At 69.9% G+C, this 56008-nt stretch carries 53 protein-coding genes (1 of these 53 cut by a window edge); 22 read left to right on the top strand and 31 right to left on the bottom strand.

What is annotated here, in order from left to right; all coding sequences use genetic code 11:
- Both ACWDOP_RS20025 and ACWDOP_RS20020 read left to right on the top strand, forming a co-directional pair.
- Positions 1 to 100 carry the final stretch of an amino acid ABC transporter ATP-binding protein gene (locus tag ACWDOP_RS20025; protein WP_456346290.1) on the top strand. 626 nt of this gene lie to the left of the window's left edge, so only the last 100 of its 726 coding nucleotides appear in the window; the start codon falls outside the window, past its left edge; it ends in the stop codon at positions 98 to 100.
- Positions 101 to 257: 157 nt separating this feature from the next.
- On the top strand, positions 258 to 2318 hold the full coding sequence (locus tag ACWDOP_RS20020; RefSeq protein WP_456346289.1) for a PhoX family protein: 2061 nt from the start codon (positions 258 to 260) through the stop codon (positions 2316 to 2318).
- Between the two features lie 2 nt (positions 2319 to 2320).
- On the opposite strand, the gene ACWDOP_RS20015 is transcribed toward ACWDOP_RS20020, so the two are convergent.
- Positions 2321 to 3049 carry a glycoside hydrolase family 25 protein gene (locus tag ACWDOP_RS20015; protein ID WP_454200964.1) on the bottom strand — a complete coding sequence of 243 codons (729 nt, stop codon included), beginning with the start codon at positions 3047 to 3049 and terminating at the stop codon, positions 2321 to 2323.
- 169 nt (positions 3050 to 3218) lie between these two features.
- Positions 3219 to 4559, bottom strand: a complete 1341-nt coding sequence (ggh, locus tag ACWDOP_RS20010) for a glucosylglycerate hydrolase (RefSeq protein ID WP_456346288.1) — start codon at positions 4557 to 4559, stop codon at positions 3219 to 3221.
- A gap of 173 nt (positions 4560 to 4732) precedes the next feature.
- Here ggh and ACWDOP_RS20005 point away from each other — a divergent pair, with 173 nt between their 5' ends.
- Positions 4733 to 5437, top strand: a complete 705-nt coding sequence (locus ACWDOP_RS20005; protein WP_456346287.1) for an SDR family oxidoreductase — start codon at positions 4733 to 4735, stop codon at positions 5435 to 5437.
- Between the two features lie 87 nt (positions 5438 to 5524).
- Positions 5525 to 6328 carry a polysaccharide deacetylase family protein gene (locus ACWDOP_RS20000; RefSeq protein WP_456346286.1) on the top strand — a complete coding sequence of 268 codons (804 nt, stop codon included), beginning with the start codon at positions 5525 to 5527 and terminating at the stop codon, positions 6326 to 6328.
- A gap of 228 nt (positions 6329 to 6556) precedes the next feature.
- On the opposite strand, the gene leuS is transcribed toward ACWDOP_RS20000, so the two are convergent.
- Positions 6557 to 9433, bottom strand: a complete 2877-nt coding sequence (gene leuS, locus ACWDOP_RS19995) for a leucine--tRNA ligase (RefSeq protein WP_454200968.1) — start codon at positions 9431 to 9433, stop codon at positions 6557 to 6559.
- Between the two features lie 216 nt (positions 9434 to 9649).
- Here leuS and ACWDOP_RS19990 point away from each other — a divergent pair, with 216 nt between their 5' ends.
- On the top strand, positions 9650 to 10069 hold the full coding sequence (locus ACWDOP_RS19990; protein WP_454200969.1) for an SdpI family protein: 420 nt from the start codon (positions 9650 to 9652) through the stop codon (positions 10067 to 10069).
- Positions 10070 to 10115: 46 nt separating this feature from the next.
- Here ACWDOP_RS19990 and ACWDOP_RS19985 read toward each other — a convergent pair whose 3' ends face one another.
- From ACWDOP_RS19985 to ACWDOP_RS19965, 5 genes are all read right to left on the bottom strand, one after another.
- Positions 10116 to 10550, bottom strand: coding sequence for a GNAT family N-acetyltransferase (locus ACWDOP_RS19985; RefSeq protein ID WP_456346285.1), 435 nt, complete (start codon positions 10548 to 10550; stop codon positions 10116 to 10118).
- 101 nt (positions 10551 to 10651) lie between these two features.
- Entirely contained in the window at positions 10652 to 10942 is a 291-nt protein-coding gene (locus ACWDOP_RS19980; RefSeq protein ID WP_454200971.1) for a hypothetical protein, read from the bottom strand.
- Positions 10943 to 11011: 69 nt separating this feature from the next.
- Complete coding sequence (locus ACWDOP_RS19975; protein ID WP_456346284.1) at positions 11012 to 11518, bottom strand: hypothetical protein; 507 nt, start codon at positions 11516 to 11518, stop codon at positions 11012 to 11014.
- Positions 11515 to 12420, bottom strand: coding sequence for a DUF692 domain-containing protein (locus ACWDOP_RS19970; protein ID WP_456346352.1), 906 nt, complete (start codon positions 12418 to 12420; stop codon positions 11515 to 11517). Before ACWDOP_RS19970 ends, ACWDOP_RS19975 begins: the two co-directional genes overlap by 4 nt.
- Before the next feature lie 20 nt (positions 12421 to 12440).
- The gene (locus ACWDOP_RS19965; RefSeq protein ID WP_456346283.1) at positions 12441 to 13373 is read right to left on the bottom strand and encodes a TIGR04222 domain-containing membrane protein; all 933 of its coding nucleotides are present in this window, start codon (positions 13371 to 13373) and stop codon (positions 12441 to 12443) included.
- Between the two features lie 104 nt (positions 13374 to 13477).
- On the opposite strand from ACWDOP_RS19965, the gene ACWDOP_RS19960 reads away from it, so the two are divergent.
- Positions 13478 to 14446, top strand: a complete 969-nt coding sequence (locus ACWDOP_RS19960) for a bile acid:sodium symporter family protein (protein WP_456346282.1) — start codon at positions 13478 to 13480, stop codon at positions 14444 to 14446.
- Here ACWDOP_RS19960 and ACWDOP_RS19955 read toward each other — a convergent pair.
- From ACWDOP_RS19955 to ACWDOP_RS19940, 4 genes are read right to left on the bottom strand one after another with little or no spacing between them, the layout of a single operon-like run.
- Complete coding sequence (locus ACWDOP_RS19955) at positions 14397 to 15512, bottom strand: aminotransferase class I/II-fold pyridoxal phosphate-dependent enzyme (protein WP_456346281.1); 1116 nt, start codon at positions 15510 to 15512, stop codon at positions 14397 to 14399. The genes ACWDOP_RS19960 and ACWDOP_RS19955 overlap by 50 nt on opposite strands.
- Positions 15509 to 16549, bottom strand: coding sequence for a 3-oxoacyl-ACP synthase III family protein (locus ACWDOP_RS19950; protein ID WP_454200976.1), 1041 nt, complete (start codon positions 16547 to 16549; stop codon positions 15509 to 15511). Before ACWDOP_RS19950 ends, ACWDOP_RS19955 begins: the two co-directional genes overlap by 4 nt.
- Before the next feature lie 10 nt (positions 16550 to 16559).
- Entirely contained in the window at positions 16560 to 17228 is a 669-nt protein-coding gene (locus ACWDOP_RS19945) for an SRPBCC family protein (protein WP_454200977.1), read from the bottom strand.
- A gap of 2 nt (positions 17229 to 17230) precedes the next feature.
- Positions 17231 to 19009: a thiamine pyrophosphate-binding protein gene (locus ACWDOP_RS19940; RefSeq protein ID WP_456346280.1), complete on the bottom strand. Its 1779-nt coding sequence runs from the start codon at positions 19007 to 19009 to the stop codon at positions 17231 to 17233.
- 160 nt (positions 19010 to 19169) lie between these two features.
- On the opposite strand from ACWDOP_RS19940, the gene ACWDOP_RS19935 reads away from it, so the two are divergent.
- The 3 genes from ACWDOP_RS19935 (at position 19170) to ACWDOP_RS19925 (ending at position 21530) form a co-directional block, all read left to right on the top strand.
- On the top strand, positions 19170 to 19685 hold the full coding sequence (locus tag ACWDOP_RS19935) for an EXLDI protein (protein ID WP_456346279.1): 516 nt from the start codon (positions 19170 to 19172) through the stop codon (positions 19683 to 19685).
- A gap of 121 nt (positions 19686 to 19806) precedes the next feature.
- Positions 19807 to 20766 (top strand): ATP-binding cassette domain-containing protein, encoded by a 960-nt coding sequence (locus ACWDOP_RS19930; RefSeq protein WP_456346278.1) that lies wholly within the window; start codon positions 19807 to 19809, stop codon positions 20764 to 20766.
- Positions 20763 to 21530 (top strand): ABC transporter permease, encoded by a 768-nt coding sequence (locus ACWDOP_RS19925; RefSeq protein WP_454200981.1) that lies wholly within the window; start codon positions 20763 to 20765, stop codon positions 21528 to 21530. Before ACWDOP_RS19930 ends, ACWDOP_RS19925 begins: the two co-directional genes overlap by 4 nt.
- A 97-nt stretch (positions 21531 to 21627) precedes the next feature.
- Here ACWDOP_RS19925 and ACWDOP_RS19920 read toward each other — a convergent pair whose 3' ends face one another.
- The 3 genes from ACWDOP_RS19920 to ACWDOP_RS19910 form a co-directional block, all read right to left on the bottom strand.
- Complete coding sequence (locus tag ACWDOP_RS19920; RefSeq protein WP_456346277.1) at positions 21628 to 22338, bottom strand: zf-HC2 domain-containing protein; 711 nt, start codon at positions 22336 to 22338, stop codon at positions 21628 to 21630.
- On the bottom strand, positions 22335 to 22916 hold the full coding sequence (locus ACWDOP_RS19915; RefSeq protein ID WP_456346276.1) for a sigma-70 family RNA polymerase sigma factor: 582 nt from the start codon (positions 22914 to 22916) through the stop codon (positions 22335 to 22337). Before ACWDOP_RS19915 ends, ACWDOP_RS19920 begins: the two co-directional genes overlap by 4 nt.
- 72 nt (positions 22917 to 22988) lie before the next feature.
- Complete coding sequence (locus ACWDOP_RS19910) at positions 22989 to 23612, bottom strand: YqgE/AlgH family protein (RefSeq protein ID WP_456346275.1); 624 nt, start codon at positions 23610 to 23612, stop codon at positions 22989 to 22991.
- Between the two features lie 139 nt (positions 23613 to 23751).
- Here ACWDOP_RS19910 and ACWDOP_RS19905 point away from each other — a divergent pair, with 139 nt between their 5' ends.
- A complete protein-coding gene (locus ACWDOP_RS19905) occupies positions 23752 to 24522 on the top strand; it encodes a lysophospholipid acyltransferase family protein (RefSeq protein ID WP_454200985.1) in 771 nt (256 codons plus the stop codon).
- A 126-nt stretch (positions 24523 to 24648) separates the two neighbouring features.
- Here ACWDOP_RS19905 and ACWDOP_RS19900 read toward each other — a convergent pair whose 3' ends face one another.
- Entirely contained in the window at positions 24649 to 24981 is a 333-nt protein-coding gene (locus ACWDOP_RS19900) for a GNAT family N-acetyltransferase (protein WP_456346274.1), read from the bottom strand.
- A gap of 106 nt (positions 24982 to 25087) precedes the next feature.
- On the opposite strand from ACWDOP_RS19900, the gene ACWDOP_RS19895 reads away from it, so the two are divergent.
- Entirely contained in the window at positions 25088 to 26224 is a 1137-nt protein-coding gene (locus ACWDOP_RS19895; RefSeq protein ID WP_456346273.1) for a glycerate kinase, read from the top strand.
- A gap of 63 nt (positions 26225 to 26287) precedes the next feature.
- On the opposite strand, the gene ACWDOP_RS19890 is transcribed toward ACWDOP_RS19895, so the two are convergent.
- On the bottom strand, positions 26288 to 26644 hold the full coding sequence (locus tag ACWDOP_RS19890) for a winged helix-turn-helix transcriptional regulator (RefSeq protein ID WP_454200988.1): 357 nt from the start codon (positions 26642 to 26644) through the stop codon (positions 26288 to 26290).
- 138 nt (positions 26645 to 26782) lie between these two features.
- Here ACWDOP_RS19890 and ACWDOP_RS19885 point away from each other — a divergent pair, with 138 nt between their 5' ends.
- A complete protein-coding gene (locus ACWDOP_RS19885; RefSeq protein ID WP_454200989.1) occupies positions 26783 to 27658 on the top strand; it encodes an NAD(P)-dependent oxidoreductase in 876 nt (291 codons plus the stop codon).
- A gap of 146 nt (positions 27659 to 27804) precedes the next feature.
- On the opposite strand, the gene ACWDOP_RS19880 is transcribed toward ACWDOP_RS19885, so the two are convergent.
- The 5 genes from ACWDOP_RS19880 to ACWDOP_RS19860 all read right to left on the bottom strand — a co-directional run bounded on the left by ACWDOP_RS19880 (position 27805) and on the right by ACWDOP_RS19860 (position 31036).
- On the bottom strand, positions 27805 to 28041 hold the full coding sequence (locus tag ACWDOP_RS19880; protein WP_454200990.1) for a helix-turn-helix transcriptional regulator: 237 nt from the start codon (positions 28039 to 28041) through the stop codon (positions 27805 to 27807).
- Positions 28031 to 28882 (bottom strand): ABC transporter permease, encoded by an 852-nt coding sequence (locus ACWDOP_RS19875; RefSeq protein ID WP_456346272.1) that lies wholly within the window; start codon positions 28880 to 28882, stop codon positions 28031 to 28033. Before ACWDOP_RS19875 ends, ACWDOP_RS19880 begins: the two co-directional genes overlap by 11 nt.
- A complete protein-coding gene (locus tag ACWDOP_RS19870; RefSeq protein ID WP_456346271.1) occupies positions 28879 to 29847 on the bottom strand; it encodes an ABC transporter ATP-binding protein in 969 nt (322 codons plus the stop codon). Before ACWDOP_RS19870 ends, ACWDOP_RS19875 begins: the two co-directional genes overlap by 4 nt.
- Before the next feature lie 120 nt (positions 29848 to 29967).
- Positions 29968 to 30417 carry a type II 3-dehydroquinate dehydratase gene (aroQ, locus tag ACWDOP_RS19865; protein WP_454200993.1) on the bottom strand — a complete coding sequence of 150 codons (450 nt, stop codon included), beginning with the start codon at positions 30415 to 30417 and terminating at the stop codon, positions 29968 to 29970.
- 22 nt (positions 30418 to 30439) lie between these two features.
- A complete protein-coding gene (locus tag ACWDOP_RS19860) occupies positions 30440 to 31036 on the bottom strand; it encodes a hypothetical protein (protein WP_456346270.1) in 597 nt (198 codons plus the stop codon).
- A gap of 339 nt (positions 31037 to 31375) precedes the next feature.
- Between ACWDOP_RS19860 and ACWDOP_RS19855 the strand changes: the two genes are divergently transcribed.
- Positions 31376 to 33055, top strand: a complete 1680-nt coding sequence (locus ACWDOP_RS19855; protein WP_456346269.1) for an NTF2-like N-terminal transpeptidase domain-containing protein — start codon at positions 31376 to 31378, stop codon at positions 33053 to 33055.
- 74 nt (positions 33056 to 33129) lie between these two features.
- Here ACWDOP_RS19855 and ACWDOP_RS19850 read toward each other — a convergent pair whose 3' ends face one another.
- From ACWDOP_RS19850 to ACWDOP_RS19840, 3 genes are all read right to left on the bottom strand, one after another.
- A complete protein-coding gene (locus ACWDOP_RS19850) occupies positions 33130 to 33507 on the bottom strand; it encodes a DUF3054 domain-containing protein (RefSeq protein WP_456346268.1) in 378 nt (125 codons plus the stop codon).
- Between the two features lie 105 nt (positions 33508 to 33612).
- Complete coding sequence (locus ACWDOP_RS19845; protein ID WP_456346267.1) at positions 33613 to 34728, bottom strand: lysylphosphatidylglycerol synthase transmembrane domain-containing protein; 1116 nt, start codon at positions 34726 to 34728, stop codon at positions 33613 to 33615.
- Positions 34729 to 34732: 4 nt separating this feature from the next.
- Positions 34733 to 36250 carry an adenylate/guanylate cyclase domain-containing protein gene (locus tag ACWDOP_RS19840; protein ID WP_454201035.1) on the bottom strand — a complete coding sequence of 506 codons (1518 nt, stop codon included), beginning with the start codon at positions 36248 to 36250 and terminating at the stop codon, positions 34733 to 34735.
- 431 nt (positions 36251 to 36681) lie between these two features.
- Between ACWDOP_RS19840 and ACWDOP_RS19835 the strand changes: the two genes are divergently transcribed.
- The 5 genes from ACWDOP_RS19835 to ACWDOP_RS19815 all read left to right on the top strand — a co-directional run bounded on the left by ACWDOP_RS19835 (position 36682) and on the right by ACWDOP_RS19815 (position 41468).
- On the top strand, positions 36682 to 37899 hold the full coding sequence (locus ACWDOP_RS19835; protein ID WP_456346351.1) for an AI-2E family transporter: 1218 nt from the start codon (positions 36682 to 36684) through the stop codon (positions 37897 to 37899).
- Entirely contained in the window at positions 37874 to 39064 is a 1191-nt protein-coding gene (macS, locus tag ACWDOP_RS19830) for a MacS family sensor histidine kinase (protein WP_456346266.1), read from the top strand. The genes ACWDOP_RS19835 and macS overlap by 26 nt, the downstream gene beginning before the upstream one ends.
- Before the next feature lie 43 nt (positions 39065 to 39107).
- Positions 39108 to 39770: a response regulator gene (locus tag ACWDOP_RS19825; RefSeq protein ID WP_456346265.1), complete on the top strand. Its 663-nt coding sequence runs from the start codon at positions 39108 to 39110 to the stop codon at positions 39768 to 39770.
- A gap of 119 nt (positions 39771 to 39889) precedes the next feature.
- Positions 39890 to 40591 (top strand): DUF1707 SHOCT-like domain-containing protein, encoded by a 702-nt coding sequence (locus ACWDOP_RS19820; RefSeq protein ID WP_456346350.1) that lies wholly within the window; start codon positions 39890 to 39892, stop codon positions 40589 to 40591.
- A 58-nt stretch (positions 40592 to 40649) separates the two neighbouring features.
- A complete protein-coding gene (locus ACWDOP_RS19815; protein WP_456346264.1) occupies positions 40650 to 41468 on the top strand; it encodes an alpha/beta fold hydrolase in 819 nt (272 codons plus the stop codon).
- Here ACWDOP_RS19815 and ACWDOP_RS19810 read toward each other — a convergent pair.
- A complete protein-coding gene (locus tag ACWDOP_RS19810) occupies positions 41456 to 41899 on the bottom strand; it encodes a PIN domain-containing protein (protein ID WP_456346263.1) in 444 nt (147 codons plus the stop codon). The two genes, ACWDOP_RS19815 and ACWDOP_RS19810, sit on opposite strands and share 13 nt — an antisense overlap.
- Positions 41865 to 42155: a type II toxin-antitoxin system VapB family antitoxin gene (locus tag ACWDOP_RS19805; protein WP_456346262.1), complete on the bottom strand. Its 291-nt coding sequence runs from the start codon at positions 42153 to 42155 to the stop codon at positions 41865 to 41867. Before ACWDOP_RS19805 ends, ACWDOP_RS19810 begins: the two co-directional genes overlap by 35 nt.
- A gap of 55 nt (positions 42156 to 42210) precedes the next feature.
- Here ACWDOP_RS19805 and ACWDOP_RS19800 point away from each other — a divergent pair, with 55 nt between their 5' ends.
- Complete coding sequence (locus ACWDOP_RS19800; RefSeq protein WP_456346261.1) at positions 42211 to 44439, top strand: DUF2339 domain-containing protein; 2229 nt, start codon at positions 42211 to 42213, stop codon at positions 44437 to 44439.
- Between the two features lie 83 nt (positions 44440 to 44522).
- Here the strand turns inward: ACWDOP_RS19800 and ACWDOP_RS19795 are convergent, their stop codons facing one another.
- From ACWDOP_RS19795 to ACWDOP_RS19780, 4 genes are read right to left on the bottom strand one after another with little or no spacing between them, the layout of a single operon-like run.
- Positions 44523 to 47531, bottom strand: coding sequence for an MMPL family transporter (locus tag ACWDOP_RS19795; protein WP_456346260.1), 3009 nt, complete (start codon positions 47529 to 47531; stop codon positions 44523 to 44525).
- Positions 47531 to 48277 (bottom strand): NYN domain-containing protein, encoded by a 747-nt coding sequence (locus ACWDOP_RS19790; RefSeq protein ID WP_454201003.1) that lies wholly within the window; start codon positions 48275 to 48277, stop codon positions 47531 to 47533. Before ACWDOP_RS19790 ends, ACWDOP_RS19795 begins: the two co-directional genes overlap by 1 nt.
- The gene (gene trmB, locus ACWDOP_RS19785) at positions 48274 to 49098 is read right to left on the bottom strand and encodes a tRNA (guanosine(46)-N7)-methyltransferase TrmB (RefSeq protein ID WP_454201004.1); all 825 of its coding nucleotides are present in this window, start codon (positions 49096 to 49098) and stop codon (positions 48274 to 48276) included. The genes ACWDOP_RS19790 and trmB overlap by 4 nt, the downstream gene beginning before the upstream one ends.
- A gap of 59 nt (positions 49099 to 49157) precedes the next feature.
- On the bottom strand, positions 49158 to 50579 hold the full coding sequence (locus ACWDOP_RS19780) for a lipase family protein (protein WP_454201005.1): 1422 nt from the start codon (positions 50577 to 50579) through the stop codon (positions 49158 to 49160).
- Between the two features lie 247 nt (positions 50580 to 50826).
- Here ACWDOP_RS19780 and ACWDOP_RS19775 point away from each other — a divergent pair, with 247 nt between their 5' ends.
- From ACWDOP_RS19775 to ACWDOP_RS19765, 3 genes are all read left to right on the top strand, one after another.
- Positions 50827 to 51534: a hypothetical protein gene (locus ACWDOP_RS19775; protein ID WP_456346259.1), complete on the top strand. Its 708-nt coding sequence runs from the start codon at positions 50827 to 50829 to the stop codon at positions 51532 to 51534.
- 640 nt (positions 51535 to 52174) lie between these two features.
- The gene (locus ACWDOP_RS19770) at positions 52175 to 53857 is read left to right on the top strand and encodes a hypothetical protein (RefSeq protein ID WP_456346258.1); all 1683 of its coding nucleotides are present in this window, start codon (positions 52175 to 52177) and stop codon (positions 53855 to 53857) included.
- Between the two features lie 223 nt (positions 53858 to 54080).
- Positions 54081 to 55907, top strand: coding sequence for a phosphoenolpyruvate carboxykinase (GTP) (locus ACWDOP_RS19765; protein ID WP_456346257.1), 1827 nt, complete (start codon positions 54081 to 54083; stop codon positions 55905 to 55907).
- Positions 55908 to 56008: the final 101 nt, after the last annotated feature.

The raw sequence follows: 56008 nt of genomic DNA, 5'->3' as shown, positions 1-56008 counted from the left end.
CATGGATCACGGGCTGGTGGTGGAGACCGGCGCGCCGGACGAGCTCTTCGACGACGCGAGCACGCCGCGCCTGCGGCAGTTCCTCTCGCAGGTGCTGTAATTCATCCGGGACGCGGGGCCGTCGTCTGACGCGGCGGCCCCGCATCCCGTCGGCTAACTAAGGGCAACCTAATTGGTCGTCCGTTCATCTGCTTGTCTTCTGCGGCTCTTCTGGCCTGGTTACCGTGCGCGCGACAGTCCAACCCCGGGAGCATGTTGTGAGCCTGAAACCCCTCGCCCTTTTCGTGAAGCACGACGGGGCCTCGTCGCGCGCCTCCATCACCTGTCAGTACAAGTGCGGCAACGCCTGCTTCCACGAGGTGCCCAACACCTCCGACGGCGCGTACTTCGGCGACATCGTCGCGGCCATCTCGCGCCGTCGCCTGTTCCAGGGCAGCGCGGCCGCGGTGCTCGCGGTCGGGGCGGGCAGCCTGCTCGCGGCCTGCGGCGATGACAAAGCCGGTGCGGCCGAAGCGGATCCGGGTACCGGGATCGGCACCGACTTCACACCGATCGCGCCCAACAAGCAGGACGCGGTGGTGATTCCCGAGGGGTACGACCAGGGCGTGGTGATCCGCTGGGGCGATCCGGTGCTGCCCGGGGCGCCCGCGTTCGACTTCGCGAAGCAGACCGCCGCGGCGCAGGCCCAGCAGTTCGGCTTCAACAACGACTTCGCCGCGCTGCTGCCCATCGAGGGCCGCGACGGCAGCTTCCTGCTGGTGGTCAATCACGAATACACCACCGAGCCGTACATGTTCACCGGGTACACCCCCGGAACCCCGACCAAGGAACAGGTCGAGATCGCCCTTGCCGCGCACGGGCTTTCGGTGGTCGAGGTCAAGGGCGAGAGCGGCGGCGGCAAGCTGACCCCGGTCATGGGCCAGTACAACCGGCGGATCACCGGCACCACCGAATTCAAGGTCACCGGCCCGGCGGCGGGCAGCGCCTTCCTGAAGACCTCCGCCGATCCCACCGGCGCCAAGGTGCTCGGCACCCTCAACAACTGCTCCGGCGGCGTGACCCCCTGGGGCACCGTGCTTTCCGGCGAGGAGAACTTCAACCAGTACTTCGCCGGGGTGATCGCCGATCCTGCTCTGCAGGCGATGGGCAAGCGCTACGGCCTCGGCCACCCGGGCGCGGGCCAGGGTGAAATGCCCCGCCGCTGGGAGCTTTTCGACAAGCGTTTCGACGTGGCGCAGGAGCCCAACGAATCGCACCGCTTCGGCTACGTGGTCGAGGTCGACCCGTGGGATCCCAGCGGAACCCCGGTCAAGCACTCGGCGCTGGGCCGGTTCAAGCACGAGGCCGCCAACATCCACGTCACCGGCGACGGCACCGTGGTCGCGTACTCCGGCGACGACGAGCGCTTCGAGTACATGTACAAGTTCGTGTCCGCCAAGAAGATTCAGCCCGGCAACACCGCCGCCAGCCGCCAGGCGAACATGGGCATCCTGGCCCAGGGCACGCTGTACGTGGCCAAACTGACCGGCGATCATCCCGATCAGATCGACGGCACCGGAAAGGTGCCCTCCGACAAGGGGTTCACCGGTAAGGGCCAGTGGATTCCGATCCTGGAGACCGGCGCGGACGGTAAGGGCCGCTCCCTGGTCGACGGCATGTCGGCCGAAGAGGTCGCGGTGTTCACCCGCGTCGCCGGGGACAAGGTCGGCGCGACCAAGATGGACCGCCCCGAGGATTTCGAAGCCAACCCCAAGACCGGCAAGGTCTACGTCGCGCTGACCAACAACAGCAACCGCGGCACCGAGGGCAAGGCCGGCGCCGACGAGGCCAACCCGCGCAACCAGAACAAGAACGGCCAGATCCTGGAGCTGGTCGACGACCACGCGGGCACGTCGTTCACCTGGTCGCTGCTGCTGGTCTGCGGCGATCCCAAGGCCGCCGACACCTACTTCGCGGGCTTCGACAAGACCAAGGTCAGCCCGATCTCCTGCCCCGACAACCTGGCCTTCGACCCGCACGGCAACCTGTGGATCTCCACCGACGGCAACGCGCTCAAGTCCAACGACGGCCTCTTCTCGGTGGCCCTCGAGGGTGAGCGCCGCGGTGAGACCAAACAGTTCCTGACCGTCCCCATCGGCGCGGAGACCTGCGGCCCGGTCGTCACCGCCGACCGCGTCCTGGTCTGCGTGCAGCACCCGGGCGAGCTCGACGGCCACAGCGCCGACAACCCGGGCTCGCACTGGCCCGACGGCGGCACGAGCCAGCCCCGCCCGTCGGTCGTGGCCGTCTGGAAGAAGAACGGCAAGATCGGCGTGTAGCCCTAGCTGCTGCCGAAGCTCGGCATGTTCGCGAAGCGCGCGAAATCGCCCTGGGCGCCGCTGTACACGTTGATGTCGGTGCCCGCGGCGATGCCGGGGATCCGGCCGGAGTCGGTGTACTGCCAGAAGGTCCAGGCGGGCCAGCCGCCGGGCACCTCGGGTCCCTCGTTGCCGCGGTAGTCCGCGATCCAGAGCGGATAGCGGTGGAACTCATGGGAATCGGCCATCGCCGTGCGCCAGAAGTTCGGGTACGTGTAGATGATCGGCGTGCGGCCGGTCAGCGCCTGCACCGTGTTCAGGTAGCGGTGGGTCCAGTCGATGAGCGCGGCGGGGGAGAGCCCGCCCGAGTCCTCCATGTCGAGTACCGGGGGCAGATCCAGCATGCCGTTCTGGCCGAGCACCACCGCCGCGTACATGGCGGCCTGCGGTTCGGGCGCGAGCGCGGGCCGGGCGTAGTGATAGGTCCCGCGCGCCACCCCGGCCGCCCGCATCAGCAGGCTGTCCGGCACGAAGTACGGGTTCACGTAGCTCAGGCCCTCGGTCGCCTTGACCATGGCGAAGTGATTGCCGGACGCGCGGACCGCGTGCCAGTCGATGCCGCGCCCGTCGATGTGCTGCCAGGACGAGACGTCGGGTCCGCTCACCTCCGCCGTCGCGGGGGCGGCGGCCACTGTCGCGAGAATGCCGGTCGCGGCGAAGGCCGCCAGGGCCAGCCGGTGTCGTCCTGCCATACGAGCGGACGCTATGTGAGCCGCATCGCTCTGGCCAGCGACCGGGCCGCATGTCGGCCAACTGTTAGCTGAATCTCAATCCCGCCGTTCTCGCTGATAGGAGGCTCGGCCGAGCTATAAGCGCGCGGCAGACCGCCCGGTCACGGGCGGTCCGGGGCAGCACGTCCCGTCACCCGAGCCAGTCGAGCACCGACGCCGCCGTCCAGGACTGCTGCATCGAGCCCAGCGGCTCACCGGTGAACGGTTCGTAGTACTCGGCGAACGTCCCGTCGCTGGCCTGGCGCAGGCCCTCCGCACGCAGCATGAACGCCCGTTCGGCCCACCCGCGGCGGGCGAACACCCAGGAGAACAGCCAGCTCATCACCGGCCACACCGGGCCGCGCCAGTACTCGCGCGGGCGGAAGTCCTTCGAGACCGGTGATGTCGACGGCGGCAGCGCGTAGCGCAGATCCGGATGCCCGCACCAGCGCGGCCCCTCGAACAGGCGCAGCAGCCGGCGTTCCGCGTCCCGGCCCAGTCCGCCGCACAGCAGCGGCGCGAACACCGCCAGCGTCTCGGTGTCGATCCACTCGTCGGCGCGCACGTCGTAATCGCGGGCGGCGCCGGTGCGCGCGTCGGTGGTGGCGATGACCCCGGCCCGGAAGTAGTCGGCCCACTCGTAGAGTTCGCGCACGTCGGCCAGCGGCTGCTTGTAGTCCTCGCCGATATTGGCGAGCACGTCGCACGCCAGCGCGAAGATCGCGGTGACGAACACGTCCTCGACGGCGAAGCTCATGGTGGAGGCGAGCTCGAAATCGTCGTAGCCCGAGCGCCGCATCTGCTCGACCAGCCACAGGTACCTGTCGTACTCACGATCGCTGGGCCGCTGTGTGGGATCCCCGACCACCTGCCGGTCGGCCCGCTCGTACGGCGGCAGGTCCGGGCCCGGAATCACGTTGGCGTAGGCGCGATCCCAGCGCGGCGAGTTGTCCATCCCGGACTCCCAGCCGTGATACAGCGTGATGCGGCCCTGCTGTTTGGGATCGCGCGCGTAGGCCAGCCAGCGATGCCAGCGCATGAGATCGGGCCAGCGCCGCTGCAGGAACTCCTCCGCCACGGCCCGGGTACTGCGCCCGTGCCGTCGCGAATGATCCAGGATCCGTTGCACCGCAATGGCATGCACCGGTGGCTGGGTGATGCCCGAGGTGTCCGGGCCGTCGGGCGCGTTCGCCGCCAGCCGGCGGCACTCCCAGCGCGCGGGGCCCGGGAAGTACCCGTCCACCCCGTTCGCGAACACGATGTGCGGGATCATGCCGTTCCGCCATTGCGCGGACAGCAGGGTGTCCAGCTCCAGCGCCGCGCGCTCCACGCTCAGCGGCGCCAGCCCGACCGCGACGAACGCGGCGTCCCAGCTCCACATGTGCGGATACAGTCTGGGCGCCGCACTGGTCATGGTGCCCAGATCATTGCCGCGCAGCAGGTAGGCGGCGCGGGCCGCGAGCTGGGTCGGCGTGAAACCGGGATGTGTCATCGCCCTATTCTGCGACGGAACGCGCAGGTATGCGCGGTGGGCGTGCCGCACGGGATGGTCGGAGGGCGGCTCCGCTACGCCAGAATGCACTCTGTTCGCCTTCTCATGATTCGAACCTGTGGTGTGCCTAGCCGGAGCATCGCCGCGCGGGGGCGCCCGGTTACGGTGTTCGCATGGCGAATTCCGCGAAGACCAGCACAGACCGGCCGACCGCGTTGATCACGGGCGCCAGTCGCGGGCTCGGCGCCGCCATCGCGCGGGAGCTGGCCCCCACGCACCGCCTGCTGGTGGGTGCCCGCACGCCCGCGGCCCTGGAACCGATCCTGCGCGAATTGCCCGGCGCCACAGGCTGGCCGGTCGATCTGACCGACTATCCCGCGGTCGCGCGAGCGACGGAAACGATCGAACGGCTGGACGTGGTCGTGCACAATGCCGGAATCGCCGACCTGGGAACGATAGCCGATTCGTCCGTTGCGCAGTGGCGGAATACCTTGGAAGGCAACCTGATCGCGGTGGCCGAACTGACGCGGCTACTGCTTCCGGCACTGCGTGCCGCGAACGGTCATGTGGTGCTGATCAATTCGGGCGCGGGCCTGCGCGCCAACGCCGGCTGGGGCGTCTACGCGGCGAGCAAATTCGGCCTGCGCGCCTTCGGCGACGCGCTGCGCCTCGAGGAGCCGGACCTGCGCGTCACCTCGATCCACCCGGGGCGGATCGACACCGACATGCAGCGCGAGATCATCGCCGGGGAACAGCGCGCCTACGAACCGAACGAGTTCCTCACCGCCGAGACGGTGGCGCGGACGGTGCGCAACGCGATCGAGACCCCGCGTGACGCGCATCCGACCGAGATCGTCCTGCGACCCGTGCCACGGTGACGACCCGCGGCGGATTTCCTCTCGATTCGAATCATTTCGCGTCATGTACGTGACTCGTTCACCCGGAATCGCTATAACCGGGGAGTTATGGACCGACGACATCTGCTCACCTGGCTGGCGGCCGGAACCGCGGTGGCCCTCACCGGGTGCACCGCGGCACGCAGTGACACGTTGCTCGACTCCGGATCCGGGGGCGGCACCCTGCCCGAGGCCGCGCCCGTCCCGGTCGGGCCGCGGCTGCCGCCGCCGCCCGGCGGGCCCCGGACGGCGATCCCGGCCGGGACCATCACGGCGCTGCCCGGCCCGGGCAACTCGCTGGCCCTGACCGTGGACGACGGCGCCAGCCCGGAGGTCGTCGGCGCGTACATCCGGTTCGCCCGGGACACCGGCGCGCGCTTCACCTTCTTCGTGACCGCCTACTACGACTCCTGGACCACGCACCGCGACGCCCTGCGGCCACTGGTGGATTCCGGGCAGATCCAGCTGGCCAATCACACCTGGGATCACGCCGACCTGACCGCGATCTCCGCCGGCGCGGTCTCGTCACAGCTGGATCAGGCGAAGCGGTTCCTGCGCAACAATTTCGGCGTGGACGGCACCCCGTACTATCGCCCGCCCTTCGGCCGTCACAACGCCACCGTCGACCGGGTCGCCGCCGATCTCGGCTACACGGTCCCGACCATGTGGTACGGCTCGCTCTCGGACTCCGGGGTGATCACCGAGCAGTACCTGATCGAGTGCGCCCACAGGTATTTCAACCCGCAGACGATCATCATCGGCCACGCCAACGCGCCCGCCGTGACCCACTGCTACGACCAGCTGGTCGAGATCATCCGCGAACGCAACCTGTCGATGGTGACGCTCGACGACGTTCTACTGCCGCCCGGCTAGGGCCCACTCCGGCCGGATCGGCCCGACCCCGCGCCGATCGGCCGGAGATCCGCGGGCATCCGGCTTGCGGCCGGCCCGGATATCGCCACTCGCTACCGCGGACCGGCGGTTTCCGACCACGTGAAGTTCGCGAGCGCCGCGGTCCGCTCGCGATGTATGTCGTTGCCGCACGGACGATTCGGGCCCGATGCGCACCGCGCACCGGGCCCGAATCGGATGTTCGCGTGGTCAGGCGACGATGTTCACCAGTCGCCCGGGGACCACGATGATCTTGCGGGGATCCTTGCCGCCCAGCAGTTCCGCGACCTTCGGATCGGCCAGCGCCGCGGCCTGCACCGCGGCCTGGTCGGCGTCGGCGGGGACGCTGATCCGGCTGCGGACCTTGCCGTTGACCTGGATCGGGTACTCCACCGAATCCGCCACCAGCAGCGCCGGATCCGCGGCCGGGAACGGGCCGTGCGCCAGGGACTCGGTGTGGCCCAGGCGTTCCCACAGTTCCTCCGCGATGTGCGGGGACATGGGGGCCAGCATCAGCACCAGCGGCTCGACCACCGCGCGCGGGGCGCCGTCACCGTAGTTCTTGGTCAGGTAGTTGGTCAGCTCGATCAGCTTCGCGCCCGCGGTGTTGTCCCGCAGGTTGGCGTAGTCGTCGTCGACCCCGGCGATCGTCTTGTGCACCAGGCGCAGCGCCTCGTCCGACGGCGCGTCCTCGGTGACCCGGACGGCGCCGGTCTCCTCGTCGACCACCAGTCGCCACACGCGCTGCAGGAAGCGCTGCGCGCCGACGACGTCCTTGGTCGACCACGGGCGCGAGGCATCCAGCGGGCCCATGGACATCTCGTAGAAGCGGAAGGTGTCCGCGCCGTACAGGTCGTACATCTCGTCCGGGGAGACGGCGTTCTTCAGCGACTTGCCGATCTTGCCGTACTCCTGGAACACCTCGATCTCGGTGCCGGTCGTATCGGTCCAGAAGAACTTGCCGTCGCGCTCGACGATCTCGGCGGCGGGCACGTACGCGCCGCGCTCGTCGGTGTACGCGAAGCCCTGGATGTAGCCCTGGTTGAACAGGCGGCGGTACGGCTCGCTGGAGGACACGTCGCCCAGATCGAACAGCACCTTCTGCCAGAAGCGCGCGTACAGCAGGTGCAGCACCGCGTGCTCCACGCCGCCGATGTACAGATCCACGCCGCCCGGATCCTTGGGACCGTGCTCGGCGGTGCGCGGGCCCAGCCAGTACTGCTCGTTCTCCTTGGCGCAGAACGCCTCCGAGTTGGTGGGGTCCGCGTAGCGCAGCTGGTACCAGGAGCTGCCCGCCCAGTTGGGCATGACGTTGGTGTCGCGGCGGTACCGCTTGGGGCCGTCGCCCAGATCCAGGGTGACGTTCACCCAGTCGGTGGCCTTGGCCAGCGGCGGGGACGGCTCGGAGTTCGCGTCGTCCGGGTCGAAGGTGACCGGTGCGAAGTCCTCGATCTCCGGCAGCGTCACCGGCAGCATGGATTCGGGCAGCGCGTGCGCCGCGCCGTCCTCGTCGTAGACGATGGGGAAGGGCTCACCCCAGTAGCGCTGCCGCGCGAACAGCCAGTCGCGCAGCTTGTACTGGATGGTGCCCCGGCCGTGGCCGTTCGCCTCCAACTCGGCGATGACCTTCGCCTTGGCGGCGTCGATCTCCAGCCCGTCCAGGTAGCCGGAGTTCACCAGGGTGCCCTCACCGGCGTAGGCGGCCTCGGAGACATCCCCGCCCGCGACTACTTCCACGATGGGCAGGCCGAAGGCGGAGGCGAACTCCCAGTCGCGCGGATCGTGGCCGGGCACCGCCATGATGGCCCCGGTGCCGTAGCCGCTCAGCACGTAGTCGGCGATGAAGATCGGCACGCGCGCGCCGTTCACCGGGTTGGTGGCGTAGGAACCCAGGAAGACGCCGGTCTTCTCCTTGCTCTCCTGACGCTCCAGATCCGACTTCGCGGCGATCGACTTGCGGTACGCCGCAACGGCTTCGGCCGGGGTGTCGGCGTTGCCGAAGGTCCAGCGCGCATCGGTGCCGGACGGCCAGGTGGCCTCGGTCAGCCGGTCGACCAGATCGTGTTCGGGGGCCAGCACCACGTAGGTCGCGCCGAACAGGGTGTCGGGACGGGTGGTGAAGACCTCGATGACGTCCGCGCCCGCGGTGAACTTGACCTGCGCGCCGCGCGAGCGCCCGATCCAGTTGCGCTGCATGGACTTCACGTTGTCCGGCCAGTCCAGCTCGTCCAGGTCGTCGACCAGGCGATCGGAGTAGGCGGTGATGCGCATCATCCACTGCCACAGGCGCTTACGGAACACCGGGAAGTTGCCGCGCTCGGAGCGGCCGTCCGCGGTGACCTCCTCGTTGGACAGCACGGTGCCCAGACCCGGGCACCAGTTGACGACCGAATCGGTCTGGTACACCAGGCGATAGGAGTCGATCAGGGTGTTGCGCTCGGCCGGGGACAGCTCACCCCAGGCCCGGTTGTCGGCGGGGACGGCGCGCCTGCCGGCCTCGAAGTCGGCGATCAGCTCCGAGATGGGGCGGGCGCGGCCGATGCCCTCGTCGTACCAGGCGTTGTAGATGCGCAGGAAGATCCACTGCGTCCATTTGTAGTACTCGGGGTCGGTGGTGGCGAAGGACCGGCGGCGGTCGTGGCCCAGGCCCAGCCTGTCCAGCTGGCGCTGCATGTTCGCGATGTTGGACTCGGTGGTCACCCGCGGGTGCGCGCCGGTCTGCACCGCGTACTGCTCGGCGGGCAGGCCGAAGGCGTCATAGCCCAGGGCGTGCAGCACATTTCGCCCGCGCATGCGGTGGAAGCGCGCGAAGACGTCGGTGGCGATGTAGCCCAGCGGGTGGCCGACGTGCAGGCCCGCGCCCGAGGGGTACGGGAACATGTCCTGCACGAACAGCTTGTCGGCCGGGGTCTCGCCGGCCAGCGGGCCGACCGGGTTGGGTGCGTGGAACGTGCCGCGTTCGCGCCAGGCCGCCTGCCACTTCTGCTCGACGCGACCGGCCAGGTCGGCGTTGTAACGGTGTGCGGGCACATCGCTGCCCCCACCCGCCGTCGCGGTGGGTGTGTCGGTTGCGGGAGTGTCCTGCACGGTCCTGCCTTCTTTACCTAGCCGATCCCCGATAAGGTCCGCCACCAGGGTAAAGCGTGGCTACCTCGGTCCCCAAAAAGGGTCCGAACCTCGCACCCCCGCCGTACCGGGCGCGATCCGGCGGGTTCGCCGCCGGACAGTGACCGCCGTCTCGTTCGCCCTCTCCTCCGATGGGTCGCGAACCCCGGCGAACCCGCCGGAGGTAAATTGGGGCGCGTGGCGGTCGTGGCGTTGATTCTGTTTGCTCTGTCGGTGGTGGCCGTGGTCACCGGGGTGCTCGGCTGGACCGGCACCATGCCGCCGAATCGTATCTTCGGCGTGCACTCCGACGAGGCGATCAAGTCCGAGGAGAACTACCGCCTCGCCAATCGCATCGCCGCCCCGACCTCGGTGGCCGCCGGCTTCCTGCTCGCCGCCAGCGGTGCGGTCGTGCTGGTCGCGGGCGGTATCGCGGCCATCGGCGTCGCCGCCGTCGCGGTGATCATCGCGCTGTTCACCCTGGGCGCGGGCGCGAACGCGGCCAACAACGCGCTGGCCGCGCTGGCCCCGGCCGAGGAGCCCGGCGGCTGCGGCAGCGCCTGCGGTTCCTGCTCGCTGCGCGACGCGTGCGAGCCCGCCGACGCCACCAACGGCTAGCCTCCGCTCGCCTGCCGATCCGGATCGGGATCCCGCCCGGGGCGGATCAGGACTCGGTGAGCGACTTGCGCATCCAGATGTGCGGAATGCCCGCGTCCATCTCGATCTCCCCGTACGCCTTGTAGCCGAGCCGTTCGTAGAAGCCCTCGGCCTGGGTCTGGGCGTGCAGTTCGAGCGCGGGCAGACCGCGTTCGCGCCCCCGGCCCTCGATGGCTCGCACGAGCGCCGCGCCCAGACCCGTGCCGCGGGCCTCCCGCAGCACGGCCAGCCGGCCCAGCACCCCCACCTCGTCGCGCACGATGAGCCGGCCGGCGCCGACCGGACGCCCGTCGAGCCGGGCCAGGAAGTGATCGGCGCTCGCGTCGAACTCGTCGAGTTCCAGCTCCGGGGGCACGCCCTGTTCGTCGACGAACACCCGGATCCGGACCGCGTACGCGTCGGCCAGCTCCCGGTCGGTGGACACCGTGCGGATTTCGATCATGAATTCAGCATGCCCCGGTGAGCGGGATCACCGGCGGGCAGAGCTCGATTCGCACTCGCCCGGCATCCGCGAGCCGCGCGGATCCGAGCCGGCGACGCCGGTCAGTGCTCGTCGTAGTGGCCGTCGTGGGCGGCGTGCCGGTGGCCGTCGTGGATGTAGTCCATGTGATCGCCGTGCGGCACCGCGACATGGCCGCAGCCCTCACCGTGTTCGTGGGTGTGCCCGGCGTGCTCGGCGTGGGACGAGGGCTCGCACTCGTCGTAGTGGCCGTCGTGCGCGCGGTGCAGGTGGCCGTCGTGGACGTAATCCACGTGATCGCCGTGCGGCACGGCAACATGCCCGCAGGCGGCGCCGTGCGCGTGATCGTGGTCGTTGTGCAGAACGTGAGTCATGGAACTTCCCTTTCGAGACGGATCAAGACACCTTCCAGCAAACAGATACGAACATTAGCACTGATGCATCTATCGCCCGAATCGGCGACGACCGCCCGTCCGGGGCGGGGGCACGCCGATGTGCGCCGCGAACGCCGCGGCGTCGGCCGCGGTGGTGGTCTTGGGTCTGGTGGCCGCCCACTCCAAAAATCGGGCCGTGAACTCGGGTCCGCACGCGTACGCGAACACGGGAAAACGGGCGGCCACCTCACCGGCCCGCTTGTGCAACAGCGCGTGCGCGGTGGCGGCCAGATCCGCGGCGTCGAAGCCGGGTGGCGCCGCCGCGCCCGCGACCAGCGCGCGCACCAGCGCCTCCTGCTGGTCGGCCAGGCTCGGCTGGGGAGTGGGTGCCCCCGAGGGTCCGGTCCGATCCGCCGAATCGTCGCCGGCCGTGTCGAAACCCGATGGTGCCGGGACGCCCGCTGCCGGGGTGAGGTGGTCCTCGGATCGGCGGTCATACAGACCGGACCCGAGTTCGGACGACGGTTCCCGGGCGGCGGCCGTGCCGGTGGCGGGATTCCCGTTGCCGGTGCTCATGTCGGCAGCGGCGCGGGCCGCGAGGTGATCGCCGGGCGGCGGGCGGCCACGGCGATCGCGTTCAACTCGGCGAGCAGTTCGGTTGCGGGCGGGTAGTTTCCGTCGCGTTCCAGCATCAGCGGAACCGGGCGGGACGGGGCGAATTCGGCGACCAGGGCCAGCACCTCGGCGGGCACGGCGTGCACGTGGGTGTCGTGATAGCGGCCCGCAACCTCCCGGCCACCGGCGACGTGGCAGTACGCGATGCGTTCGGCGGGCAGGCGCAGCAATTCCGTGAGCGGATCGCGAGAACTGTTGCGGGCGTTGGCGTAGACGTTCGCGATATCCAGCAGCAAATGAACGCCGGTGCGCTCCAGGAGTTCTCGAAGGAATTCCGCCTCGGTGAATTCCGCGTCCGGCCAGTCGAAGAGCGCGGCGATATTCTCCACCGCGAGCGGCACGGGCAATTCCCGCTGCACCCGGGAGATATTGCGCACCAGGGCATCGAGCGCCTCCCGGGTGCGGGGGACCGGCAGCAGGTGCCCGGCCTCCACCCCGCCCGCGCGGACGAACGCGATGTGCTCGCTCACGACCGGCGACCCCAGGGCGCTCGCGCAGGCGGCCAGGTGGGCGATCCGCCGCTCGTCGACCGCCTCCGCGCCGCCGAGCGAGAGTGAGATGCCGTGCGGCACAGCGGGTACGCCGCGCGCGATCAAGGCCGACAGCTCGTCCGGCACGGTGATCCCGGCCCGCCGCCGCCACCTACCCGCCGGGGCGCGCAACGATTCCGCGATCACCTCGCAGAACCCGATCCCGTCGAGATCGGCGATCATGCCGCAGATCTCGGGCCGCCACCCGATCCCGATCACCCCGGCCGGCAGCGGTCCGTCGCCGTGGCGGGGACCGCCGTCGCCGTCCGGCATGCCGATGTCGCCGTGGCCGGTCATCCGCCGCAGCCTCCGCCACCACCGCAACCCCCGCCGCCGCAACTGCTTCCGCCGCCGCTGTCGCCGCCCGAGCAGCTGCTGCCGCCGCCGCTGAAGTCGCCGCCCGACGCGCTGACCGTGCCCGTCGCGCCCGCGAGGCCGGGATCGGCGCTCCACAGCACGGCCGCGCCGAACAGGGCCACGGCGACCGCCGCGCTCTCGGCGCCATAGGCGGCGTAGGCGGGGGAACGATCGGGGCGCAGATGGCCGTTGCGGCGCGTGGCCTCGGCGATGGCGGCACGACCGCGCCGGGTCAGCCGGGGCGGCTGGATCAGCAGCCGGGTGGCCGTGAGCAGCACGAAGATACTGATGACGAGGTAGATCACCGGCCGGTGATTGTCCAGGCCCGCGAAGAACCGCAGCACGCCGACCGCCAGCAGTGCCCACAGCGGAATGGCGGACAGCCGCAGCGCTCGTCGCTGGTCGTCGCCGAACAGATAGCCGCGCTTGCCCAGCGAGACGCGCACCGCGTCCAGTGCGCCCCGTGCCGCCTTCAGCAGTGCGGGTACCTTGCGGTCGGCCGAGACGCGCAGATGCGCGTACACCGCCCGCGACACCGGGTCCAGCGCATCGAGTTCCTGCGTGGAGACGGCGCGGCAGGGCACGCCGGCGGAGTCGATGAGCCCGCGTCCGCGCAGGAACGTGAGGGCGGCGAGCACCGCGCGCCGGTCGTCGAACAGCAGCGCGGTCTCGATCGGATTCAGCGGTCCCGCATAGGGATCGGCGGCGCCCTGCGAGCGCGCGAGGTGCACGCGCTGCCCGATGACGAAGACTCCGCCCGCCAGCGCGGCCAGCCAGAACAGCGCCAGGAACGTCGGCCCGGACATCCCCCAGGTCTCCGCGGCGAGGGCCGGGGCGTGCGTACCGGCCAGTGTGGTCCAGGGAACCATGGCATTCCACCTCGGAACTCGTGCGTGCGGTCGATCGACATCAGTATCGCGGTCGTCCGGGTGCGGTGTTAATCCTTTTCGCCGGGGGTGATTAGCCTTGACCCGTGCGATTTCTCAGCAAGTTCTATATCGACGGATTCATTTTGTCGATCCTCGCCGTCATCGCCGTGGCCAGTATTTTTCCGGCACGGGGCGACGCCGCCGATATTGTGAGCTGGCTCACCAAGATTGCTATCGCATTGCTGTTCTTTCTGTACGGCGCGCGCCTTTCCCCGAACGAGGCCGTCGAGGGCCTCAAACACTGGCGCCTGCACCTGGTGGTGCTCGCCTGCACCTTCGTGCTGTTCCCCGTGCTCGGGGTGGCCGCGCACCTGCTGGTGCCGGGCGTGCTGACCGAGGACCTCTACACCGGCCTGCTGTTCCTGTGCCTGGTGCCCTCGACCGTGCAGTCCTCGATCGCCTTCACCTCCATCGCCAAGGGCAACGTGGCCGGTGCGATCGTCAGCGCCACCGTCTCGAATCTGCTCGGCGTCTTCCTGACCCCGGCGCTGGTCATCCTGCTCATGAACACCACGGGCCAGGCGCGGGTGGACCCGTCCGCGATCCTCGACATCGTGCTGCAGCTGCTGGTCCCGTTCTTCCTCGGGCAGCTCGTCCGGCCGCGAATCAAGGACTGGATGGCCCGCTACGCCGAACCGACGAAGCTCGTGGATCGCGGCTCGATCCTGCTGGTGGTCTACAGCGCCTTCAGCGCGGGCATGGTGGAGGGCATCTGGCACGCCATGTCGCCGTGGCGGATCCTGGCGCTGCTCGCGGTCTGCTGCGTGCTCCTGGCGCTGGTCATCGCCGCGACCATGGCGGCCGGTCGCGCGGCGGGGTTCAACCGCGAGGACCGCATCGTCGTCGTGTTCTGCGGTTCCAAGAAGAGTCTCGCCACCGGCCTGCCCATGGCGACCGTGCTGTTCGCGGGGTCACCGATCGGCCTGATCGTGTTGCCCCTCATGCTCTTTCACCAGGTGCAGCTCATCGTCTGCGCGGCCCTGGCGCAGCGCTGGGCCCGCACGGCACCGTGAGGGCGATCAGGTGACTGTCGTCGGGGGCGAGCGCGCGGGCGCGCGGCTCACGGTCGCCGGTGAGGGCGCGTAGCACGGCGGTGTCCGCGGCGGGGTCGCCGACGGCCACGCGCACGCTGCCGTCCGGGTAGCGCTTGGCCACGATGCCCGCGCGGGCCAGCGCCGGTGCGATGCCGGCGCCGGGGAGGTAGAGGAAGTTGGCGCTGCTGCGCGGTACGCGGATGCCCGCCCGTCGCAGCGCGGTGCGCAGGAGTTCGCGTTGGGTGGTGATGCGCAGGATGCGTTCGCCCAGTTCGAATTCGGCGGCGTACGAGGCGCGGACCGCCGCGACGGCGAGCGCGGGGATGCCGAAGGGCAGTTGCAGTCGCCGCACCCGGCGGATCAGCGCGGGGTCGCCGAAGGCGTAGCCGATGCGCAGCCCGGCCAGGCCGTACGCCTTCGAAAAGGTCCGCAGCACCAGCACATTCGGGTGCCGGCGCACCAGCTCGACGGTGTCCAGGACCTCGCTCGCGCCGAGGAATTCCAGGTACGCCTCGTCGAGCAGGACGGGCACCCCGGCGGGGACCGCGCACAGGAACGCGCCGAGTTCGCTGCGGGAGAGCACCGTGCCGGTGGGATTGTGCGGCCGGCAGACCGCGACGAGGCCGGTGTCCGCGTCGACGAGCCGGGCCATGGCCCACACGTCCTGGCGTCCGCGCAGGTCCACCGGCACCGGGACCGGCCGCAATCCGGTCATGCCCGCCAGGATCGGGTAGCCGTCGAAGGTGGGCGCGGCGAAGACGAAAGGCGCGCCCCGGCGGGGGAGCGTCTGCATGATCTGCATCGCGACGCCGGTCGCGCCCGCGCCGACCACCACCTGATCCGCACGCACGCCGATGTGCCCGGCGATCAGTTCGGACAGTCGCAGCGGCGCGAACTCCGGGTACCGATTCGCGCCGGCCAGGGCCTCGTCCAGCGCGTCCAGCACCGAGGGCAGCGGCGGGAAGGGGTTCTCGCTCAGGCTCAGATCGAAGCGCTCGGTCTCGAAGCGGCCGGTCGCGACGTGGTACGACTCGAGAGCGGTCATCGCGCCGCACCCCAGCGCACGGCCGCCGCGCCCGCGAAGTCGCCCGCGTGCGCGAACGCCGCCATGAGCACCACCGAACCGTTGCGCAGCCGCCCGGCGGAGTTCTCGGTGTCCAGGGTGACCGGAATGCCCGCGGCGAACAGGTTTCCGCAGTGATCGAAGGTGTCGGGGTGCCGTTCGGCGGGCAGTTCGAGCGCGTCGTGCCAGTTGCGCAGGAACAGGCGGTTGGGCTGATTGGTGACCAGGGTGTCGATGTCGCTGCTCTTGACCCCGATGCGCTTGCACACCGCCTGCGCGACCTCGGGCACCAGCCGATTGCCGCGCGTGAACACCTTGGCCACTTTGGATTCGGTGAAGGTGACGCACGCCTGACCGGAGCCGGGCTGCCAGTACTTGCGCTCGGAGCCGGTGTCGAAATCCATGTCCCCGGCGAACTCGGGGTAGGTCCGGCATTCGATGTCGAGGATGGGCGCGGCGCTGTTCTTGACCAGCAATCCGACCCCGCAGCCGTCGCCCGGCACCGGGGCCTGTGCGAGACCGCGGATGTCGGGCTGGGTGAAAACCGGTCCCGCGCAGTTCTGGGTGGTGACGATGAGGGCGGTGCGCGCATCGGTGGTCCGCAGCACGGTGCGGGCCAGCCACATCATGTGCACGAAGGCCGCGCACCCGCCGTTGTGCACGTCGAAGACGTAGCGGGGGCGCATGTTCAGCCTGCGCGCCATCTCCCCGCCGGGGCCGAGCACCGGATTGTCCGGCAGCTGGGTATGGGTCAGCAGCACATCGATCTTCGAGAGCTCTTGCGCCCCATGTCTTTCCACCAGCGGCGCGACCGCCCGCTCGGCCATGTCGACCGCGGTCTCGTCGGGCCCGCGGTGGTGCCGGCCGGTGGGCGCGCGGAACATCACGTTCTTGGCCATGCGCTCGGATCGTGAGTAGCGCGTGAAGTATTCGGTGCCCACGGGTTCGCCGGGCAGGTACGAGGCGACGTCGAGCAGGCTGACGGCGGGGGTGACGAGGGCGGGATCGGTGAAGTCCATGGCGCACACCTCATCTCATCCAGGTGGGGGTGAGCGGGAGCCCGTGTGCGGCCCGGTACTCGGCGATGGCCCTGAGATTGTCGAGTTCGAGTTGGTGCCCGGCGGAGAACATCTCCCAGAAGTCGCCGACCCACACCTTGCGGTCGCCGGGCGCGCTGTCGCGGTACGGGTTCTCGTCGTAGAACGGGTGGTGGCAGTTGGTCCAGAGCACCACCGATCCCGGCTTGTCGAACACCACCTGCGCGTCGACCACCCGCAGCAGGTAGATCATCCACAGGTGGTCGGGCTGATCCCAGGCGCAGTGGTAGTCGACGGTCATGGCGTCGGGGTTGGCGACGGTCCGCGTGAAGATGCGGGTGTTGTCGCCGAGCCGGTCGTAGGACTCCCACAGTCCGGGCGTCGCGGTCTCGGTGAACCCGCGCAGGCTGTAGGTCCACTCCTCGAGCGAGCGGGTGTCGGCGAGGTAGTCGTAGAGTTCGCGCGGCGGCGCGTCGATGTGGCCCTGGACCGTGCAGTACTCGCCGAAGACCTGATCGTGGGGATAGACCGAGCGCAGCATGTCCAGAATGATCGGGGTGGTGGCCTCGCGGTCCGAGGTCTCGATGCGCAGGACGCCGGGCACATCCGGGGGCAGGTCCTCGAGGGCGGGGAGTCGCTCGGGTCGGGTCGAACTGGTCACGGTTACCTCCGGGGTGCCGTCAGGAACGGTGTGAAGGGCGGGATCTCGTCGGGATCGCAGTCGACGGCGATGCACGACGGTCCGGGACTGCCGAGGCAATGCCGCAGCGCGGCACGGAGTTCGGCGCGGGTGGTGGGTGCGTGGGCGCACAGATCCGGGAACATGGCGGCCAGACCGGCGCCCGGATTCGCCGGCCGAAACCGGTTGAAGCTGTATCGATCCCGGTAGTAGAGCTGTTCGCGGGTGACGCACATGGCGTGCGCGTTGTTGTTGAACAGGACGAAGGTGATCGGTAACCCGTATTCGATCGCGGTGTGGATCTCCATGCCGTGCATGTAGAAGGCGCCGTCGCCGGCGATCACGAACGTGCGCCGGAGGCCGCCGTCCCCGCGGTGCCGCCGCGCGAACGCCGAGCCGATGCCCGCGCCGAAGGCGTACCCCATGCCGCCCATGCCCAGGGCGACGGTGAAGCGCCCGCCCCGGGGCAGGCGCAGGTGATGCGTCACCGCGGCGCCGGTGTTTCCGGCATCGGCGAAAACGTCTGCCCCGGGCGGCAACTCGGCGTTGATGGTCTCCACCACCGTGCGGTAGCGCAGTCCCGGCCCCGTGGCCGGGGGCACCTCGAGCGCGGTGACGGCGGCGGCGGGAGCCGGTGGACCGGTCGCGTCGCGGTCCGCCTCGAAACGCGCGCGGCGCGGGGACGTTTCGGCGCTCCCGCCGACGGCGAGCACGGCGATCGGCGCGGACGGCGCCAGTGCGCCGGTCAGTTCGGCGAGCGCCGGTCCCAGGTCGGCTCCGCGCGCGTGAATCGAAGGCAGGAAGGGGATTTCGGCGCCGACGCTGGCCAGCGGCACGGCCCGCAGCGCGTCCTCCAGCCCGGCCCGGTCGGTCACCGGCATTCGGGCCCCGACCAGCAGGCACAGTGCGGCGGCGTCGAGCGCGGCGCGCGTCCCGGGGTGGCCCATGCTGCCGACGAGGCCGCAGAAGCCCGGGTCGGCGTGGTGGTAGACGTCGATGGCGTCCGGGGCCACCGCGACGGCGGCGCCGAGCACCGCGGCCAGCTCGGCGAGTTCGGCGCGCGCGTCGTCCCGGGCGACCTGGGCGCCCGCGATGATCAGCACCCGGCCCAGCTCGCGCGCGGTGCGCACGGTGTCCGCGACCCGGTGCAGGCTCGCGGCGGGCGGCCGGTACGGGCGCGGCGGCGGCGTGAACTCGGGGGCGAGCAGATCGGCCTGCTGAATGTCCTTGGGCAGCAGCAGGATCGCCGGTCCGCCGCCGTGCCCGCCGGTGTCCGGATCGTCCCCGCGCGCGGCGCGCACCGCGCGGGTGAGGTGAGCGGGCAGGTCGGCGGCCGCGTCGACGCGCGCACAGTAGCGCGAGACCGGCGTGAACAGCCGGACCGCGTCGATGGCGCCGGCCCGCCCGCTCGTGTCCTGGAAGGCGCCCTTGCCCTCCAGGACGGTCGGGGGCTGGCCGATCAGGGCCAGGACGGGAACCCGGGAGGCGAAGGACTCGGCGAGTCCGGGGACCAGATTCATGGCGCCGCCGCCGGAGGTGGCCGCCACGACGCCGAGCCCGGAGGTGGAGCGCGCGTAGCCGTCGGCCATGGTCGCGGCGGCGAATTCGTGCTTGGCCACGACGGCGGTGAGCAGGCGCCGATGATCGTGCGCCGCGTCGTACAGGTCTTCGATATTGGCCCCGCCGACCCCGAACAGGTGTCGCACCCCCAGCGTGGAAATCGCTCTGACCAGGTGATCCACCACTCGTGTTCCATTGTGCATGGGCGGCTCCTCTCGGCGCCGGACACCGGATGCCCGAGTCGGTTCTACCCGGGGATACGAGGGTGGGCGGGCCGCGGTTCAATCGGCGGGCGCGGCCGGTTCCCGGGCGAGTTCGCCGCCCCTCTTGCAATGTATGTATACGTCTACGTATAGTTGGCTCATGCCGAACAAGACGATCTACGTATCCGATGACGACCTCCAGCTGTTCACACGTGCGCAGGAACTGGTCGGGGGCAATTTGTCGGGCGCGATCGTGACGGCGCTGCGCCGGTTCATCGAACTCGAGGAGGGCCGCCTCGAGGGCTACGACGAAGTGGTCCTCAAGCTCGGCAAGGACGGGGTGCGGCAGGTGCGCTTCTCGGCCACCCTGCTCACCGAATGGCACCAGGTCACCGACAAGCGCGTCGAGGACATCCGGGTGTACCGCACCCGCAAGGGCGCGTACGCGGTGCACAGTCACTTCTCCAACTGGAGCGAATTCCCCACCGACACCAACATTCTCAAGGACTGGAAGCAGTGGCGCCGCCTGCTCGGGGTCGGCGAACAGGACTGGGGCGATTACGAACTCGTGGTCGTGGAGGAACTGCACGAACTCGAGAAGCTGATCCCCCAGCGCCTCTACGCCCGCCTGGTCGACGCCGCCGAACACCCGAACGTCGAAGTCCTCGATATCTGATCCCCACGGGGCGGCATCCGCTCTCGCACAACCGAACAGCTCATCGCTTTGATCGCAGCCTCTGCGGTCACGGCTCACCCGAAGCATGCATTCATGCGTACCCATTGATTCGAGGGGAACAATGAACCACGATCCGAGCACGGCGGCGATCACCGCGACCGGCCTGTGCAAATCCTTCGGCGAGCAGATAGTGCTCGACCGCATCGACTTCCGCGTCGACCGCGGCAGCATCTTCGCGCTGCTCGGCCCGAACGGCGCGGGCAAGACCACCACCGTGCGGATCCTGTCGACCCTCATGCGCGCCGACGGCGGCGACATCCGGGTCGGCGGGCACGATCTCGCGACCGAACCGGAGCGGGTGCGCTCGGTGATCGGGGTGACCGGACAGTTCTCCGCGGTCGACGAACTGCTCACCGGCCGCGAAAACCTGCTGCTCATGGGCGATCTGCGGCATCTGCCGCGGGCCGAGAGCCGGCGGCGGGCCGGCGAACTGCTGGAGCGGTTCGATCTGGTCGATGCCGCGGACAAGCCCGCGGGCAGCTACTCCGGCGGGATGACCCGCCGCCTCGACCTGGCCATGACCCTGGTCGGCGACCCGAGCGTGATCTTCCTCGACGAACCCACCGTCGGCCTGGATCCGCGCAGCCGCCGTGCCATGTGGGACATCATTCGCGAACTGGTCCGAGGCGGGGTGAGCATCCTGCTCACCACCCAGTACCTGGAAGAAGCCGATCAACTCGCGGATCGCATCGCGGTGCTGCACGGCGGCAGGCTGGTCGCGGAGGGCACCGCCGATCAACTCAAACGCCTGGTGCCGGGCGGCTACATCCGGCTCGACTTCGCCGACCGGGACCAATTGACCGACGCCGCACAGGTATTGGGTACCGCCGCGCAGGTCAACGGCGATCTCACGCTGGCCGTCCCCAGCGACGGCGGCGTGCGCTCGGTGCGCGAGGTGATCGACCGCCTCGACGCCGCGCGCATCGAACCCGCCGGGCTGTCGGTGCACACGCCCGACCTGGACGACGTCTTCCTCGCCCTCACCGGCGGACACACCACGAGCAAGGAGAACGCGCGATGAGCGCCCTGGCCACCGCCTACGCCGATTCCGCCACGATGCTGCGCCGGAACATGGTGCACGCCAAGCGATATCCCTCGATGACCTTCAGCATGATCCTGATGCCGATCGTGCTGCTGCTGGTGTTCAACTACGTGTTCGGCGGCGCGCTGGGCGCCTCCACCGGCAAGTACATCGACTACCTCACCCCCGGCATGATGCTCATCATCCCGGCGTACATGATCGCCGGCGTGGCGGTCTCCATGTGCACGGACATGACCAAGGGCATCGTCGATCGCTTTCGCACCATGCACATCTCGCAGTCGTCGGTGCTGACCGGACAGGTCGTCGGCAGCTGGATCCAGGGCATGCTGGGCGTGGCGGCGATGACCGGCGTCGCGGTGCTGGTCGGGTTCCGGCCGTCCGCGACCCCGGTGGAGTGGCTGGCCGCGATCGGGCTCATCGGCCTGGTGTTCTTCGCGCTGAACTGGCTCGGGGTCGCGTTCGGTCTGCTCGCCCAGACGCCGGAGAGCGCGAGCAACATGCCCATGCCGATCCTGTTGCTGCCCTTCCTCGGCAGCGGTCTGGTGCCCACCGACACCATGCCCGCCGGTGTCCGGCACTTCGCCGAGTACCAGCCCTTCACCCCGATCACCGAGACCCTGCGCGGCCTGCTCATGGGCACCGAGATCGGTAACAACGGCATCATGGCGCTGGCCTGGTGCGTCGGCATCGCGGTGCTCGGATTCTTCTGGTCCACATCGCTTTTCCGCCGCCGCGCCAACTGATCCCCGGCGCCTGAACGACACCCGCACGTCGCGATGACGGCGCACCCGAGCAGGGTGCGCCGCTTTCGTGCGTTCCGGTGCGGTTCGACCCCGAACCTCAGATATCTGCCGCCAGTAGGACTTTCCCGTACCCGTTGCGGACCTCGACGGCGCGCAGGCGGTCCGGCGCGACTGAGGTCGTACCGTCCGGGGTGAAGACCCGACCCGGAACCGCCGTCCACTCCGCCAGTTTGGATTGCGTACCGTCGTCGCGCACGACCCACAGCGACAGCTGCCAGGAGTAGACGTCCTCGGACGGCGGGTAGTCGCACCGCATGTCCACCCGGGTCTGCCCGTCCACCACCCGCACCTCGAACGTCGCGGTGATCGGCGTCTCGACCCGGGCCAGGAGCGGGCCCTGCGCAACCACCTCCACCGCCGGGCGCTGGTGCTCGACCACCGCGGCCGTCACCGGAACGGCGACGCACGCGGCCGCCGCCGCTGCCGCGATGGCGCCGCCCGCGGCCCACCGGCGCCGGCGTACACGCGCGCGGGCGGCCCGCGCGGCCAGGCCGGGCAGCAGGCGCTCGGGCGGTGGCGGCACCGTGTCCGGTGGATCCGGCCGGGCCGCGAGCGATATCGCCGTCTCCGGATCGACCAGCGTCAGCAGCCCGGGCAGCCCCGTCAGCTCGGCCACCGCCGCGCGGCAGGGTGCGCAGCCGGCCAGGTGCTCCTCGTACGCGCGGCGTTCGGCGCGGGCGAGAGCGCCGAGCACGTACGCGCCGTCCCAGGTCGTGAACCCTTCGCAGAGTTCATGTTCCGCGGTCATCTCGTCACCCCCATCTCCTGCAACGCCAGTCGTAGCGCCCGCATGCCGTAGTGCATGCGGGACTTCACGGTGCCCTCGGGAATGTCCAGCTCCGCGGCGATCTGGTGGGTGGACAGGCCCCGGTAGTAGGCCCGCACGATGACATCGCGGTGATCGGCGCTCAAGCGCGCGAGGGCGTCGGCGACCAGCCAGCCGTCCAGGGCGCGATCGGATTGGTCGGGCGTTACCTGCTCCGGCGGATGATCGGTGCGCAGCTCCCGCCGATTGCGCGCGGATCGATGTTCGTCCACCGCCAGATGCCTGGCCACGGTGAACAACCAGGCGCGGGCGGAGGTGGTGGACTGATCCAGGATCGCCGGGCGCTGCCAGGCGCGCAGCAGGGTCTCCTGCACGATGTCCTCGGCCCGCCCCGGATCGCCGACCAGGCCGAAGGTGAACCGCCACAGCGGTGCCGCGTGCTCGTCGTACAGCGCCCGCAACAGGGCCTCGGCGTCGTCCGCGGGCGCCCGGACCGGCACCGGCGGATCCGGCGGCCGGGAGTCCGGTCGCCGGTCGGATTCGCCCGGCACAGTGCCCATGACCTCACCGAATCAGTCGGCGGATACCGCTGTTCCCGCTGTCCACACCCGAACCACGGTGTGGGCCGCGATTCAGTTCGATCGGGTGCGCGGCGAGTCGACCGGGTGGGTGGCCAGCAGCGAGAGCGGCAACGGCTGCCGCCGCAGCACGCGGCCCCACAGGTCGACCCGGCCGGCGAGCGGATCGCCCGGCAGCGCCGAGAGCACGATCCAGTCGCCCCGATCCAGTTCACCTTCGAGCTGGCCGAAGGTCCAGCCCGCGTAGCCCGCGAAGACCCGCAGGCCCTCGATGAGCGGTGCGATGCGGTCGGGGTCGGAATCCAGGTTCACCAGCGCCACCCGGCCGTCCACCCGCCGCAGCCCGGGTACCCCGGCGATGGTGGCGCCGATCTTCAGGGTGGCCAGGCACAGGGCGGAATCGCGCTGCACCGGTCCGCCGAGATAGAGGGTGTCCGGATCGGCCGCCAGCGCGCTCCAATCCGGTAGGACTTCCGCGACCGGGGTCTCGCTGGGCCGGTTGAGGATTACCCCCCGACTGCCCGCCTCGTTGTGTTCGACGATGTACACGACTGTGCGTCGAAACGCCGGTTCCGTGAGGTCGGTCGCGGACACCAGCAGCGTCCCCGGACGCACGACCTGGTCCTCATGCCGGAATTCGCGTCTAGAACTGTCGCCATGTTCTTCTGCGCGTGCCACCCCGCCATCATTCCACCGTGGCACCACAATTGCGCCGGGTAATTTTCGGAACCGCGCAATTGCGTCATCGGCCGGGTACGGCGGGCCCGCGTTCGCACTCGCCCCGGCGCGATCGCGATCCGGTGGCTAGGGTGAGGCCATGGAACGGCCCGAGGTTGTCCTCGAGAACAGCGACGCGGTCTACGACTTCTATCGCGACCATCAGCAGAATCTGCTCCAGGCCAGGGGGGCCTACTGGATGCTGGGGCGGCGCTACCGCCCCCGCGTCTCCTACGCGGTGGGCGCGCGGGAGCGCTTGCGGGAATTGATCTCTCAGCGGCGCCCGCTGCTGATCGCCATCAACCACCTGTCCCAGCTGGACCCGTACACGGTGGCCGCGGCGGCCTGGCGCAGCGCGCTGCGGCCCGCCATCGGGCGGACCCGGGTCCTGGCCAAGGACGAATTGTTCGAAGAGCCCAAGCTGCGCGCGCGGATCGACATGATGGGCGGCATTCCGGTGTTCCGCGGCAAGGACCACGGTCTGCGCGCGGTGAACGCCGCCGGCCAGCGCATGATCGACATCTGCGCCGAGCGCCTGGCACGCGGGGACGGCGTCGCGGTCTTCCCCGAGGGGACCTGCAACAACGTGGACCCCACCCAGCTGCAGCCGGTGGGAACGGGTATCGGGCACATCGGATTCCGGGCCAAGCGGCTCGGCGCCGACCCGGTGCTGGTGAGCCTGGGCCTGAGTTACGGGCCGCGCCTGGACCCGAAGGTGGAGCCGACCAAGGAGGAGGCCAAGTCGGCCAGCTTCTACTTCGGCCTGCCCGTCGACGGCCTGCCCAGCAAGCCCGCCGAGATCACCCGCGTGGTGCGCGACGAACTCCAGTCCGCGCTGGACGGCGCGGTCAAGGCGTACTCGGCGCACTGAGGTCGTTGTCCGGGTCGCCGCTCGGCGCGGACCCGGCGCGGCCGCTGCGCGCCGGGTGATCGACGGGATCGGTTTCGGTGCGCGGCGGGCCGCCGGCGCGGGCGATTCGCCGCCGCCTGGTCGCCCTTACTGCTGGGGGAGGTTCAGTCGTTCGCGCGACCACTGCGGGACCAGCGCCAGGTATTCCGGCCGGGATTCGACGAAGTGGTGCACCATCGGGCACAGCGGCAGGATGCCGAAGCCCGCGGCCCGGGTCTGGTCGAGCGCGCCCTGCACGAGTTTGCGGCCGTAGCCCTGCCCCTCGAATTGGGGATAGATCTCGGTGTGCACGAACGCGCGCTCGTTGGCGGTGTCCTGATAGGCCGCCACCCCCGCCAGATAGCCGTCGACGTACAGCTCGAAACGATCGAGCTCGTCGTTCTTGCGGACCTCGATCGGCGCATTCGGCTCACTCGGCATATATCGAAAATAGCCCGAGGGTCTGCGGCTATTTGTCCGTTCCCGGGTTCCACACCCTCGGCGTGTCGCAGATACGGCGCGCCGTCGCGGTGCCGGATGCGCGGCGATGGACAACACTGTCCTGGTGACGCCCACCCGTGCCCGCCGGGTCCTGCTCGCCCCGGACAAGTTCAAGGGTTCGCTGACCGCCGCCGAGGTGGCGACGGCCCTCGACCTGGGGTTCCGCCGCTCCCACGGGGGTTTCGAGGTCACCCGGCTGCCGATCGCCGACGGCGGTGACGGGACGGTCGACGCCTTCCTGGCCGCGGGCTGGGACCGGATCGCCGTGACCGCGCCCGGCCCGACCGGCGTCCCGGGCGAGACCGCCTACGCCCGGCGCGGGGACACCGCGGTCCTCGAACTCGCCGCCGTGGTCGGCCTCGCGAAACTGCCCGGCGCACAACCGGATCCGCTGCACGCGGATACCCACGGCCTGGGCGTGGTCGTCGCGCACGCGCTCGACGCCGGGGTGCGGAACATCGTGCTCGGCCTGGGCGGCAGCGCCTCCACCGACGGCGGGGCCGGCCTGCTGCGGGCCCTGGGTCTGCGCGTACTCGACGCCGACGGCGCCGAATTGCCGCCCGGCGGAGCGGCTCTCGCCCGCGCCGCGCGCGTCGACCGCACCGGCCTGCACGCCGCGCTCGCCGGCGCCCGGTTCACCCTCGCCACCGACGTGGACAATCCGCTGCTCGGCCCGCACGGCGCGGTGGCGGTCTACGCGCCCCAGAAGGGCGCGACCCCCGCCGATCAGGCGATTCTCGAAGCGGGACTGACCCGCTGGGCCGCCCTGCTCGGCCCGGAGCGGGCCGGCGAGCCCGGCGCGGGCGCGGCCGGCGGCACCGGCTTCGCGGCCCTGACGGTCCTGAACGCGATCCCGCGCCCGGGCATCGAGGTGATCCTGGAACTGGTGGATTTCCCCGCCGCCCTGGCGACCGCCGACCTGGTCGTCACCGGTGAGGGATCGTTCGACGAGCAGACACTGCACGGCAAGGCCCCCATGGGGGTGGCCGCCGCGGCCCACCGCGCCGGTGTTCCGGTCGTCGCCATAGCGGGCCGAATCCTGCTGAGCCCCGGGCAGATACGCGCCGCCGGTTTCGACGCCGCCTATGCGCTGTCGGAACTGGAACCGGACCCGCGCGTCTGTATGGCCGAGGCCGCCGACCTGGTACGGCGGACCGGGGCCCGCATAGCGGCCCGGCTGTGATCACACTGCGGCGCGGCCGCGTGCGTCCGGGAAACCGTTGTGCCCGAACCTGTTCGGCGGCGGCTAGCCCGCGACGCTGAGGGGGCGGCCCAGGATCCGGCCGCGATTGCGATCGCCCCACTCCTCCAGGGGACGCAGGGCCACGTTGAGGTCGTGGCCGAGCTCGGTCAGCGAATACTCCACGCGCGGTGGGATCTCCGGGTAGATCTCGCGGTGCACCACGCCGCTGGCCTCGAGCTGGCGCAGATTCTCGGCGAGCACCTTCTCGCTCACGCCCGACAGCAGGCGGCGCAGCTCGCCGAAGCGCTGCGGGCCCGCGCCCAGGGCCCACATCAGATGCATCTTCCACTTGCCGCCGACCACGTCGATGGCCACGGACATGCCGCAGATGTCGTGATCCGCGTCACCGTCGTTGTTCATGGCGGGGCTCCTGACCGTATTTCGAACCTGCAGGTAAGCAACCACACCCCGACGTGCGGTCTTCCCGAGCTTACCGATCAGGGCCAGTATCGATTTCGGCGCCGATACCAACACAGCGACGAACGAACAGGACACACCATGTCTGAGCAGCGTAATTCCGTTTCCGTCATCGGCCTGGGCCCCATGGGACAGGCGATGGTGCAGGCCTTCCTCAAGGCCGGGGTCGAGGTGACCGTGTGGAACCGCAGCACCGCGAAGGTCGATGCCATGGTGGCGCTGGGCGCCAAGGCGGCGGCCACCGTCGCCGAGGCCCTGGACGCCAACGAGGTGTCGGTGCTGAGCCTGACGCACTACGCCGCCATGTACGACGTCCTCGGCCAGGCCGTGGACCACCTGCCCGGCAAGGTGATCGCCAACCTCTCCTCCGATTCCCCGGAGCACGCCCGCAAGGGCGCGGAGTGGGTGCGATCGCACGGCGCGCAGTTCATCTCGGGCGGCGTCATGTCGGCGGGCGACAACATCGAACATCCGGCCTCGTACATCTTCTACAGCGGCCCCCGCGAGGTGTTCGACGCGCACGCCGAGCTGCTGCGCCCGCTGAGCCCGCAGGAGTACCTCGGCACGGATGACGGTCTGGCACAGGTCTTCTACCAGGGCCTGCTCACCACCTTCCACCCGTGGCTGCTGGCCTTCGACCAGGCCACGGCCATGATCAAGCGGTCCGGGCACTCGGTGGCCCAGTTCGTGCCCTTCGCGATCCGTTCGAGCGAGGCGTACCCGTACTTCATGGAGGAGTTCTCGGTCGCCAACGAGAACGGCGGCTGGGCCGACGTGGCCAGCCTGAAGATGATGGACGCGGGCGCACAGCACATCATCGAGGCCAGCGAAGAGGTCGGCGTCGACGCCACCCTCTCGCGCACCTCGCAGGAGTACTGGCGCAAGGCCATCGCCGCCAGTGCCGATGCGGGACGCGCGGTCTCGACCTTCGAACTCATGCAGGGGGCGAAGAAGTAACCGGCACCGGACACCTCGGCCGGACGCGGCCGCGTCCCGCGTGACGAACACCTATGGCCCCGCCGCACCGGAAGGTGCGGCGGGGCAAGGTCGTTCGGTCACCGGATGCCGTGCCGCCGGCCCCGCGCCGCTACGGGCGCGGCGCGCTACGCGGTGTCCGAGCCGAGGCGCGGGAACGGCGCGGTCGAGAAGACCACCTCCACCGGCACCTCGAAGTACTGGGAAACCCGCAGCGCCAGATGCAGACTCGGGCTGTACTCACCGCGTTCGAGATAGCCGATCGTCTGATAGTGCACGCCCAGCGCCGCCGCCAGCTCGCGGCGGGACACCCCGCGCTCGGCCCGCAGCATGGCGATCCGGTTGAAGATGACCTCAGTAGCCACGCTGAATGGCCTTCTCCCGCCGGGCCGCCACACTCGACCCCGACTCGCGGCGGGCCATGCGGCGCAACAGGATCGGCGCGAGCACCAGCCCGGCCACCGCCCACAGGCCCAGTACCGCCGCGGTTTCCAGGGTGCGCCAGGACCCGCCGAGTTCCACCGCCGCCGCACTGTCCGGCAGCAGGGCCGAGCGCATGCCCAGGCCGAGCCAATAGATGGGGAACAGCTGCGCCACACCCTGCAACCAGCCGGGCATGGCGGTGATCGGATAGAAGATGCCGGAGATCGCCACGAGACCCATGATGGGGAACGCCATGAAGCCGATGCTGCGCGGGCTGTCGAACAGCGATCCCAGCGCCGCTCCCATCGGCAGCACCGCGAGCAGACCCAGGGCCAGCACCCAGAGCAGGGTGAACAGCGACCCGGCGCCGTCCAGGTGCACGCCCCCGACGATGATCGAGCCCACGCCCAGGATCACCGCCACCTGGATGAGCACCGACGCCGAGGACACCGCGATCTTGCCGACCAGATAGCCGACCATCCCGTTGGGAGTCGCCTTGGCGCGCAACAGCGTTCCGTCCTCGCGGTCCATCGCCAGGTAGCCCGCCATCGCGAACATGCCGTTGAAGGCGATCATCATGCCGACCACGCTGGGCAGCGCCAGCGCGCCCAGGGTCAGCCCGCTGGCCTCGAAAGCGCCGTCCCGCATGAAGAACAACGCGCCCAGCGTGAGGACCGGCCAGATGAACTGACCGAACAGATCCTGGCCGTTGGTGAAGGTCTGGCGCGTTTCGATCCACCCGCGCAACAGGCCCGCGCGCGCCGCGATCACGGTGGGGTTCATCGGATCACCTCCTCGAGGGTGTGCACGTCGTCGCCGGACTGCCGCCCGGACTCGAAGCGCTGCACCAGGGTCATGTACGTGTCCTCGAGCGAGGCGCGGCGCACCTCGAGCTCCTCGATCGCCGCGCCGTGCTCGCGGAACAGCTCGTGCACGAACGCGGTGGACTCGGTGGTGGTGTGCACGAAACGCTGCCCGTCCCGCGTCCATTTCACCTCCGCTTCACCGGCGATCCGGCGGGAGAGCTGATCGGCCGAACCGTCGGCGATGATCCGGCCGCCCGCCAGGATCAGGATGCGGTCGGCGAGCTTCTCCGCCTCGTCCAGATCGTGGGTGGTCAGCACGATGGTGGTCTGTTCGTCGTCGGCGAGCCGGTGCACCAGATCGTGGAATTCGCGGCGCGCCTGCGGATCGAAACCCGCGGTCGGCTCGTCCAGGAACAGCAGTTCGGGCCGCCCGACGATGCCGATCGCCACGTCCAGCCGGCGGCGCTGGCCGCCCGAGAGCGTCATGGCCTTGGCCTTCGCCTGCGCGGTGAGGCCGACCGCGGCGATGAGTTCGTCGACGTCCCAGGGCCGCCGGATGTCGCCGGTGGAATAGGGGCCGTAGAACAGTCCCAGGTACGAGAGCAGTTCGCGGACCCGCCATTTGCCGTGATCGCGCCACGACTGCAGCACCACCCCGACGCGCGCCCGCCACGCCTCGTCGCCGTGCGCCGGGTCGACGCCGAGCACGCTGACCTGCCCGGCCGAGCGCATGCGGAAGCCCTCGAGGATCTCGATGGTGGTGGTCTTGCCCGCGCCGTTCGGTCCCAGCAGTACCAGGACCTCGCCCGCGCGGGCCTGAAAAGTGACGTCCCGCAGCACATCCCGGTCGCCGTAACGCATACGCAGCTGGTTGACGTCGAGCACGATGCCGGCGCCACCCCCCGCGTCCCCGCCGTAAGCCATTGCATCCTCCGTAGTCATCTCATGATGCTATGTAGCATATCTACTACATTCTGAGGTGTACAAGCTATTTACTTCGAGGGTGCCCGGCGCACGAAAAAGGCCCGGCTCGTGATGAGCCGGGCCTCGGGAGCCGAAAGATCAGCGGGTGGCGAGGAATTCGACGGCGGCCGCGTACCCCCGGATACCCATGCCCGCGACGACCGCGGTGGCGATGGGGGAGACGTAGGAGTGATGCCGGAACTCCTCGCGCGCGTGCACATTGCTGATGTGCACCTCGACGATCGGCACCTCCGGAATCACCAGGGCGTCGCGCAGCGCCACCGAGGTGTGGGTGAGCCCGCCCGGGTTGATGACGATGCCCGACACCACCCCGCGCGCGGCGTGGATCCGGTCGATCAGCGCGCCTTCGTGATTGGACTGGAAGGCGTCGATCTCGCGACCGAACCGCTCGGCCGTGACCCGGCACAGCTCGACCACGTCGTCGAGCGTGTCGGCACCGTACACCTCGGGCTGTCGCGTGCCGAGCATGTTCAGATTCGGACCGTTGAGCACCAGGATCGGACCGGCGGATTGAGCCATGGCTCGCATCCTACGTCCGCGGACCGGGTGGCTAGAGTCCGCGCGGGCCTTCCGCGCGCAGGTCGTCGACCTGGCGCATGGCCGCGCGCAATTCCTCGAGCCACTCCTCGGCGTGCTTGCCCGCGAGTTTGACCGTCCACGCCAGCGCGTCCGACCGCGAGCGCGCCACGCCGGCGTCGACCAGGGTGTCCAGCACCTTGCGCTCGGGCTGGCGCAGGCGCGTCATGACCGGAACGGACAGGTGGGTGAACAGGATTCGCTCGCCGGCGATCGTCACGCCCCACGCCACGCTGCGGCGATAGCGGCCGTGCGCCTCCATGGCGATCTGCATGCGGGCGGGCCGGGTGGATTCCCGGAAGCGGGAGACGAGTCCCTCCCGGGTGGCCCTGGGGACCTCGGCGGGCGGTGCGTCCGGGTCCGCGGCGTCGGTGGGTTCGACTGCGGGGAGCGGCAACTCGCCGATGACGACGATCTCGTCGCGGTCGATCTCCAGGAGCGGAGGACCGGTGAACCACTCGACTGGCAACCTTCCGGCGAACCAATCCTTCGCGTCCAGGGCGTCGGGGAGGTCGGCCTGCTGCCAGCCCCCCGGTCGGCCGAGATCGCGTTCGCGCTGTCCGTTTCTCATCGCGGTCACTCTCGCTTACTGCCTGAAGTTGTAATGCTGATTACAACATTACGTTTCGCGGCGCCGATGCGATTGCGCTCTCGGAGAACGGTGTTCGAACGGTGTCCTGGAAGGTGCTCGCGCGGCCGCCATCAGTACGGACCGGACGGTTCAGGGGTGGTGGAACACGCCGGGGGCCGTAACCGACCGGTGATCATGTAACTGGTCCCGAACGACCGATATCGGCACTATGGTGGTGCTCAATAGGAGTACGCCTGGTGGAAAGGTGGCACCGCGAGCTTTCGGTACGCGGTACCGTGGTCCCTGTTGCTGATGTGGCAAGAGTGAAGAGTGGGCGATATGGATGTGTGGGGATCCCGCCGCTTCCGAGTACGTGGGGCAATCGTGCTCGCGGTGGCGGCCGGTGTCGCGATCGCGATGGGGTCATGTGCTGTTCGGGATCGGACGACCGGGGCCGAAGCGGTCGTCGAGCGGTTCAGCACGCTCCTCGACAAGAAGGACTATGACGGCGCCGCGCGCCTCACGTCCTACCCTAACGGTGCCTCGGCAACGTTGAAGCAAGTTTTCAGCGGACTCGAGTCGGGCACACCCGACTACGAGATGACCCAGTTCATCGGACTCGACGGGAACACCGGTCTTTTCAGCATGACCGGCGCCTGGAACTTCGGGGAGAAGAAGGACTGGAAGTTCGACCTGCAGGGCACCGTCCGCAAACTCAGTGTCGGCTGGCGCATCTCGTGGGACCCCGCCCTGGTGCTGCCGCAGCTCGACGCCAAGCGCAGCGTCCAACTCGTGCGCACCTACGCCGCGCCGTCCCCGCGCGTCAACGACATCGTCGGCGCGCCGCTCATGACCGAGCAGACCATCAACGTCATCAAGCTCGACCCTGCCAAGACCGGCGACCCGGTGGCCTCCTCCAACGCCCTGGCCGCCGCCATCGAACCCGTAGCGCCCCTGATCACCGGAGATTCGCTGCTGCAGCAGCTCTCGTCGTCGCAGGGCAAGCCCATCGTGGCGGTGAACCTGCGCGACGGCGACTTCGAGATCCTCGAGCCGCGCATGGCGCCCATCGCGGGCGTGGTCATGGAGAAGCAGCCCCGGCTCATCTCCGCCGACCGCCGGGTCTGGTCCCCGCTGCTGGACTCCCTGCGCAAGGTCTGGCAGGACAACCGCGACGAGCGGGCCGGCTGGGGCGTGCAGCTGTTCGAACCGGACGGCAAGTTCGTCACCCAGCTCGCCGGTGAACAGGGCCCGCCCGGACCGGACATCGCCGCCACCATGGACCAGCGGCTGCAGCGCGCCGCCGAGGACGCGGTGGTGAGTTACGGCGCCCCCGCCTCGATCGTGGCCATCCAGCCCTCCAGCGGCGCGGTGGTCGCGGCCGCGCAGAACAGCCAGGCCAGCGCGCACGGCTCGGTGGCCTTCACCGGCCTGTACCCGGTCGGCGGGCTGATCGAGGTGTTCAAGAACGTCGCCGCCGTCGCCAAGCAGAAGGCGCCGCAGGACGTTTCGGTCAGCGATGCCGCCGAGGCCGCGACCATGCTCGGGGTCGGCATCGACTTCAAGGTCGCCGGTCTCGACGAATCCACCGGCAGGCTGCCCTCGGGCAAGAACGGCGCGGAGACCGTCGGGCGCGGCAACGCCGCGGACTCGCTGCTGGCCAGCCCGTGGGGCATGGCCATCGCGGCGGCGGCCATCGCCAACGGCCAGGTGCCCAAGCCCATGATCACGATCGGCAACCCGGCCGCCACCGAGGTCGAGCTGCAACCGCTCGCGGGCGGCGTCACCGACCGGCTGCGCACCATGCTGCGGGACGCCACCGGCGCGCCCGAACTCGCCGGACTCGGCCGCTACCAGGGCATTCAGGCGTTCAGCGCGACCGCGGGGGCCAACGGCTGGCTCATCGCGACCATGGGCGATCTGGCCTTCGCGATCCATATCGACGACGTGGACAGCGCCGACGCCACCGGGCGGATGGCGGTGCGCCTGATGCAGGCGCTGTCGAGCCCGGACGACTAGCGCGGCGCGCCGGGGTCGATTCTGCGGCGCGCCTGGTCAGTTCGGCGTGTCGTGCCCGGCCCGGTGCGACCGGATCAGCGCAGCGCCCGGAGCGCGGCGCGCGGGCCGAGCAGCACCAGCGCCAGGAAGCAGGTCGCCACGATGACGAAGCTCAGCGCGGTGCCCTGACCGCTGACCGCGCGCAACGCCATGCCGCCCGCCAGCGTGCTGATCCAGATGACGACGCCGGCGGGCCACAGCGCCCCGCCGTCGAAACGCCGTGCCGCGGTGAGCCCCTCGCGGCCCGAGGCCAGCGCCACGGCGATCACCCAGCCCAGCAGCAATCCGGTGAGAAACGGCCACGCGGTCCGCGCCAGGCCGGTCAGTACCTCTTCGTCGTGGCTGCTGCGGCCGATCGCACAGAACACGATCACGAACACCACATCGACGACGAACGGCACCAATTTCTTCACGGGCCACAGGGTATCGGCACCGCACAGGCCGGTCGCGCAGGGACACTCGTGCCGCACGAGGGACATATCGTGCACCGCGCGGGGACACTCACGCCGGCGCCGGGCCTACTGTTCGGCGGCGGGTCGGTTCGGCGCGCCGGTGCGGCGCTGCTCGAACTCCTTCTCGTACTCGGCGTCGTCGATGTGCGGCTTGCGGTACAGGAACAGGAACACGATCCAGCCGACGATCGCCACCAGGATGAAGCTGACCAGGCGATACAGGAAGGCGGCGGCCACCGCCTGCGAGGCGGGCAGCGCCGCGGCGACGGTCAGCGAGTAGATGAGGGTGGCGTCCACGTAGACGATGCCGCCGGGCGCGAAGGGAATGGTGCCCACCGCTTTTCCGGCCGCGAACACCAGCATGAGGGCCGCCAGCTTGGGCTCCGCGCCGACCGCGTAGCAGGCCGCGCCCAGGCAGGCCACGTCCGCCATCCGGTGCACCACCGCCCACCAGGTGACCAGCGCGCCGTCCCGGCGGCCCAGATCCACCGACTCCAGCTGGCCGAGGATCTCGCTGATCTTCTCCGAACCCTCGGTGCTCGGCCGGTGCCGAATCCGGTTGATCAGGTGCAGCACCCGGTGCAGCAGCGATTCGATGGAACCCGGATGCTTGGACACGTAGTTGAATGCCCAGATCAGCACCGCCACCGCGCCCAGCGACACGATCACCTTCAGGGGACCGACGCGGTCGCCGACCAGCACCGCGCCGAACAGGCCGAGCAGGGTGAGTCCGGCGGTCGCGACCACGCCCGACATGACCAGCTGCCAGGACGCCACGATCGGGCTCGCGCCCCACCGCCGAATCTGTCTGTAGGTGAACGCGGTGGAGAAGACCTGGCCCGCGGGCAGGGTCAGCGCCATACCGGTGGAGCCGTAGACCACCGAGACCGATTTGCGCTGACTCACCTCGACGCCGCCCGCGTGCAGCAGCTGCTTCTGGATCCGGCCGTACCCGCTCATGGAGACCGCCTGCATGAAGATGCAGGCGGCGACCCAACCCCAATGGATTTCGGTGAGGTTCTTCCAAGAATCGGCTAGGCGCGGATAAAGATATGCGCCCTCGGAAATCAACAACGCCAGCAGCGCGGCCCCGACCACCCATTTGGCCCATCCGAACCTGCCGCGGCGCGAGTTCTCCGCGGGCGGCGCAGGTTCGCCGGCCAGCTCATCATGGGCCGTCACGGGGTCAGCCTAACGAACTGGTCGCCGCCTCGTCTGTACCCCTCAGGTCGCTACTCGAGCGCGGCCAGGCCAGCCGAGTTTTTCTGCGCCGTCCGCGGAGCTGGACTTCGTCGCCGGTTTCCCAATGCCGCTGTTCGTTCTCATCGGCGAAATACAGCGCGCTGCTCGAGGTCAGGACACGTTCGGGGCGGTCCTTGGCGAGCTCGGTGAGCCGCGACGCCTCGTTCACCGGATCGCCGATCACGGTGTACTCGAATCGATTTGCCCCACCGATATTGCCGGCGACCGCGAGCCCGGCCGACACGCCCATGCCGATATCCAATCCGGGCACCTCGCGCAGGGCTTCGCGCAGCTCACGGGCGGCGGCCAGGGCGGCGGTCGGCGCGTCCGGGCGATCCAGCGGCGCGCCGAAGATGGCGAGCGCGGCATCGCCCATGAATTTGTTGATGAGGCCGTGATGGCGGTCGATCACATCGACCACGACGCGGAAGAACTCATTGAGCAGACTGACCACTTCGGTCGGCGGGCGTTCGGCGGCGGTGGCCGTGGAACCGACCATATCGACGAACAACACCGCCACGAATCGGGTTTCACCACCGAGTTCGGTGCCGTACTCCAATGCGCGCCGCGCCACGTCCTCACCCACATGGCGGCCGAATAATTCCTGCAGTTCCCGGCGTTTGGCCGCCTCGCCCATCATTCGGTTGAAGCCAACCTGCAGCAGCCCGATTTCCGAACCGTCGAAAACTTCCACCTGCACATCCCGCGCGCCTTCCTGTACGCGATCGATGGCCTGGCTGAGCTGCCGAATCGGATCGGAAATACTCGACGCGGTGAGCATCGACAGCGCCAGCGCCTGCATGATCACCACGCCGCACAGCAGCAGAATCGACACCGCCAGCGACTGGGCGGAGAACTGCACGCGCGCGGAAATCTGCGTCACGCACAGCAGCACGATGGCGATCACCGGCGCGAACGTGCCCATGCCCCACGTCATGGCCATGCGGGTGCCGACGCCGGCGGTCAGCGTGTGGTCGAAGACGCCCGCGGTCAGCGCCTCGGCCGCGACCGGGCGCAGAATGCGTTCGCCCAGCATGTAGGTGAAGCCGAAAACGATGGTGGCGGCCATGCATTCGGTGACGATCACCGCCGCGGCCAGTTCCGGGGTGCGCACGATGATCAGCGAGGCCAGCACCGCGCCGCCCACCAGCCACAGCACCAGGTGCACGATGGCCTGTCGCAGCGGCGCGTGCAGCGCCGCCATCTGTTCCTGCCGGCTCGGCGGCCCGCCGCGCATCTGCCAGCGCATGACCGGGCGCAGCATGAGCGCCGACGCGGTCAGGCTCAGGAACCCGCCGACGGTGAAGACCAGCCCGGGCACCAGCAGCCCGGTCTGGCGGGTCGCGCTGGTCTCGCCCTCGGGCACCGGCAGGCCGTACTGGATGAACGCCCACACGAGCACGGCGCCGAAAGCGTTGGCGGCGAGCATCGATGCCAGATACAGCGGCCAGCGCGTACGCATCGTCTGTTTGACCGCTTCCAGCGGATCCCGGGCGGTCGTCATGTCGCCACCGTTCGTCGCCCGGCCGGCCGCGCGGATATCGCGGCTGAGCTTGCTTCGCGGGGCGTTGACACGAAGACCAATCTAGCGGCGGATCGGCCCGTCCGAATATTTGGCGCACGGCTGCGCGCCACCGGAGCTCGCGTGCGCGGGCGGGCGGTTGGGCGCGGGGCCGATTTCCCGGTTACCCCGAACACGCCCCCGCTACACCCGAAATCGGGTGTGACGTCGCGTGAGAGGGAAATGGCATGGGCGCGGCGGGCGATCGAGCGTGCGTTCGCACCAGCGCGGGACAATTCGGACACAGTAGGGTTCGGGGGGTGAGCGAGGCGCAAGCGGGGGACGGGCACGCCGATCAGCCGAAGTCGGCGCGCAAGAGCGATTCCGACGCGGTGCATCCGCTGGTGCGCGAAGCCGCCGAATGGAGTTGGCGGCTGCTGCTCATCCTGGCGGCCATCCTGACCGTCGCGTGGATGGCGCACCGGCTCTCGGCCGTCACCATTCCGCTGTCGATCGCGCTGCTGGGCGCGGCCCTGCTCTCGCCGCTGGTCGACTGGATCCAGCGTCTCGGCGTGCCGCGGTCGCTCGGGGTCTTCGTCGCGCTGACCGGATCCATCGGCCTGCTCGCGGGCATCATGACCTTCGTCGTCGAACAGTTCGTCGTCGGTGTGCCGCAGCTGTCCGACGAATTCAAGGACAGCGTCCACGAGATTCAGGACTGGCTGATCAACGGCCCGCTGCACATGAGCAACGAGCAGATTCGCAACGCGGGCGACACCATCGTCAAGACGATCGAATCGAACCAGGCCACGCTCACCAACGGCGCGCTCACCACCGCCACCGTGATCGGCGAGTTCTTCACGGGCGCGTTCCTGACGCTGTTCATCCTCATCTTCTTCATCTACGGCGGCGACCAGATCTGGGAATTCATGACCCGGGTCGTGCCGCGCGCCCAGCGCGATCGGGTGCGCACCGCCGGGCGGCTCGGCTTCGGCACCCTCACCGGATTCGTCCGGGCCACCGTGCTGGTGGCCGCGGTCGACGCCATCGGCATCGGCGCGGGCCTGGCGATCCTGCAGGTTCCGCTCGCGCTGCCGCTGGCCTCGCTGGTGTTCATCGGCGCGTTCATCCCGATCATCGGGTCGTTCATCGCCGGCTCGGTCGCCGTCTTCATCGCCCTGATGACCAAGGGGCTGGTCACCGCGCTCATCGTGCTCGGCATCACCGTCGCGGTCATGCAGCTGGAAGGGCATGTGCTGCAACCGCTGCTGATGGGCCGCGCGGTGCGCATCCACCCGCTGGCCGTGGTGCTCGCCATCGCCGCGGGCGTCGTGCTCGCGGGCATCGCGGGCGGTCTGCTCGCGGTGCCGTTCGTGGCCGTGCTCAACACCGCCATGCGCTCGCTGCTGGCCGACTCGCCCGACGAGCTGTACCAGGATCTGCACACCGGGGATCCGCACGAACGGATGTTCGCCGCCGAGCCCGACACGCCCGACCCGAATCGTTATCGACTGCCCGAACCCGGGGCGACGAGCGCGGCGCCCGCGGCCGGGCCGAGCGCGCCGGGGCCCGCCGCCGACCCGGATGCCGCCGGTGACACGCCCGGCTGAACCCGCCTCCAGGGACGCCGCCACCTCACCGCTGTGGCGGGCCGCGCAGGCGTTCCGGCTGGTCACGCTGATCTACGCGGTCGGCCAGCAGGCCGCGTCGGTGTCGAACTACACCAATCAGCGACTGAGCTGGGTGCTCATCGCGCTCATGGCGGTGTGGTCCGGCGTCTCGGCGGTCATGTTGTCGCAGTGGCGGATTCACAATCTGCGCCGGGTGCGCACCACCGTCGTCATCGGCGACCACCTGGTGGTCATCGCGCTGATCTTCGCCACCCGCCTGGTCTCGGACTTCGACTGGTACCACGGGCATCAGACCCTGCCCACCACGCTGTGGGCGGCCAACGCGGTCATGTCCTCGGCGATCCTGTGGGGACCGTTCGGCGGGGTCATGTCCGGACTGCTGATCGCCGCCGCCATCATCACCGCGCGCGAACAGTGGGAACTCGACATCTGGCGGGACGCGACCGCGCCGGTGCTGGTCTCGGTCGGGCTCGCGATCGGCTTGGCCGCCAACACCGCTCGCCGCGCCCAGGCCCAGCTCCAACGCGCGGTGCGGCTCACCGCCGCGGCCCAGGAACGCGAGCGACTGGCCCGCGAGGTGCACGACGGCGTACTGCAGGTCCTGAGCTACATCAAACGGCGCGGCACCGAAATCGGCGGTCCCACCGCGGAATTGGCGCAGCGCGCGGGGGAGCAGGAGGTGGCGCTGCGGGTGCTCATCTCCGAACAGGGCGAACGCTCCGACGCCGGCGGACCGGAGGTGGATCTGCGGCCGCTGCTGACGGCCCAGGCCACCCCGTCGGTGCTGGTCTCCACCCCCGGCGAACCGGTGCCGTTCGGGCGCTGGGAGGCGCGCGAGATCTCCGCGGCGGTGGCCGCCGCGCTCGCCAACGTGGTGCAGCACGCCGGGCCCGGCGCGAAAGCGTATGTGCTGCTGGAGGATACCGGCGACGAACTCATCATCAGCGTGCGCGACGACGGGCCGGGCATCGCGTCCGGTCGGCTCGCTGAAGCCGAAGGGCAAGGGCGCATGGGGGTTTCGCGCTCGATCGTGGGCCGCATCGCCGCCCTCGAGGGCACGGCGCACCTGCTGTTCGAGACCGCGGGCGCGCACGGCTCGGACGACGGCGCGGAATGGGAGTTCCGGGTGCCCCGGCGCCCCTGACCATCCGCGGCCGCGATCACTCACAATGGGACCGGAGGTGCACATGTCCGAACAAGCAGGGCCGATCACGGTCATGGTGGTCGACGACCATCCGATCTGGCGCGACGGCGTCGCCCGCGACCTCGCCGAGGCCGGATTCGAGGTGGTGGCCACCGCCGACGGCGTCGCGTCCGCCGCGCGGCGGGCCGCCGCGGTCCAGCCCGCCGTCGTCCTCATGGACATGCAACTGCCCGACGGCAACGGCGCGGACGCCACGGGTGAGGTGCTGCGCGTGTCCCCGCGCACCCACGTGCTGGTGCTCTCGGCCTCGGCCGAACGCGACGACGTCCTCGACGCCATCAAGGCCGGGGCCATCGGTTACCTGGTCAAGAGCGCCTCGGCCACCGAACTCACCGACGCCGTGCGGGCCACCGCCGCGGGGCAGGCCGTGTTCACCCCGGGCCTGGCCGGCCTCGTGCTCGGGGAATTCCGGCGCATCGCCAACAGCCCGGCCGACCGGGACGAACCGCACCGGCCCGCGCTCACCGACCGCGAGACCGAGGTGCTGCGCATGGTCGCCAAGGGCCTCTCGGCCCGGCAGATCGCGACCCGTCTGAGCCTGAGTCACCGGACCGTGGAGAACCACGTGCAATCCACGCTGCGCAAACTCCAGCTCGGCAACCGGGTGGAACTGACGCGATACGCGATCGAGCAGGGGCTGGAATAGCGGCCGCGGTATCCGGGCGTGGGGGCGGGATTCAGGGATTGCCCTGATGCGCGAACACCCCCGCGCTGGCTAGCCTCGAAGGCATGGGTGGCCCTGAATCCGGCATCGAGACGGGCGTGATCGGCGATCGCGACCTGCGCGTGGGGGATGCCGAACGCGAACACGTCGGAACGTTGCTGCAGCGCGCGGTGGGCCTGGGCATGCTGTCCCTCGGGGAATTCACCGAGCGCATGGACACCGCGCTGGCGGCCAAGACGCGCGGCGAGCTCAACGCCGTGCTGGTCGACCTGCCCGGTATCCGGCTGGCCGGGCAGCCCGGACAGGCGCCGCCGCACTACCCGAACGCGCGCGTCCACTCCGCGCCCCGGCCGTTCACCGGCGGGCGCGCGCAGTTCGCCACCGGATTCGCCACCGCCGCAGCGCAATTCGCCAACCCGCGGACGCCGGTGTCCGGCACCGTGATTCGGGCGCGCATGTCCGGCATCACCCGTAAGGGGCCCTGGCAGGTGCCGCCGGCGCTGACGGTGGAGAGCTTCATGGGCAGTGTCACCCTCGATTTCACCCAGGCCATCATGTCCACGCAGGTCGTGGAGATTCGGCTCACCGGGTACTTCAGCTCGATCGAACTCGTCGTGCCGGGCGAGGCGACCGTCGACGTGAACGGCGTCGACCTGGTCGGTTCCTCGGCCAACAACAAGGTGCGCACCGGGCCGCCCATGGGCCCGCTGCACCTGGTCGTGCTCGGTGACCTGCGCTTCGGCTCGATCACCGCCAAGCATCCCTTCGGCACGAACTGGAAGCGTTTCCTGAGCGGAGCCTGACGCCCGGGGCCCGAATGGGCTGCGGCGGCAGGCGGTTCCGGCGGGTATCCTCACGCGCATGGTCGAAGGCGGGGCGGCGGGCGCGATTCCGAAACCACTGGTGCGCACCGGCCGCGGCGAACCCCTGCTGCTGTTGCACGGGGTGCTGCTGACCTGGCAGTCCTGGATTCCGGTCATCGACGACCTGGCCGCCGATCACGACGTCCTGGCGCCCACCCTGCCCGGGCACTTCGGCGGTCCCGAACCCGAGCGGCCGGCCACCGTCGGCGCGCTCGCCGACTTCGCCGAGGCCCTGCTCGACGAAGTGGGCTGGCCCACAGCGCATATCGTCGGCAACTCGCTCGGCGGCTGGCTCGCCCTGGAACTGGCGGCGCGCGGCCGGGCCCGATCGGTCACCGCCATCGCACCCGCCGGGCTGTGGCGCACCCCGCAGGCCGCCGACGCCCTGCTGCGCAAGTTCCTGATCTTCGGCCCCGTGGTCGGCATCTCCACCGATCGCCCCGCCACCATGCCCACGATGCTCCGCAGCCTGCTGCTCCCGCTGCTGGCCCACCGCCCCGCCGCAGTACCCAACCAGCTCGCCAAGGCGATGGCCGCCGCCGTGACCCACTGCACGATAACAACGGATCTGACCCAGGATCCGTTGCTCCCCAAGGGTTTCACCACCCTATCGACCCTGGAGACCCCCACCACGATCCTGCTCCCCCAGCACGACCGGATCCTCCCCGCCCACCTCTACCCCGACCTCCCCACGACCCCGGCCCTAGACATCCGCCCCCTGACCGGCGTAGGCCACGTCCCGATGCTCGAGGCCCCCACCCGCGTGGTGGCCGAGGTCCGCGCGACCCTCACCCGCGCGGCGTCTCAGTCCGCCTGACCGGCCCCGACCACCCAGCGGGTCGGCTGCCCGGTGACTTTCGCGATCATGTCGAAATCGGCGTCGTAGTGCAGAACCGTGTGCCGGTTGCGCTCTGCGACCGCGGCGACCACGAGGTCGGGTAGCGAGACCGCGCGATGGTTGCCGCCTCGGATGAGTTGAATCTGAACTTCGTTCACCCGATCCCAGATCTCGTCCGAGGTGGGCAGCCAGTCGAAGCCTCGCAGCGTCTGCCGGACCTTCTCCAGCTCACCGGCACGGCGAACGCTGTACAGCACCTCGTACTCGACGGCACCGCAGATTGCGAGCAGTCCGCGGTTCGACAGATCATCGAGGACGGTCGCTACAACGGGTTGGTTCCACCGTGCCAGCGCCGATTTGTCTACCAGGTACGACTTACCGGCCATCGGCAGCGGGGACGTCGCCGGCACTCTCGGACATCCCGCCCGCTTTGACCCAGTTCGCGAAATCTTCGCGCTGGCGTCTGCGCACAACATCCGCCAGCGCGGCGTTCACAGTTGTCACCTTCTTGGAGGTGCCGAGGATTTCGGCTGCCTGAGCCAGCAGATCATCATCGACATCGAGTACGGTCCGCGACATGGTCACCTCCAAAAGATATCGTCTGTCCGACCAGATGATATCAAAATCGGACGGCTGTCCTGGGTAACCGAGGTAGGAATCGGTCATATCTCGCGGGTTTCTACTCATGTGAGAGAAGGCGCCGGTCGCGAGGCTTTAGGGCATGAACACCGCCATCGATCCCCGCTTGATCGCACGGCTGTCGACCGAATTCACCTCGCTCAGCGACCACATGAGCACGCTCGGCCGGGACCTCGAGGTCCTGCGCGGGCAGCTCGTCGCCGAGCGGAGCGGGCCGACCGCCCAGGGCGCCGCTGCGATGGGCGCGTTCCCGTCGCAGCCGCCGAATCCCGCCACACCGCCCGCCCCGATGCCCTCGGTGGCGGGCGGCGTCGTGCCGCCGCCCGGTGAGTGGGCGCGGCCCGTACCGGCCGACGCTACCGGTCCGGTGGACTCCGTACCGGCGACCGAAGCCGCATCTGCCGCAGCGGCGTTCGAGCGTCGAGCGTCGGAAACCTCTGCGGCCGAACCTGATCGGACCGGTGCTCCAACCACCGGTGCGCCCGGATGGCAGACCCCGCCGGCCGCGCCGGTACCGCCGGCCGGGGGACTGCTACCCCCACCGCCGTATCAGGGTGCGCCCGTGCCGCCGCGCTACGCGGGAGTTCCCTTGGCGCCCGGGCAGACCCGGGCCGGGTGGATGGGCGGGCCGCCGCCTCGGGTCGGACCGGCGGGGCAGCCGGTGTACGGGGCCATGCCGCCCGTCGCGCCACAGCGTCGCGCACAGCGGCCGGCGCGGACGCCGTGGTGGCAGCGGGAGGGGGTCGTCAGCCGGGTGCTCGCGGTGGCGGGCGTTGGCGTCACACTCATCGGCGTCGTGATGCTGCTGGTGCTGGCGGCGCAGGCCGGAATCTTCGGGCCGGTGCCGAGAGTCGTTGCCGGGGCGCTGTTCTCGGCGGCGCTGGTGGGTATAGCCGGGCGGGTGCACGGCCGGGCCGGCGGGCAGGTGGGGGCGGTCGCGCTGGCGGCCACGGGTATCGCCGGGGGATACCTGACCGTCGTCGCGGTGACCACCGTGTACGGGTGGCTGCATCCGATCATCGGCTACGGCGTCGCGCTGGGTATCGCGGCCGGTGGCGTGGCACTCGCGATGCGGTGGCGCGCACAGGCTCTGGCGGTGCTGGTGGTGCTGGGCGCCGCGCTGCTGTCGCCCGCCGTCGCCACCGGAATCGCGCTGCTGGTCTTCCTGATCGTGCTGCAGCTCGCCGCGGTTCCCGTACAGGTGGTGCGGGATTGGCCGTGGCTGCACCTCGTGCGCACCCTGCCCGCGGCGCTGGCCGTCTTCTTCGCCGTGGCCGCCGCCGCGCTGGGCGACGCCGCGCGCGGGCAGCGCTACGAGATCCTCGCCGCCGCCGTCGCGGTGGCCGTCATCGGCCTGGCCGGTGCGCTGGTCTCGGTGCGCGCACGCGCCGGTGACCTGACCGCGAGCCTGACCTTCGCCGCGGCCACCGTGCCGCTGCTGGCCGCGCCCGTCATGTTCGAGCGCCGCACCTCGGTACTCGTGTCCGCCGTCTTCGCGGCCGTGCTGCTGCTCGTCGCCGCCCTGCCGTGGATCTCGAAACTGTCCGAGCGCGTGCGTGTTCCGGGCCACCTCGCGGCGGTCGCGGCCGTGGCGGGCGCCTGCGCCCTGCTCGAGGCGTGCGTCGGGGCGACCCGGGTGCAGACGCTCCCGATCGCGCTCTTCCTCGCGGCCCTGGGCTTCCTCGCGGTGGCCGGGCAGCAGCGCTCGCGACTGACGACCGGTCTCGGCGCGGCCTTCGGGGTTGCCGGCACCCTGGTCTTCCTGGAGCGGGCCAACCCGTCCACCCTGGCCGAACAGGCCGAAGCCGAACGGTACCTGGGCATCTCGACCGCCCTGGCCGCCGTCGCCGCGCTCGCCGTCCTCGCCACCGCGTTCTGGTGCGCCCGCAGGCTCGGCCTCGCCGCCACCGAGAGCGACGCCAGCGCGCTCGGCGTGGTGGGCGGCATCGCGGCCCTGTACGCGGTGACCGCGCTGACCGTCTCGATCGGCATCGCCACCGGCAGCCCCGACGGCTTCCGCGCCGGGCACGGCATCGCCACCGTCATCTGGATGGCGGCCGCCACCACCGCGCTGCTCTACGGTCTGCGCCGGCTCACCCGCACCCCGCAGGCGGCCAAGGTGGCGCTCGCGGCCGGTCTGCTGGTCACCGCCGCCTCGCTGGCCAAGCTGTTCCTGTTCGACCTGGCCACCCTGGACGGCCTGGTCCGCGCGGGCGCGTTCCTGGTGGTCGGCGTGCTCCTGCTGCTGGCGGGCACGCGCTACGCCCGGGCGTTCGCCGAATCGACGCAGGCGGGCCCGACCACACCGTGATCCGGAGCGTGATCCGAACGACGAAGCCCGGCCGTGCGATACGGCCGGGCTTCGTTGTGTTCCGAGCGTCGGTGCTTCCGGGATCAGTCCCGGTTCTGCCGGCGCAGTAATTCGTTCACGCTGACGGTGCGGCCCTCTCCGCCCCGGTGCTTGCCCTCGTCGTCCAGATCCTCGGCCGGGCGCCGGGCCGAACGCAGGTCCGACATCCACTGCTCGATACTGCTGCGACCGTCCCCGGCGGGCTGATCCTCGAGCGAGTGATGCGTCGGATGCGGTTGCTCCGCACCGGCGTTCGCGGTCTCGCCCGCGTCACCGCCGGGCTGATACAGCTGCGCACGGGTCGCCGGATGCGGCGCGATGTTGCTCCCGGGCGGCGGCAGCACCCGCTCCGCGCCGATCGGATGCTTCGCGGGCGCCGAATCCGACTGGGAGACAGCCGGAATCGCCGGGTTCGCGAGCGGCGCCGGCTTGGGCGGCTGCGCGAAGGCGCCGTCCCGGTTCCGGGCGGTATCGGACTCGGGCGTCTCGCGACCGGGCCGGTCGACCGTGCGCGGGGTGACGCCGTGCCCGGGGGTCCGGGGGAACGCGCCGCCGGCGGGCCGGTCCGCGGGAACACCGTTGCCCGGCTGCGCCGGAACGCCGTTGCCCGGTTGTGCGGGAACACCATTGGCCGCCTCGGGCGGGGTGCCGAGCGACTTGGGCGCCGCTCCCGGTGCGCCGCCGGGCGCGGCGGGTCCGGCCGGCTTCGAGTCGGTGATCTGCTGGGTCGGCGCGTTGCCGTCCACGTCGATGTCGATCATGCGCGCGGGCTTGGGCCGCCGGATACGCGGAATCGCCTGGCTGTCGGTCAGCGCGGGCATCTGCATGGTCACCGGGTCGGTGATGGGCGTGGTCTTGACCAGGTCCACCACTTCGCCGCCGCCGGGCCGCTCGTCGTCGAGGATCGGCTCACCGAGCCCGATCTTCTCCTGCACCTTCTTCATCCAGGCCGGAGCCCACCAGCAGTCGTCGCCGAGCAGCTTCATGGTGGCCGGCACCAGCAGCATGCGCAGCACCGTCGCGTCGATGATCAGCGCAGACACCATGCCGTAGGCGATGTACTGCATCATCACCAGTTCGGAGAAGGCGAACGCGCCCGTCACCACCAGCAGGATGAGCGCGGCGGCGGTGATGATGCGGCCGGTCTGCGCGGTGCCTATGCGCACCGCCTCGGTGGTGCTCGCGCCCTGCGCCCGCGCTTCGACCATGCGGGACAGCAGGAATACCTCGTAGTCGATCGACAGGCCGTAGATGATCGCGATGATCAACACCAGGATCGGCGACATGATCGGTTGCGGGGTGAAGTTCAGCAGCCCCGCGCCGTGCCCGTCGATGAAGATCCACGTCAGAATGCCGAGCGTGGAACCCAATCCGAGCGCGCTCATGAGCGCGGCCTTGAGCGGGAGCACCAGCGATCCGAACGTCAGGAACATCAGGATCGTGGTGATCAGCAGCACCAGCGCGATCATGATCGGCATGATGTCGAGCAGCGAGTTGATGCTGTCCATCATCATGACCGGTTGACCGGTGACCATCACCTCCGCGCCCGCCGGCACCTCCATGGCCCGCAGATAATCCACGGTCTCCTCGGGATGATCCGGGGTCAGAACGGTCGCTTCGGTCTTCCAGACATTCGAGCCGTTCGGCGGTTTCGCCGGAATGCCGAACTGGGAGTTCTTCACCAGTCCGGGCGCCTGATTCGCCTGGGTGAGAATCGCGCCGATATCGCGCGAATTATCGGTGACGATGACCAGCTGCACCGGATCCGATTTACGCAGCGGGAAGATCTCGTCGAAATGCTCCTGCGCCATGCGGACTTTGTTGTCCGGCGGCAGGTAGGTCTCGCTGATACCGCCGAATTGCAGATTCTTGACCGGGATGATGAGCAGCAGCAGCACGATGGTCAGCGGAATCGCGACCTTGAGCGGGTGCTTCATGACCCACGCGGTCTGCCGGCCCCACAGGCCGTTCTCGACCTCTTCGGCGGTCTTGGTCTTGCGAATCCACTTGAGGCCCAGGGCATCCACGCGCGGGCCGAGGATGCCCAGGATCGCGGGCAGCACGGTGAGCGCGGAGACCATGGCCAGCAGCACCGCGGCGATGGTGCCGTAGGCGACGGACTTGAGGAAGCCCTGCGGGAACAGCAGCATGCCCGCGCTGGCGGCGATGATCATCGTCGCGGAGGAGGACACCGTCCGGCCCGCGGTCTGCACCGAGCGCCGCACGGCGGCCTTGGTGTCGTACCCCTCGGCCAGCTCCTCGCGGAAACGGCTCACGATGAACAGGCCGTAGTCGATCGCCAGGCCCAGGCCGATCATCGAGACGACGGCCATGACGAACGAGTTCACCTCGGTGAACTTGGTCAGGCCCATGATGATGCCGTTGGAGGCGATGATCGTGAGGCCGCCGATGATCAGCGGCAGCGAGGCGGCCACGATGCCGCCGAAGATGAGGAACAGCAGCACGGCGACGGCGGGCAGCGCCAGCATCTCCATGCGCTTGACGTCGCTGGAGATGGTGTCGTTCAGCGTGAACGCGATGGGCTGCATGCCCGCGACCTCGACCGTGACGCCGGGAATGTCGAAGGCGTTCTGCACCGCGTCGTAGCTGCGCAGCATGTCGTTGTCGTTGTTGCCCGCCAGCGCGAGGGTGGCGAACGCGTGCTGCTTGTCCTTGGAGCCGAAGAAGCTCGGCGAGTACTCGCCCGTGGTCGTGCGCCAGTACGACCCGTTGACCTTGGAGATCTCGGGGTACTCCTCGGGCAGCCGGTTGAGGGCCTCGACGACCTTCGCGCTCCATTCCGGATCGTCGATCGTCTTGCCCTCGGGCGCGGTGAACAGCAGCACGATGTCGCTGTTGTGGTCGCGACCGTAGGTCTGGTCCTGCAGGACCGCCGCCTTGGTCGACTCGGAATGCGGGTTGAACCAGCCGCTGGAGCTGAGATGGCTCTCTACCCCGAGCCCGAAGGCACCGAGCGCGAGAAACCCGGCGATCGACAAGCCCAGAACCGTGTAGCGCAGTTTGTAGACCAGGTCGCCCCAGCGGGTGAACACTAAGCGACTCCTTGAGCGGGGCGGGAGGTGAGCAGCGCTGACAGCGGCCGGAACGGCTGCAGCCATGCTCCCTCGTCGGGCAGCGACTCGAGACTGACCCTGGGCAGCGGTTCACGGAACACGCCCGGGATGTCCTCGAGATCGATGAACTCGAGAATATCCGACGTGACCGCCCAACTCGCGTGCTCGCGGAATCCCAGCACCTGGACAGGAACGCCGCTGGCGGCTATTTCCTCGAGCGGTGCGCGGAATGCCTGGCCATCGGCGGAGGCGACCATGATTCCGGCCAGCCCGGCGCCGCGGCGGCGTAGCTCGATGTGGGCGAGCATATCGCTGTCCACGTCGGAATCTTCATCGATTTTGGGTTTTGCGAAGACTGCGTAGCCGACATTGCGAAGCGCCTCCACCCAGGGGCGCACGACATCGGCGGTGCCGGGGGCGATATTGGTGAAAACGGTGGCTTCGGGTTCGACGCGGGTGCGACTGCCGACCGAGAGTTCGGCGGTCCGGGCGAGCAGCCAGCGGCCCAGCGCGTCGAAACGCGGGCGATAGGCGGCGGTCGGGCGGCCACCGAGAATGGCGCCCAGGCCCATATCCAAATTGGGGGCGTCCCACACGAGGAGAACCCGGCGCACGTCCGATGTGGTGCCCGAGAGGCTCGTGTTGCCGGTTAGTTCCGACGACCCTGCGCCGTGCATTATTCCGGCAACATCCGCGACCTCCGGGGCCATCTCACTGACGCTCATGATTCGATCTTCCCCCAGATGAACTCGTTGATAGCGCTACCCGCGCGGAGTCCTTTGCCCTCGAACTTCGTAATCGGGCGTTCGAAACCGATCGGTGCGTTTTCAAGATACTGCGCGGGGTCCCCACCCGTGGTCTCATTCATGCCGATGAGCTGCGATTCTCCCGCGCCCACTTCCGCAATGTGTTCCGCGTAATCCGCGTGATCGGTCGCGACGTGCAACACGCCGCCCGGACGCAGCCGACTGGCGATCAAGGTCAGCGTCGTGGGCTGCAGCAGCCGGCGCTTGTGGTGCCGCGCCTTCGGCCACGGGTCCGGAAAGAACACTCGGACACCTGTCAGCGACTCCGGAGCAATCATGTGCTCGAGAACCGAGACCGCGTCACCGCGCAGCAGCCGGATGTTGTCGATGGACTCGCGCTCGATGCGCTGCACCAGCTGTGCCAGACCCGGGCGGTAGACCTCGACGCCGATCAGATTGAACTGCGGCTCGGCCTGCGCCATCGCCGCGGTGGCGGTGCCGGTGCCACAGCCGATTTCGATGATCAGCGGGGCGCTGCGGCCGAACCACGCGTCGGCGTCGAGCTTGTCCTGGGACACCTCGCGGCCGATGGACGGCCACATGCGCTCCCAGGACTGCTGCTGCGGCTGGGTCAGCGCGCCCCGGCGCGACCGGAAGCTGGTTACCCGGGGGTAGAGGCGATTGTCGCGGGGACGATCCACACCCGCGCCGGCGGGCGCACCCGCATCCGCGTGGTCGGCGGACCGCGGCCCGGGGACTGACTCGGCAGTGTGGTTCGCGGCGTCGTTCACGGCGTCCATTGTCCAGTATTGAGTAGTTACCGCAGCAATCGACTACGTGTTGGGGAGCGGATCGACCGTCAGGCCGCCAGGCCCGGCGCCTCGGCGGCGACCTGCGGCGACTGCTGTGTGAGCGACAGTCCCAGCGTGACTCGCATTGCGGTGGTTGCCAATTCCAGCAGTCCCCGCCAGCGGGCGGGCGGCAGCGCTACCGACCAGACGGTCTCGGTTGTGGGTTCGGTGAGAGTTTTGCCCGCGAGCCGATCGGCCAGCCAATCCAGGGTCAGCGGCGTCGCCAGCGGCAGCAGCGAGAAATGTTCGCTCAGCCGATCGCGCAGGTACCAGACCTCGGCGCCGTTGGCCCGGTAGCGCTCGACCTGGGCATCGACGCCCGAGACGTGGATCACCTGATCCCGCACCGGGTGCACGACCAGCACGGGGCAGGCCGGGGCGGTGTTGCCCAGGCGAATATCGGCGAACATGTCCTCGAGCTCGGGCAGGATCTCCGCCAGCGGCCGGCGCAGGTAGTCCTCCAGGCGGCAGCCGACCAGCAGCGGCAGGGCGGCGATCGGGCCGAGCTGCTCGACCCGGTGCAGCAGGCGGTGACCCGCGGGGGTGAAGTCCTTGCGGACCACGTCGGCCAGGACCGGGTAGACCTGCTGCAGCGCGGCGATGACGATCGCGGGGAAACCGGCGTACAGGCCGCCGTCCAGGCGCAGGAAGACCGCGGCGGGATCGCCGACGGGCGCGCCGAGCACGGCGCCGGCGATATCGAGTTCGGGGGCGTACTCGGGGGCCATCTCCACGGTCCACGAACTCGCCATGCCGCCGCCCGAATAGCCCCACACCCCGATCCGGGTCTCCGGGCGCAGGCCGAGCGGTGCGAAACGCAGGGCCGCGCGGATGCCGTCGAGGGTGCGGTAGCCGGGTTCGCGGGCCACGCCGAAGCCGCCCTTGGGGCCCTCGTGATCGGCGATGGTGACCGCCCAGCCGCGGCGCAGCGCGTTGGCGACCAGCATCCACTCCCACTGGGTGACCGAACCGGGCGAGAGCGCGCCGCGGCGCAGGGCGTAGGACGGGGCGCAGCGATCGGTCACCGCGTCCTGGGCGGACTGGAAGGCCAGCAGCGGGCGGTCGGCGCCGGGGTCCGCGCCCTTGGGCAGGAGGACGGTGGTGACCGCGACCTCGGGGCGTCCGTGTAAATCGTTGCTGCGGTACAGCAATTGCCAGGCCGTCACCTGCTGGGGGATGACGCCGAGCAGTGCGAGTTCGACCGGGCGGGTGCGCAGAATGGTGCCCGGCGGCTGCATGGCCAGGCCGGCGGGGGTGTGGAAGAAGGGGTCGCGGCTGGGCGGGACCGGGCGGGCGGCGCCCGCGGCGCGGCGGCCGGCGGCGGCGGTGAGGTTCGCGTCGGGGTGGGGCGCCGACGGATCGGGTTGTCCGGCAGGGGAATCCGAGCGGGCCGGCGGGGCGGCGACGCCGTCGGCGTGGTGCTTGGTCACGGGTGCTGGCGACCTTCCTGGCTGAGTCCCGGCCCATGGGCTCGGGGGACCTGCCGGCGGTGCCCGCCGACCGGATCGAAACAGTAGGTGGTTCGGCGGTGTGTGTGAAGAGCGGTGTCGGTGAAATGCGCTGTCGCACAGTTGGACCCGGAGGGGTATGAGTCGGTTTGTCCTGTTGAAGGCGGCATTTCGGTCAGTGGACGTCGAATGTCCGCCTGTGCGAGCGGGTCCGGGCTAGGCTGCCCGCGTGTCGCACGGGCCGTCCCCGCGCATTCAGATCACCGGCCGCGCCCGCGCCGGTAAATCCACCCTGCGGGACGCGCTGTCCCTGCTGTCGGCCGAGGAGACCGCGCCGCTGGACGCTCCCGGCCGCACCGACCCGGTCCTGGATGCCGATCTAGTCCTCTACGTCCTGCCCGGCGCTGCGAATTCCGCCGACCGCCGCCTGCTCGCCGCCCTGCCCCCGGGCCGCGTCCTCGTGGTCCTGAACAAGGCCGACGCGGTCGGCGCCCGCTGGCCGGACGCGGCCGCCGTGGCCGACCGCCTCACCCGCACCCTGGGCCACCCCACTTTCCCCGTGGTGTCGACCCTGGCGGCCCGCACCCGCACCGGCACTTTCACTCCCGCCGACCTGCACACCCTGCACCGCCACCGCCACCGCGAGACCCCCGCCTTCACCCTGCTCCCCGAGCTCTTCACCGACCCGTCCGTGGCCCTGGACACCCCCGCCCGCCACACCCTCCTGGACCGCTGGACCCTCTACGGCGTGGCCTGCGCCCTGACCGCCCTGAACCACGCCCCCACCCTCGCTCCCCGCCCCCTCCTCCAGATCCTCCACTCCGCCAGCGGCATAGACCCCCTCCACGAGGAGCTCCACACCCGCTACGCCGCCGCCGCGACCCGCCTCGCCGAGGCGGCCGCCCGCCCCCACCCGCTCCCGGAGTTCCCCGACTGACCGCGCTGCCCACGACCCAAGGTCCTTCGCCAGTGAGCCCCGCCTCGACCCGCGATCGTCACGATCCGCGGTGGCTCGGCCCCTCGGTGATTAACGCAGCAACGCCGACCAAGTGTTGACCAGAAAGACCGGTTGCGGGCGGGCCCGCATATGCCCTGTGCTTCATGGAGTGCAGCAGGGTCTGCGTGGTCCGGGGTCTCGGCGAGGCACCCAAGTTGGGATGGGGAGAGACGAGGGTGGGGGTGGTGACGAATGACGGGGGGTGGAGGGAGATCTCGGGTCCGGAGGGATGTTGGGCGGCGCTGGGCGGAGCGGGGGTGCGGACGGCAGCGGGGTTGCGGGGCAGGGCGGTAGGAAACTGTTCGGCACGCTCGACTTGCCGGAACCGCGGAATGGGCGGTCGGACACCGGTGGGACCGGGGAAGCGGGGATTGAGCGTGCGGTGACAGCGCCCGGGGAGGCGGCGGCATCGGTGGAGAGCATGTCGCCCATGGCTCCCGGCGTGCCGAATCCGGTTGTCGCTCCGGTGCCGAACGGGTCGACCGCTGTGCCAAGTGAATCCGAGGCCGATGTTTCCGGCGAGTCGGCGGCCGCGCTGGGAAACCCTGTTTGCGATATGGCTGGAAGTCCGGTCGGGCACGTGACTGGCGAACCGGTGGAGGTCGTGCCCAGCGACCCGGTCTGGACTGTGCCCGGCCAACCGGTCGGGACCGCGTCGGGCGGACCGGCCGGGACCGTGCCCGAGGAGCCCGTGGAAGCCGTGCTCGCCGAGCCGGTCGCGGGGCCGCCGCGGCGGGTCGCGATCCTCGAGCCGGGGGTGGAGCGGGTCGTGGGGCGGTGGAACCCGCACGGGCTGGCCCTGCTGCTGGCCATGGGGAGCGGGCGGGGTGGGGACGAAGTCGTGTTGGTGGGGCGGGACGCGGGGGACACGGCGTTGTTGCGGGCCGAGCTGGCTCGGTGTGTGCCGCGGGTCGAGGTGGTGGACGGCGGGGCGCGGGGGTGGGGGACGGGCGAATTCGACTCGGAGCCGAGGGAATCGGTGGTCAGGGGAGCGGGTGAGGTCGAAGGCAGGCCGGTGGCCGTGGCGTGTGTCGTGCTGGAAGCGGGGGCGCCGGTCGGGCGGGAGACCCTCGGTACGGTGCGTGCGCTGCGGGCGGCGGGCACACGGATCGTGTTCGCGCTGGAGGGTTTTGCCGCGCATGCGGAATGGCGGGTGGTTCTCGACGGGGACGCGCGGGTCCTGGCGGCCGGCGCGGCGGTCGAGATCGTTCCGGTCTCGGCGCGGCTGGCCGCGCTGGCGCGGGCGAACGGGGATGCGGCGCTGGCGGATCGGTCGGGTCTCGGCCTTCTCCATGCCCGGCTGGTGGCCGCGGCGGGCGCGGGCGCGGCGGCGGATCAGATAGCGCTCGTCCGGGCCCGGGTGCTGGAGCAGACCCGGGAACGCATCGGGAGCGAACTCGCGAAGTTGCGCGACGGCGGGGACGTCGCGGCACTGCGTGCCGAGCGTGCCGCCCTGCTGGCGATCGGGGACGGCGGGCGCGGGCCCGCCATGTCGATGCTGCGGAATCGATTGCATTTGGCGCGCGTGGATCTGGTGCACGAGGTCGGGGTCCGGGTGCGCGGCGTCCACACCGCCGCGCGCGCCGAGATCGATCGGCTGCCCCGCGCGCGGCAGCCGGGCTATCCCGGGGTGCTGCAGGCGGCAGTGGAAAAGATCACACGCGAGATCGACCGCGCGGTGCGGGTGCGGTTGGCCGAGCTGGCGGATCTGGTCGAGCGGTCGGTCGGAATCGCCGGGGACACACCGGCCGCGGCCCCCGACACGCCCGGGGTCCGACGCGATGTTCGGCGCCCCCGGGTCGGCCCCGGCCCGGATCCGCGCTGCCGGGGTGTCGAAGATCATCTGATGATCGCGCTCGGCGCCTCCGCGGGGTTCGGGCTCGGGCGGCTGATGATGGCCCCGCTGGCGCTCTGGGAGGCCCTGGAATACGGGATTGTGCCGGTCAGTCTGTTCCTCGGTGCCGCCGTGGCCGCCTGGGTCGTGCGGGCGCGCCGCGAACTCGCCGACCGCGCGCACCTCGGCCAATGGGCCGCCGACGTGCTGGTCAACGTCAAAGCGCAGCTGGAACAACGGGTCGCGACCGCGCTGGTGGAAGCCGAGGAACGACTCACCGAGCACGTAGTGACATCGAGCACGGCCCAGCTCATCGAAACAGACCGAAGGGTAGGAGAATTGGAGGCCCGATTGCGGCAGGCGGCCCAGCGTAGGCCCGCTTTATCGACGGCGTGTGAACGTGACCTGACCGCACTCGAATTCGCATAGTCGCTGGTCGGAGGTTTCGACCCGGTACCGACTGGACAACCCGATTCCATACGCCGCGATATATGGCGTTAACCTCTATGGCAGGAACCTGGGCGTCCGCTTGGTCCTTGTACGCCGTCCAGCCGGGACGGCTATCGGCAAGTCGCTGGTGGTCGCCTTGCCGCAAGTGGTGGCACTCGGTGTCGCGAGCACCCCGGGCCCCCTATCTCAGGAGAGTTGTTTCATGACCTCAGCGACCATTCCTGGTCTTCACGATGGCACCGCGCCCACCGAGCACAAGGAACTGCTTGCCTGGGTACAGGAGGTCGCAGAACTCACCCAGCCCGATCGCGTTGTCTGGGTGGACGGCTCCGAGGAAGAGGCGGTGCGGCTCTCCGAGCAGCTCGTCGCGGCCGGCACGTTCAAGAAGCTGAACGAGCAGAAGAAGCCGAACTCGTACCTGGCCCTCTCCGATCCCTCCGACGTCGCGCGCGTCGAATCTCGCACCTACATCTGTTCGCGCAACGAGTCCGACGCGGGCCCGACCAACAACTGGGTCGACCCGGCCGAGATGCGCGCCACCATGACCGAGCTGTACCGCGGTTCCATGAAGGGCCGCACCATGTACGTGGTGCCCTTCTGCATGGGCCCGCTGGGCGCCGACGACCCGAAGCTGGGCGTCGAACTCACCGACTCCGAGTACGTCGTGGTCTCCATGCGCGTGATGACCCGCGCCGGCTCCGCCGCGCTGGACAAGCTCGGCACCGACCGCCCCTACGTGAAGGCGCTGCACTCGCTGGGCGCCCCGCTGGCCGAGGGCCAGGCCGACGTGCCGTGGCCGTGCAACGACACCAAGTACATCACCCACTTCCCCGAGGATCGCGAGATCTGGTCCTACGGTTCGGGTTACGGCGGCAACGCGCTGCTGGGCAAGAAGTGCTACTCGCTGCGCATCGCCTCGGCCATGGCGCACGACGAGGGCTGGCTGGCCGAGCACATGCTCATCCTCAAGCTCATCTCGCCCGAGAACAAGAACTACTACGTGGCCGCCGCCTTCCCGTCGGCCTGTGGCAAGACCAACCTCGCGATGATCCAGCCGACCATCCCGGGCTGGCGCGCCGAGACCCTCGGCGACGACATCGCGTGGATGCGTTTCGGCAAGGACGGCCGCCTGTACGCGGTCAACCCGGAGTTCGGTTTCTTCGGCGTCGCGCCGGGCACCAACCACTCCTCCAACCCGAACGCGATGGCCACCATCGACGCGGGCAACACGGTCTACACCAACGTGGCGCTCACCGATGACGGCGATGTGTGGTGGGAGGGCCTCGAGGGCCAGCCCGATCACCTCATCGACTGGAAGGGCAACGACTGGTACGAGCGGGAGTCGGAGACGCTTGCCGCGCACCCGAACTCGCGCTACTGCACCCCGATGTCGCAGTGCCCCACCCTGGCTCCCGAATGGGACGACCCGCAGGGCGTGCCGATCTCGGCGATCCTGTTCGGCGGCCGCCGCAAGACCACCGTCCCGCTGGTGACCGAGTCCTTCGACTGGCAGCACGGCGTGTTCATGGGCGCGACCATGTCGTCGGAGCAGACCGCCGCCGCCGAGGGCAAGGTCGGCACCGTGCGCCGCGACCCGATGGCGATGCTGCCGTTCCTGGGCTACCACGTGGGCGACTACATGAACCACTGGGTGAACCTGGGCAAGAACGCCGACGCGGAGAAGCTGCCGAAGATCTTCTACGTCAACTGGTTCCGCCGCGGCGACGACGGCCGCTTCCTGTGGCCCGGATTCGGCGAGAACTCCCGCGTGCTGGAGTGGATCGTCGGTCGCATCGAGGGCACTGCCCAGGGTGAGGCCACCCCGATCGGCACCGTGCCGCACGCCTCCAACCTCCTGCTGGAGGGCCTGGACGTGAACGCGGCCGACGTCGAGGAGGCGCTCGTGGTGAACGCCGAGGAGTGGAAGCGCGAGATCCCGATGATCGAGGAGTGGTTCGAGTTCGTCGGCGACAAGCTGCCCTCGGGCGTGCGCGACGAGTTCGAGGCCCTGAAGCAGCGTTTGGGCTGATGCTCGGTCGACCACCACCACGTCGTAATCCCGATCAGTCATGTAGAACACGTTATAGAATCAATCCTGGTTTGGTCTATGTTGGTCTGGCAGATGGGACT

Source organism: Nocardia sp. NPDC003693 (genome assembly GCF_053981095.1).
This window is presented reverse-complemented; position numbering and strand designations above follow the sequence as displayed.

Excerpts from the sequence above, each read along its gene's own strand:
- ACWDOP_RS20005 (WP_456346287.1), top strand. The coding sequence starts at position 4,733 with ATGGCGAATTCCGCGAAGACCAGCACAGACCGGCCGACCGCGTTGATC.
- ACWDOP_RS19885 (WP_454200989.1), top strand. The coding sequence starts at position 26,783 with ATGTCTGAGCAGCGTAATTCCGTTTCCGTCATCGGCCTGGGCCCCATG.
- ACWDOP_RS19860 (WP_456346270.1), bottom strand. The coding sequence starts at position 31,036 with ATGAGAAACGGACAGCGCGAACGCGATCTCGGCCGACCGGGGGGCTGG.
- ACWDOP_RS19980 (WP_454200971.1), bottom strand. The coding sequence starts at position 10,942 with ATGACTCACGTTCTGCACAACGACCACGATCACGCGCACGGCGCCGCC.
- ACWDOP_RS19920 (WP_456346277.1), bottom strand. The coding sequence starts at position 22,338 with ATGACCGCGGAACATGAACTCTGCGAAGGGTTCACGACCTGGGACGGC.
- ACWDOP_RS19790 (WP_454201003.1), bottom strand. The coding sequence starts at position 48,277 with ATGAGCGTCAGTGAGATGGCCCCGGAGGTCGCGGATGTTGCCGGAATA.
- ACWDOP_RS19975 (WP_456346284.1), bottom strand. The coding sequence starts at position 11,518 with ATGAGCACCGGCAACGGGAATCCCGCCACCGGCACGGCCGCCGCCCGG.
- trmB (WP_454201004.1), bottom strand. The coding sequence starts at position 49,098 with ATGGACGCCGTGAACGACGCCGCGAACCACACTGCCGAGTCAGTCCCC.
- ACWDOP_RS19890 (WP_454200988.1), bottom strand. The coding sequence starts at position 26,644 with ATGAACAACGACGGTGACGCGGATCACGACATCTGCGGCATGTCCGTG.
- macS (WP_456346266.1), top strand. The coding sequence starts at position 37,874 with ATGCCGCCGGTGACACGCCCGGCTGAACCCGCCTCCAGGGACGCCGCC.
- ACWDOP_RS19935 (WP_456346279.1), top strand. The coding sequence starts at position 19,170 with ATGCCGAACAAGACGATCTACGTATCCGATGACGACCTCCAGCTGTTC.
- ACWDOP_RS19925 (WP_454200981.1), top strand. The coding sequence starts at position 20,763 with ATGAGCGCCCTGGCCACCGCCTACGCCGATTCCGCCACGATGCTGCGC.
- ACWDOP_RS19875 (WP_456346272.1), bottom strand. The coding sequence starts at position 28,882 with ATGAACCCCACCGTGATCGCGGCGCGCGCGGGCCTGTTGCGCGGGTGG.
- ACWDOP_RS19970 (WP_456346352.1), bottom strand. The coding sequence starts at position 12,420 with ATGCCGGACGGCGACGGCGGTCCCCGCCACGGCGACGGACCGCTGCCG.
- ggh (WP_456346288.1), bottom strand. The coding sequence starts at position 4,559 with ATGACACATCCCGGTTTCACGCCGACCCAGCTCGCGGCCCGCGCCGCC.
- ACWDOP_RS20000 (WP_456346286.1), top strand. The coding sequence starts at position 5,525 with ATGGACCGACGACATCTGCTCACCTGGCTGGCGGCCGGAACCGCGGTG.
- ACWDOP_RS19965 (WP_456346283.1), bottom strand. The coding sequence starts at position 13,373 with ATGGTTCCCTGGACCACACTGGCCGGTACGCACGCCCCGGCCCTCGCC.
- ACWDOP_RS19855 (WP_456346269.1), top strand. The coding sequence starts at position 31,376 with ATGGATGTGTGGGGATCCCGCCGCTTCCGAGTACGTGGGGCAATCGTG.
- ACWDOP_RS19765 (WP_456346257.1), top strand. The coding sequence starts at position 54,081 with ATGACCTCAGCGACCATTCCTGGTCTTCACGATGGCACCGCGCCCACC.
- ACWDOP_RS19930 (WP_456346278.1), top strand. The coding sequence starts at position 19,807 with ATGAACCACGATCCGAGCACGGCGGCGATCACCGCGACCGGCCTGTGC.
- ACWDOP_RS19815 (WP_456346264.1), top strand. The coding sequence starts at position 40,650 with ATGGTCGAAGGCGGGGCGGCGGGCGCGATTCCGAAACCACTGGTGCGC.
- ACWDOP_RS19840 (WP_454201035.1), bottom strand. The coding sequence starts at position 36,250 with ATGCGTACGCGCTGGCCGCTGTATCTGGCATCGATGCTCGCCGCCAAC.
- ACWDOP_RS19805 (WP_456346262.1), bottom strand. The coding sequence starts at position 42,155 with ATGACCGATTCCTACCTCGGTTACCCAGGACAGCCGTCCGATTTTGAT.
- ACWDOP_RS20015 (WP_454200964.1), bottom strand. The coding sequence starts at position 3,049 with ATGGCAGGACGACACCGGCTGGCCCTGGCGGCCTTCGCCGCGACCGGC.
- ACWDOP_RS19950 (WP_454200976.1), bottom strand. The coding sequence starts at position 16,549 with ATGGACTTCACCGATCCCGCCCTCGTCACCCCCGCCGTCAGCCTGCTC.
- ACWDOP_RS19955 (WP_456346281.1), bottom strand. The coding sequence starts at position 15,512 with ATGACCGCTCTCGAGTCGTACCACGTCGCGACCGGCCGCTTCGAGACC.
- ACWDOP_RS19900 (WP_456346274.1), bottom strand. The coding sequence starts at position 24,981 with ATGCCGAGTGAGCCGAATGCGCCGATCGAGGTCCGCAAGAACGACGAG.
- ACWDOP_RS19915 (WP_456346276.1), bottom strand. The coding sequence starts at position 22,916 with ATGGGCACTGTGCCGGGCGAATCCGACCGGCGACCGGACTCCCGGCCG.
- aroQ (WP_454200993.1), bottom strand. The coding sequence starts at position 30,417 with ATGCGAGCCATGGCTCAATCCGCCGGTCCGATCCTGGTGCTCAACGGT.
- ACWDOP_RS19895 (WP_456346273.1), top strand. The coding sequence starts at position 25,088 with ATGGACAACACTGTCCTGGTGACGCCCACCCGTGCCCGCCGGGTCCTG.
- ACWDOP_RS19905 (WP_454200985.1), top strand. The coding sequence starts at position 23,752 with ATGGAACGGCCCGAGGTTGTCCTCGAGAACAGCGACGCGGTCTACGAC.
- ACWDOP_RS19800 (WP_456346261.1), top strand. The coding sequence starts at position 42,211 with ATGAACACCGCCATCGATCCCCGCTTGATCGCACGGCTGTCGACCGAA.
- ACWDOP_RS19825 (WP_456346265.1), top strand. The coding sequence starts at position 39,108 with ATGTCCGAACAAGCAGGGCCGATCACGGTCATGGTGGTCGACGACCAT.
- ACWDOP_RS19940 (WP_456346280.1), bottom strand. The coding sequence starts at position 19,009 with ATGCACAATGGAACACGAGTGGTGGATCACCTGGTCAGAGCGATTTCC.
- ACWDOP_RS19985 (WP_456346285.1), bottom strand. The coding sequence starts at position 10,550 with ATGATCGAAATCCGCACGGTGTCCACCGACCGGGAGCTGGCCGACGCG.
- ACWDOP_RS19870 (WP_456346271.1), bottom strand. The coding sequence starts at position 29,847 with ATGACTACGGAGGATGCAATGGCTTACGGCGGGGACGCGGGGGGTGGC.